This is a genomic window from Bradyrhizobium sp. CIR18 (genome assembly GCF_014198295.1).
In the GTDB taxonomy this organism is placed as follows: domain Bacteria; phylum Pseudomonadota; class Alphaproteobacteria; order Rhizobiales; family Xanthobacteraceae; genus Bradyrhizobium.
The window spans coordinates 172,016-220,939 of sequence record NZ_JACIHF010000015.1; the positions used below are offsets into that span (position 1 = coordinate 172,016).

Sequence of the window (48,924 nt, forward strand, 5' to 3'; positions counted from 1 at the left end):
GTCGGTGGCGAGCACGCGCTCGATCAAATCGAGGCCGCCGGATTTCAGATTGGCGAGCCGCACCGTGGCATCGACGATCGGCTGGAACACGATCTTGTCGATGAAGACGTTGTCCTTGTTCCAATAGTCCGCGAATTTCTCGAACACGATGCGGTCCTGCTGCACGCGCTCGACGAATTTGTACGGGCCGGCGCAGACCGGACGCAGGCCGAACTTGTCGCCGGCCTCTTTCGCCGCCTTTGGCGACACCATCATCCCGGCGCGGTCGGTGAGCTGAGCCAGCAGCGGCGAGAATGGCGACTTCAGCACCAGCTTGACCGTGAGGGGATCGACGATTTCGATATGATCGACCGAGGCGAGCTCGGGCTTGCGGAACGAGCCGGGGAACGTCAGATGCCGCTCCAGCGAGAACTTTGCGGCTTCGGCGTCGAATGGCTCGCCGTCGTGGAATTTCACGCCCGGCCGGAGCTTGATGACCAGCGCCTTGCCGTCGTCGGCGGTCTCGCTCGACAGGGCGAGCTGCGGCACGATGTTGAGCTTCTCGTCGATGTCGAACAGCTTGTCGCAGAAGGCGGAGAACACGATGCGGCCGACATAGGTGCGCGCCATCGTGGGATCGAGGATATCAGGATCCTCGGCGAGGCCGATGCGCAGCGTGGTCTGGGCCTGCGCGGCTCCAAGCGACAGCAGGACAGCGGCGGCCGTTGCGGCCAGGCGAAACATCTTCATCGGACAATCCCCATTGCTTCGGCTACGTCGTTGTGGGCGCGGCGCCTTGTATACCAACCCCGGCAGGGCTCCCGCCTTCCGTCTTTCGGCTGAAGGCCGCGACCAATTTTGCAAGCGCCGGCGAAAACCCGCCGGCTGCCGGCAGGATGGCGTCGGCAGACGGCAACTCCGCCGTGCGGTGACAGGCGGTGGCGTGGCCCGAGCCGTCGGCCAAGAGCGTCGGCGCCTCGTTGCGGCAGCGCTCGATCACGAACGGGCAGCGGGTGTGGAAGCGGCAGCCAGCGGGCGGATTGAGCGCGCTCGGGATCTCGCCCTCGAGCAGGACGGTCGCGCGCTTCGCCTTCGGCTGTGGCAGCGGGATCGCGGACAGCAGCGCTCGGCTATAGGGATGTCGGGGTGAGGCGAACAGCGCATCCGCCTCCGCCGTCTCGACGATCTGGCCGAGATTCATCACCGCGACGTGGTCGGCGATGTGCTTGACCACAGCGAGGTCGTGCGAGACGAAAATATAGGCGAGGCCGAGCCGATCCTGCAGCTCTCGCAGCAGATTGAGGATCTGCGAGCGGATCGAGACGTCGAGCGCCGAGACCGGCTCGTCGCAGATGATCAGCTTCGGCTCGACCGCGAGCGCGCGGGCGATGGCGATGCGCTGGCGCTGGCCGCCGGAGAATTCGTGCGGATAGCGCCGTGCCAGCCTCGGCTCCAGCCCGACCAGCCGCAAGATTTCCGCGACGCGCGCGCGCCGCTCTGCCGGCGGCACGAGATCGTGCAGCGCCAGCGGCTCGGTCAGGATCTGCCCGACGGTCATGCGCGGATTGAGCGAGGCGTAGGGGTCCTGAAAGATGATCTGCGCTTCGCGGCGGAAGGCGCGGAGCGCATTGGGATCAAGCGAGAGGAGATCGCGGCCGTCGAAGCGCACCGTGCCCGCGTCCGGTTCGATCAGCCGCAGCACCAGGCGGCTGACGGTGGATTTGCCACATCCGGATTCGCCGACGAGCGCCAGCGTCTTGCCGGCTTCGAGCGAGAAGGAGACGCCATCGACCGCCTTGACGTGCGCCAGCGCCCGGCCGAACAGCGAGCGCTCGGCGACGAAATGCTTGACCAGGCCCGTGACCTCGAGCAGCGCCATCACGACACCAGACGTTCGAGCGGCGCGCGGATGCAGCGCGAAAGGTGGCCGGGGCTGACTTCGATCAATGGCGGCGGTGCCTTGGTGCAGGCGTCCAGCACGAACGGGCAGCGCGCGGCGAAGCGGCAGCCTGCCGGCGGCTGCGCCATGTTCGGCACCATGCCCTCGATCGTCGCAAGCTGTTCGGCGCGATGGTCGAGCCGCGGGATCGAGCCGAGCAGGCCGACGGTGTAGGGATGCTGCGGCGCCGAGAACAAGTCGTCCACCGGCGCGCGCTCGACGATCTCGCCGGCATACATCACCGCGACCTCGTCGCAGACCTCGGCGACCACGCCGAGATCGTGCGTGATCAGGATGATCGCGGCGCCGCTTGCCGCTTTCAACTCCCGCATCAGCTCCAGGATTTGCGCCTGCAAGGTGACGTCGAGCGCGGTCGTCGGCTCGTCCGCGATCAGCAGGCGCGGATCGCAGGCCAGCGCCATCGCGATCATCACGCGCTGGCGCATGCCGCCGGAGAGCTTGTGCGGATATTCGTCGATCCGCCGCTCGGGCGAGGGGATGTGGACGCGGCGCAGCAGCTCGATCGCCCGCTCGCGCGCGCTTTTCCGCGAGCCGCCGCGGTGGCGCAAAATGGTCTCGATGATCTGGTCGCCGATGGTGAAGCTCGGATTGAGCGAGGTCATCGGCTCCTGGAAGATCATCGCGAGCCGGTTGCCGCGCAGATTGCGCAGGGTCTGGTCCGGCGTCCGCAGGAGATCGAGGCCGTCGAAGCGGATCGCGCCCGATATCTCCGCACTTTGCTTCGGCAACAGGCCCATGATCGCCAGCGACGTCACGCTCTTGCCGCAACCGGATTCGCCGACGAGGCCGAGCGTCGCGCCGTTGGCGACACTGAGGTCGACACTGTCGACCGCGTGGGTGATGCGGCCGTCGTCGCCGTGGAAACGGATGCGGAGGTCCCTGATCTCGATGAGGGGGCTCGCGCTCATGATTGCCTTGCACGCGCTGCTTGGATGCTGGCGTCGATGACGCTGCGATCGGTATTGCCGGCCGGGTTCTGCCGCGTCGGCATGGATGTGCGAAAATGAACCCATAGCTCGTGGCTGACCTGCTCAAGCCGTTCGAGCTCACTGATCGGATCGGGATGGTCGTCGGCGCGAATATCCAGTGCCGGCCATTCCTCCTCGCCATGGATCAAGAGCGCGGCGGACTGCTTGCCGCGCTTGTCGCCGCCGGCGGCTTCGCCCGCTCGCATCGCGGCGAGCAGGCGGCGCGGGAAGGACAGACTGTCGTTGGCGATATAGGTCTTCGCGGTCTCGTCGAGCACGTCGGCGCCAGCCAGCATGTTGCCGGCGATGGAGAACCCGCTGCCTGCGATGTGCCCGCACCAGTCGACGCAGTCGCGCCCGGTATGGGCGGCGATCTCGCCGCTCGCATCCATGATGTGGATCTGACGGCTCTCGCGGCCATCGTCGGTCGCGAGCAGCGCGGCCAGCACGTCGTGCGCGTTGAGCCCTTCCCGCAGCAGCTTGACGCCGTCGATGCCGTAATATGGATTGACGAAGGCCTGCGTCGCGATGGCGCCGACGCCGGCAGCAATATACGGCACGCGTGCCCCAACGGCGAAGAAGCGTGTCGCAACGGCGATGCCGAACTGGCCGGTAGCAGGGTCTCGCGCGATGATCGACCAGGTCATGTGCTGCCTTCAGCGTCCCGCGGCGTAACCTTGCATGCCGCGCGGATTGGCGGCGGCGCGCCGCCGCACGCCCACGCGCGAGGCCGCGGTGAGGCGGCCTTCGGACCAGTCGGGGCCAACTTCCACGATGTGTCCGCGCTCACGAAGGTTCTCGATCGTCGCCTTGGGCACGCGGTTCTCGACCACGAGCACGCCGGGGCGGGCTGTACGCGGCCAGAACGAGATCGGGAAATGCTCGGAGTGCCAAGCCGGCGCGTCGATCGCCTCCTGCAGATTGAGATTGCAATGGACATGGCGCAGGAAGAACTGCGTGATCCACTGGTCCTGCTGGTCGCCGCCGGGCGAACCCCAGGCGAGGTACGGCTCGCCGTCGCGCAGTGCCATGGTCGGCGACAGCGTCGTGCGCGGCCGCTTGCCCGGCGCGAGCGAACCAGGTTGGTTCTCCTCCAAATCGAACATCTGCGCGCGGCTGCCGAGGCAGAAACCCAGCTCGGGAATGACAGGCGAGGATTGCAGCCAGCCCCCTGAAGGCGTCGAGGATACCATGTTGCCGGCTTTGTCGATGATGTCGAAATGCACGGTGTCGCCGCGCACCTCGCCGAAGCGCCCCACGGTTGGTTCACCGGCGCCGAGCGCGCCAACGGCCTCGCGCTGGCCTTCAGCGCGGCGCAGCTTGACGACGCCGCCAAAGCTCTCGATTGCGCCGGGCCGGAGATCGAGCGAAGCCTTCTCGGTAACCAGCTTACGACGTTCGTCGTTATAGGCGTCCGATAGCAACGTCGCGATCGGGATCTCGCTGAACTTGGGGTCGCCGTAGAATTTTTCGCGATCGGCAAAGGCAAGTTTTGCGCATTCGATCTGGAGATGGATGAACTCCGGCCCGGTGGGATCGAGCCCGTCGAGGGCAAAGCCCTTCAGCAGCGCGAGCTGTTGCAGCGTCACCGGACCCTGGCTCCAGACTCCGGCCTTGCAGACGGTATAGCGGCCATAGTCGTAGGTGAGCGGCGCTTCGATCGTCGGTTGCCAGCGCGCCATGTCGTCGGCAGAGAGCACGCCGCGATGCGGCGAACCGCTGACGTCCATCACCTCTTGCGTCCGGCAGAATTTGTCGATGGCTTCCGCGACGAAGCCTTGCGACCAGGCTTTGCGCGCGCGCTCGATTTCGGCATCACGGCCACCGCCGCCGCTCTCGGCTTCGCTGAGAATTCGTGCGTAGGTCGCGGCCAGCGTTTTGTTGGTAAAGAGCGTGCCGGGCTTCGGCACCTCGCCGTTCGGCAGGTAGACGGCGGCCGACGTTGGCCAATGCTTGCGGAATAATTGTTCGACGGTCTGGATCGTGGCGCAGGCGCGCTCCACCAGCGGGTAGCCGTCGCGCGCATAGGAGATTGCGGGCTCCAGCACGTCGCGCACGCGCATCGTACCGTAGTCGCGCAGCAGCATCATCCAGGATTCGAAGGTGCCGGGGACGCAGGCCGCGAGCAGGCCGGTGCCGGGCACCATGTCGAGGCCTTCGCTCTTGTAATGCGCGATGGTGGCGCGCGCCGGGGCGGGGCCCTGGCCGCAGATCACCTCGGTGCGGCCGCGCTTCACGTCGTGGACGATGACAGGCACGTCGCCGCCGGGGCCGTTGAGATGCGGCTCGACCACCTGCAGCGTGAAGGCGGTGGCAACGCCGGCGTCGAAGGCATTGCCGCCCTTTTCCAGGATGGCCATGCCGACGGCGGTCGCGATCCAGTGGGTTGTGGCGACGACCCCGAACGTGCCCTCGATCTCGGGGCGGGTCGTGAAGGGATCGGGATTGACATTGCTGGCCATGGATTACCTCATTTGCGGCGCGCGCAATTGATCACAGGCGATGCCGCGCCGCCAATGCGCTGCCAGCATGGCACGCGCGCGTCACGCCGGGACCGGCGCGGTGTTGACGGCGTGGCAGGCGACGCCGTCAATCAGTTCCGGCGTCTCCTTGCGGCAGAGATCGAACGCCAGCGGGCAGCGCGGATTGAAGGCGCAGCCGGGCGGCGGATTGATCGGGTTCGGGATCTCGCCCTTCACCGGAATGCGTTGGCGGCCGCTCATGGCGAGGTCGGGCACGGCACCCAGCAGCATCTTGGTGTAGGGCATACGCGGACGGGCGAACAGCTCGCGTCCTTCCGCGATCTCGACGATGCGGCCGAGATACATCACGCCGACGCGGCTCGCCATGTGGCGGACCACGGCAAGGTTGTGGCTGATGAACATGTAGGTCAGACCGAACTTGTCCTGCAGGTCGCGCATCAGGTTCAGGATCTGCGCCTGCACTGAGACGTCGAGCGCCGAAGTCGGCTCGTCGCAGACGATGAACTCGGCATCCGATGCGAGCGCCCGGGCGATCGCGATGCGCTGGCGCTGGCCGCCGGAGAATTCGTGCGGAAACTTCAACCGATCGTCGGGATGCAGGCCGACCAGGCTGAGCAGCTCGCCGACGCGCGCCTGGATGTCGCGCTCACCCTGGATCAGGTCGAAGGCGCGGATCGGCTCAGAGATGATGGCATCGACGCGGAAGCGCGGGTTCAGGCTCGCATAGGGATCCTGGAAGATCATCTGGATGCGGCGGCGCAGCTTTCGGCGCGCCGGCGCCTGCCGCGGATCGGTCATCGAGACGCCGTCGATCAAGACATCGCCGGAGCTCGGCGGCAGCAGGCCGACGACCATCCGCGCCACCGTGGTCTTGCCCGAGCCGGACTCGCCGACCAGCGCAAAGGTCTCGCCCTTCCTGATGTCGAAGGTGACGTGATCGACCGCCTTGAGATATTCGAGATGGCCGCCTTCGAGCACGCGGTTGAGCCAGGGTTTCGAGACGTCGAACACCCGGCGCAGATTTGTGGCCTGGACGAAGGAAGCGCTCATGCCGCGCTCTCCGCCGGCACGCTGTCATAGAGATGGCAGGCGACCGATTGCGCACCGCGCGGCAGCGGCTCGGGTCGATCGACACGACAGCGATCGAACACGAACGCGCAGCGCGGGTTGAACGAGCAGCCGCGCGGGATCGCCGACAGCCGCGGCATCGAGCCGGGAATCTGCATGAGACGCTTGTCGTCGCCGGCCAGCGTCGGGATCGCGCCCATCAAGCCCTTGGCGTAGGGATGCAGCGGATTTCTGACGACATCCTGCACCGGACCGATCTCGGCAACACGGCCGGCATACATCACGGCGACGCGGTCGGAGGTCTCCGCGATCACGCCCATGTCGTGCGTCACCAGCATCACGGCGGTGCCGTGGTCGCGGCCGAGCCGCTTGATCAGCGAGATGATCTGCGCCTGCACGGAGACGTCGAGCGCAGTGGTCGGCTCGTCCGCGATGATGAGTTCGGGCTCGGCGCAGATCGCCAGCGCAATCACGACGCGCTGGCGCATGCCGCCGGAGAATTCGTGCGGGTAGCCGTCGATGCGCTTTTCCGGCGCGGGAATTCCGACCTCGGCAAGCAGGTCGATGGCGCGGCGGCGGGCGGCCGTCTCGGAGAGATTCAGGTGAGTTCGGATCGTCTCGATGATCTGGTCGCCGACCCGGTAGAGAGGATTGAGCGAGGTGAGGGGGTCCTGGAAGATCATGCCGATCCGTTTGCCGCGGATGCGGCGCATCTCCTCCGGCGGCAGATTGTCGATGCGCAGGCCGGCCAGGCGAATCTCGCCGCCCGCGATCCGGCCAGGCGGGTCGATCAGGCCGATCACGGCAAGGCCGGTGACGGATTTGCCGGCGCCGGATTCGCCGACCACGCCCAGCACTTCGCCCTTGGCGATGTCGAAGGAGACGCCGTCGATGGCGCGCAGCGTGCCGCGGCGGGAGGCGAACTCCACCTGAAGGTTGCGGACGGAGAGGATGGGCTCGGTCATGAGTGAGGCGCTCTTGTCGAGGTTTTGCTCATCGGAGCTTCGGGTTGAGCGCATCGCGAAGCCAGTCGCCGAGCAGGTTGATCGACAGGATCAGCCCGGCCAGCGCGAGGCCGGGGAATGCGACGATCCACCATTCGCCCGCGAACAGATAATTGTTGCCGATGCGGATCAGCGTGCCCAGCGAGGGCATGGTGTCGGGCAGGCCGACACCGAGGAAGGACAGCGTCGCCTCGGTGATGATGGCCAGCGCGAGGTTGATGGTGGCGATGACCAGGATCGGGCCCATCGTGTTCGGCAGCACGTGCCGCAGCATGATCTTGGGCGCGGGCAGGCCGATCAGCTGCGCGGCGGCCACGTAATCCTTGTTCTTCTCGACCATCACGGAGCCGCGCACCGTCCTTGCATACCCGACCCAGAAACTCAGGCCGATCGAGATCACCAGCACCACCAGCATGCTGGTGGCATCCAGGCGGTTGCCGAGGATGGATTTCGCGATGCCATTGACCAGCAGCGCGATCAGAATGGCGGGAAAGGTCAGTTGCACGTCGGCGATCCGCATGATCACGCCATCGACCGCGCCGCCGAAATAGCCGGCGATCAGGCCGAGGGCGATGCCGAGCGCGCCGGCGAAGATCACACCGGCCACGCCGACGGCGAGCGAGATGCGCATCCCGTAGAGAATGGCGGAGAACACGTCGCGACCCTGCTCGTCGGTCCCGAGCAGGAACGGGCTTTGGCCATCGGCGGTCCAGAGCGGCGAGATGCGCGAGTTCATCAACTGGAGCTGCGCCGGATCGAACGGGTTCTGCACCGCGAGCGCGGATGCAAAGATCGCGAGCAGGAAAAGCAGCGCGGTAATGGCCGCTGCCACCATGGTCAGCTTGGAGCGGCGGAACGAATAGAAGATGTCGCTGTCGAGGGCGCGGCTGAGCCAGCTGCGACCGGCATGCGCGGGCGGCGCGCTCTGCTTGTCGGAATTGGAGGCGACGGCGTCGGACATGCAGGGGCCTTATGTAGCGCGGCCGACGGTCGCGCGCAGGCGCGGATCGACCACGGTGTAGAGAATGTCGACCACCAGATTGATGGTGACGAAGATCAGCGAGACCATCAGCAGGTAGGCGGCCATGATCGGGATATCGACGTTTTGCACGGCCTGCACGAACAGGAGTCCCATGCCCGGCCATTGGAACACGGTTTCGGTGATGATCGAAAATGCAATAACCGAGCCAAACTGAAGGCCGGCCACGGTGATGACGGGGATGAGCGTGTTCTTCAGCGCGTGGCCGAAATGGATGGCGCGGGTAGTCAGCCCGCGGGCGCGGGCGAAACGGATATAGTCGGTTCGCAGCACTTCCAGCATCTCCGCGCGCACCAGCCGCATGATCAGGGTCATCTGGAACAGGCCGAGCGTGATCGAGGGCATGATCAATGCCTTCAATCCCGACAGCGTGAGCAGGCCCGTGCTCCACCAGCCGAGCTTGACCACCTCGCCGCGGCCGAACGAGGGCAACCAGCCCAATGTCACCGCGAACAGATAGATCAGGAGAATGCCGATCAGGAAAGTCGGCAATGAGATGCCGATCAGCGAAACCGCCTGGAATAATTTGGCGAGCACGGTGTCGCGCCTCAGCGCCGAATAGACGCCCATCAGAATGCCGAACACCATTGCAAACACGGTGGCGCAGATCGCAAGTTCCAGCGTGGCCGGCATACGTTCCATCAACAGGGTCGAGACCGGCTGGCGGAACTGGTAGGAGACGCCGAACTTGAATTGCGCGGCGTCGGCGAAATAACGCACGAACTGCACCGGCACGGGATCGTCCAGGCCGAGCGACTTGCGCACGGCTTCGCGTTCGGCCGCCGACGTGTCGATCGAGACGATCTGGTTGACGGGGTCGCCTGCGAAACGGAACATCGAGAAGGCGATGATGCCGACGGCGAACATGACGCCGATGGCCTGAACGGCGCGGCGAAGAGTGAAAGCGAGCATGCCTTCCACTATCCTTGGGTGTGCGTGCGGTCGACGTCTTTGTCAGCCGGAAAAGGAAAGGTCCCGGATGCATGACGCCGCCGGGACCTCGTGTTCAACTAGCACTATTCCTTCTTGGTCGCCCAATGGAACATGACCAGATTGTCGGCGCGCTGCGGCAGGTTGACCTTCTTCGACACGCCCCAGGCCAGCGCCTGCTGGTGCAGCGGGATGTAGGACCAGTCCTTGTTGCCGATTTCGTAGGCCTGCTTGATCAGCTGGTTGCGCTTGGCGGTATCGGTTTCGACCAGCACCTTGTCGGTGATGGCGTCGAACTCCTTGTTGCAGTAGCCGCCGAGATTGGCCTCGCCGCGTGAGGATTTCGCATCGTCGCGGCAGCCCATGATGTCGTAGAGCACGTTGTGGGAGTCCATCGTGCTCGGCGTCCAGCCCAGGAGGTAGAATGAGGTCTGGTAGCCGCCCTGCTTCAACACCTTGGCGAAGTACTGCGCCTTCGGCTGCGCCAGCAGGTTGATCTTGACGCCGATGCGGGCCAGCATGCCGACAACGGCCTGGCAGATCGCGGCGTCGTTGACGTAACGGTCGTTCGGACAATCCATCGTGACCTCGAAGCCATCGGGATAGCCGGCTTCGGTCAGGAGCTTCTTGGCTCCATCAGGGTCGAATTTCGGCCGCGTGAACTCCTTGGACAGTGCGAACAACTCCGGAGCGATCATCAGCGCCGATGGCGTCGACAGCTCGCGCATCACGCGCTTCTTGATCAGCTCGATGTCGATCGCCTTGTAGAAGGCCTCGCGGACGCGGACGTCCTTGAACGGGTTCTTGCCCTTGATGTTGGAGTAGAGCAGCTCATCGCGCATCTGATCGAAGCCGATGAAGATGGTGCGCAGCTCCGGCCCCTTCAGCACCTGGGCGTTCGGGCTGGAATCGACGCGGGAGATGTCCTGGATCGGCACCGGCTCGATGACGTCGACTTCGCCTGAGAGCAGCGCAGCGACGCGGGTTGCGTCCGAAGCGATCGGGGTGAAGACGATCTCCTTCAGGTTACCTTCGACCTTGCCCCAGTAATTGGGGTTGGCCTTGAAAACCGTCTTCACGCCGGGCTGATGGCTTTCGATGGTGAACGGACCGGTGCCGTTCTCGTGGAGAGAGGCATAGCTCGGCGTGGTCGCCGCCACCGGCGTCGGGTCGACGACGTTGTTCTCCTCGGCCCATTTCTTGTCCATGATGTACCAGACATCCCACGAGTTATGCAGGATGGGATTGGGCGAGGGCAACACGAAGTCGACGGTGTAGTCGTCGACCTTGACGACCTTGACGTCGGGCGCAAGGCGGGTCTGCATATTGGACCCTTTCTTGCGGACGCGATCGGCGGAGAACACGACGTCGTCGGCGGTGAAGGGGTCGCCGTTGTGGAATTTCACGCCCTTGCGCAAATGGAAGCGCCAGCGGGTCGGCTCCGGGGTTTCCCAGCTTTCGGCGAGCGCCGGAATGATCTTGAGGTCTTTGTCGCGCGCGGTGAGGCCTTGATAGACGTGGCCGAGATGGGCGTGGGTGGTGCTTTCGTTCAGCGTATAGGGATCAAGGGATTTCAGGTCACCCTGGTTGGCATAACGCAGCGTCTGGCTCGACGCCGGCGCGACCGTCAACGCAAGCGTACCGGCGAGCGTCGCCGCAAACAGACTTCGACCGACTGACATTCTTGACCCTCTCCACTCTACCGTGCCGATGATTTTTGATTGTTCGGCAGGGCTGATTGATCCATGTTGCCCAGAGTTCTCGACCGGTGCAAGCGCCATTCCAGCAAGGAACGCGCCAAGTTGCACCGCTGTGCAGCAATGCTGACCGTGCCGCCTGGCATGGAGGACCGCGTCTTTCGACTTTGGTTGACTATATCGGCCGATTGCGGGACGGGGCATGTCGCGCCTGCATCAGGTCGCTTGCGTCGCACCACAACTCGCGGCGATACTGCCGACAGGCCGCTCGAATCTCATCCGGAGGGGATATGAAAGTTAATATCGAAATCGACTGCACCCCCCTCGAGGCCCGCCAGTTCTTCGGTTTGCCTGACGTGGGGCCGATGCAGACGGCGGTGATGGACAAGCTGCAGCAGCAGGTACTCAGCAACATCGAGAAGGTCTCGCCGGAATCGCTGATCCAGAGCTGGTTCACCTTCGATCCCAAGATCGCCGAGCGGTTTCAGGACATGTTCGTCACGATGGCGGGCCTCGGCGGCACGCGCAGCAGCGACAAGAAGAAATAATGTCGTCCGGGCCGGACGGGCGGCAGGCGCCGGGCGGGCTTCGTCCGCCGGGCCTCGCCCTGCTGCTTGCAGAAGCGCGCGGCCTGTTCGAATTCAATGCGAGCCTGCTGCTGTCGCCAGTCCTGATGCGCGCGCCCAGGGGGGACGGTCATCCGGTGCTGGCGCTGCCGGGCTTTCTGGCCAGTGACCTCTCGATGGCCCCGATCCGGCGCTATCTCGCCGAGCTCGGCTATGAGGCACATGCCTGGCGGATGGGCCGCAATCTCGGCGGGCTGGGGCGGATGCGCCAGTCGCTGCGCGCCCGTCTGGCCGAAATCCATGCTGCGAGCGGACGCAAGGTCAGCCTGGTCGGATGGAGCCTCGGCGGCGTCTATGCTCGCGATCTCGCGCTCCAGGCGCCCGACATGGTCCGTTATGTCGTCACGCTCGGCAGCCCGTTTGCCAATGACGTGCGGGCGACCAATGCCACGCGGCTCTACGAGGCGCTGTCAGGCGAGCGGGTCGAGGATTTCGCCGAATTGCGCGAGGCGATCGCCGGCGATCTTCCGGTGCCGGCGACGTCGATCTATTCGCGGGCCGACGGTGTCGTGAACTGGCGAACCTGCTTGCTGCGTCCCTCCGACCGCGCCGAGAACATCGAGGTGCATCTGGCGAGCCATATCGGGCTCGGGGTGAACCCTGCGGCGCTGTGGGCCGTGGCCGACCGCCTGGCGCAACCGGAAGGGGAATTCTCGCCATTTGACCGGGCAGGGCCGTTTGCCATTGCATATGCCCCGCCGGAACAGGCAGTATCGGCCTGACGAGAAGCGCTGGCCAAGGCGCCCGTCAAATCTTGCGGGAGGGAACTATGGCTGACGGTAAGAAGCTGTCGTCGCTGGACGCGTCGTTTCTCTATCTGGAAACGCCGGAGATGCCGATGCATGTCGGGAGCATGGCGATCTTTCGCCTGCCCGACGACTACAAGGGCGACTTCTTCGAAGACTTCAAGGCGATGATCGTATCGCGCCTGCACATCGCGCCGATCCTCAAAGCGCGGCTGGAAAAGGCGCCGCTCGACATCGATCATCCCTCCTGGGTCGAGGACGATCAATTCGACATCGACCGCCACATCTTCCGCGCCAGCCTGCCGCAGCCGCGCGACCGCGCCACGCTGGAGCGCATCGTCGGCTGGATGCACGCCAAGCTCCTGAACCGGGCTCGCCCGCTCTGGGAGTTCTACGTGTTCGAGGGCATGAAGGACAACGAGGTCGGGCTCTATTCGAAGATGCACCATGCCGCGATCGACGGCGGCGCTGGTGCCGCCCTGACCAACATGATCTACGACATCTCGCCGATCCCGCGGAAGGTCGATCCGCCGGCCGCGGGATCCAAGCCTGGACAGGAGCCGCGTGACATCGCCGCCAACCTGCTCGATTCCTATCAGCAGCTGTTCAACCAGCCACTCGACGCGGGCAAGGCCGCCCAGAATCTGCAATTGCCGCGCACCGGCAAGAGCGACATCGGCTCGATCCTGTTCGACAATGCGATGTACCAGATCGAGAGCGCGGTGCGCTTTGCCGGCAATATCCCGACCATGGTCAAGAGCGTCTCCGAGGTGCTTGGCAAGGTCGCCGATCCGAAGTCGCGCGAGAGTCTCGCCAGCATGGTGTCGCCGCCGACCATGCTCAACAAGACCATTTCCTCGGAGCGAAGCTTCGCCGGCGTCTCGATCCCGCTGTCGCGGGCGAAGGCGCTGGCCAAGCGGGCCGGCGGCAAGCTCAACGACGTCGTGCTGGCGCTCGCCTCCGGCGTGGTCCGGCGTTACCTGAAGGAGTACGGCACGCTGCCGGCGAAATCGCTGACCGCGGCGGTGCCGATCTCGCTGCGCGAGGAGGGCAACACCGAGGCCAACAACCAGGTGTTCGGCATGATCTGCGCGATCGCGACCAACATCGACGATCCCAAGGCGCGGCTGGAAGCCATCATCGCGCAATCGACCAAGTCCAAGGAGATGTCGCACCCCTTGCGCGCGCTGATGCCCCAGGTCTCCAACATCTCGATGCTCGGCGCGCCGATCATGGTGCAGATCCTGGCGCTGCTCTACAGCCGCTCGAACCTGTCGGACGTGCTGCCGCCGGCCGCGAACATCACGGTGTCCAACGTGCCGGGGCCGCGGCAGACGCTCTACGCTGCCGGCGCGGAGCTATTGCACATCTTCCCGGTGTCGATCTCGACGCACGGGCAGGCGCTCAACATCACCGTGCAGAGCTATCGCGACCAGCTCGATTTCGGCTTCATCGTCGGCGCCAACATCATTCCGCATGTGCAGGTGATGTGCGACATGCTGCCGGAGGAGTTCGCCGCGCTGGAGGCGGCCTACGCGCCGCCGGCGACCGACATCAAGGGTGCCGCTGAGTAGGAATGGTTCGATGATTGAAATGCCACCGCTCAAGTTCGTGCAGACGAACGGAATCCGCATGGGCTATTACGAAGCTGGCCCGAACACCGACGTGCCGCCGATGGTGCTGTGTCACGGCTGGCCCGAGCTCGCGTTCTCCTGGCGTCACCAGATCAAGGCGCTGAGCGAGGCCGGCATCCGCGTGATCGCGCCCGACCAACGCGGTTATGGCGCGACCGACCGGCCCGAGCCGGTCGAGGCTTACGACATCGAGCACCTGACCGGCGACCTCGTCGGGCTCCTCGATCATTTGAATATCGACAAGGCAATCTTCGTCGGTCACGACTGGGGTGGCTTCATTGTCTGGCAGATGCCGTTGCGCCACATTGAGCGGGTTGCGGGGGTGGTCGGCATCAACACGCCTCATACCAACCGCGCCTGGGCCGATCCGATCGAGCTCCTGCGCGCGCGCTTCGGCGACAAGATGTACATCGTGCAGTTCCAGGATCCGGCGCGTGAGCCCGACAAGATCTTTGGCAGTCGCGTCGAGCAAACCTTCGATGCTTTCATGCGCAAGCCGGTGCCGCGCCCGCCCGACGCGCCGGCAGAGGAGGTGGTTGCCGGCGTCGGCGCTTCGCCGCGGGTCAATCTGGCGTTTCCGCGAATGATTGCCGCCTATGATGCGAAGCACGATCCGCGCACGCCCATCCTGTCACCGGAAGAGAAGAAGGTGTTCGTCGACAATTTCACCAGAACCGGTTTTACCGGCGGCATCAACTGGTACCGCAACATGTCGCGCAACTGGACGCGTGCCGAAGGGCTCGATCATACGGTGCGCGTACCGTCGCTGATGATCATGGCCGAGAACGACGCGGTGCTGCCGCCGTCCTCCGCCGATGGCATGGACAAGCTGATTCCCGATCTCGAGAAGTATCTGGTGAAGGACAGTGGCCATTGGACGCAGCAGGAGAAGCCGGAAGAGGTCAGCGCCAAGCTGATCGAATGGCGTAGAAGGCGGTTTGGGTGAGGACGCAGACGTCATCCCGGGGCGATGCATAGCATCGAACCCGGGATCTCGAGATTCCGGGTCTGGTCCTTCGGACCATCCCGGAATGACGCAAGGCAGGGGGAAGCGCACGTCAATGTCATCCAAGAACCGTCTGGACCCGATCCCGCATCCGCCGACCAAGCCTGTGGTCGGCAACATGCTGTCGCTGGACTCGGCCGCCCCCGTGCAGCATTTGACGCGGCTCGCCAAGGAGCTCGGTCCGATCTTTTGGCTCGACATGATGGGCTCGCCGATTGTGGTCGTCTCGGGCCACGATCTCGTCGATGAGCTCTCCGACGAGAAGCGTTTCGACAAGACGGTGCGCGGCGCGCTGCGGCGCGTGCGCGCGGTTGGCGGCGACGGCCTATTCACGGCCGACACCCGCGAGCCGAACTGGAGCAAGGCCCACAACATCCTGCTCCAGCCGTTCGGCAACCGCGCCATGCAGTCCTACCACCCGAGCATGGTCGATATCGCCGAGCAGCTCGTCCAGAAGTGGGAGCGGCTCAACGCCGACGACGAGATCGACGTCGTCCACGACATGACGGCGCTGACACTGGATACGATCGGCCTGTGCGGTTTCGAGTATCGCTTCAATTCGTTCTACCGGCGCGACTACCATCCCTTCGTCGAGTCGCTGGTGCGCTCGCTCGAAACCATCATGATGACACGCGGCCTGCCGTTCGAGCAGATCTGGATGCAGAAGCGGCGCAAGACGCTCGCCGAAGACGTCGCCTTCATGAACAAGATGGTCGACGAGATCATCGCCGAGCGGCGCAAGAGCGCGGAGGGGATCGACGACAAGAAGGACATGCTCGCCGCGATGATGACCGGCGTCGACCGTTCGACCGGCGAGCAGCTCGACGACGTCAACATCCGCTACCAGATCAACACCTTCCTGATCGCGGGCCACGAGACCACCAGCGGCCTGTTGTCCTACACGCTCTATGCGCTGCTCAAGCACCCGGACATCCTCAAGAAGGCCTATGAGGAGGTCGATCGTGTCTTCGGCCCCGACGTCAACGCGAAGCCCACCTACCAGCAGGTGACGCAGCTCACCTACATCACGCAGATCCTGAAAGAGGCGCTGCGGCTGTGGCCGCCGGCGCCGGCCTACGGCATCTCGCCGCTCAAGGACGAGACGCTCGGCGGCGGCAAGTACAAGCTCCGGAAGGGCACCTTCACCACCATCCTGGTGACGGCGCTGCATCGCGATCCCAGCGTCTGGGGCCCGAATCCGGACGCCTTCGATCCCGAGAATTTCAGCCGTGAGGCGGAGGCCAAGCGGCCGGTCAATGCCTGGAAGCCGTTCGGCAACGGCCAGCGCGCCTGCATCGGCCGCGGCTTTGCCATGCACGAGGCCGCGCTCGCGCTCGGCATGATCCTGCAGCGGTTCAAGCTGATCGACCACCAGCGCTACCAGATGCATCTGAAGGAAACCCTGACGATGAAGCCGGAAGGCTTCAAGATCAAGGTGCGCCCGCGCGCCGATCGCGAGCGTGGCGCCTATGGCGGGCCCATCGCGGCTACGTCCTCGGCGCCGAAGGCGCCGCGCCAGCCGACGGCCCGGCCCGGCCATAACACGCCGATGCTGGTGCTTTACGGCTCCAATCTCGGCACCGCCGAGGAGCTCGCGACGCGCATGGCTGATCTCGCCGAGATCAACGGCTTTGCCGTGCATCTCGGCCCGCTCGACGATTACGTCGGAAAGCTGCCGCAGGAGGGCGGCGTTTTGATCATCTGCGCCTCCTATAACGGCGCGCCGCCTGACAACGCGACGCAGTTCGTCAAATGGCTCGGCGGCGATCTGCCGAAGGATGCCTTCGCCGGCGTGCGCTACGCCGTGTTCGGCTGCGGCAACAGCGACTGGGCTGCGACCTATCAATCGGTGCCGCGCCTGATTGACGAGCAATTGTCGTCGCATGGTGCGCGCGCGGTTTATCCGCGCGGCGAGGGCGATGCGCGCAGCGATCTCGACGGCCAGTTCCAAAAATGGTTCCCGGCGGCGGCCCAGGTCGCGACGAAGGAGTTCGGCATCGACTGGAATTTCACCCGCACTGCCGAGGATGATCCGCTCTATGCGATCGAGCCGGTGGCGGTCACAGCCGTCAACACCATCGTCGCCCAGGGCGGTGCTGTCGCGATGAAGGTGCTCGCCAACGACGAGCTTCAGAACAAGGGCGGATCCAATCCATCCGAGCGTTCGACGCGCCACATCGAGGTGCAGCTGCCGTCCAACGTCGCCTACCGCGTCGGCGATCATTTGAGTGTCGTGCCACGCAACGATCCCACGCTGGTGGATTCGGTCGCCCGCCGCTTCGGCTTTCTGCCCGCCGACCAGATCAGGCTTCAGGTCGCCGAGGGCCGCCGTGCGCAATTGCCGGTAGGGGATGCCGTGTCGGTCGGCCGCCTGCTCAGCGAGTTCGTCGAGCTGCAGCAGGTCGCGACGCGCAAGCAGATCCAGATCATGGCCGAGCACACCCGGTGCCCGGTCACCAAGCCGAAGCTGCTCGCCTTCGTCGGCGAGGAGCCTGAGCCGCTCGAGCGTTACCGCAGCGAGATTCTAACCAGTCGCAAATCGGTGTTCGATCTGCTGCTCGAATATCCCGCCTGCGAATTGCCGTTCCATGCCTATCTGGAAATGCTTTCGCTGCTGGCGCCGCGTTATTACTCGATCTCGTCCTCGCCGTCGGTCGACCCGGCGCGCTGCAGCGTCACGGTCGGCGTGGTCGAAGGGCCGGCCGCCTCCGGCCGCGGCACCTACAAGGGCATCTGCTCGAACTACCTCGCCAACCGTCGCGCGGGCGATGCGATCTACGCCACCGTACGCGAGACCAAGGCCGGCTTCCGGCTTCCCGACGATCCCTCGGTGCCCATCATCATGATCGGCCCCGGCACGGGCCTCGCGCCGTTCCGCGGCTTCCTTCAGGAGCGGGCGGCGCGCAAGGCGAAGGGCGCCACCCTCGGACCCGCGATGCTGTTTTTCGGCTGCCGCCATCCCGATCAGGATTTTCTCTACGAGGACGAGCTGAAGGCGCTGGCGGCGAGCGGCATCACGGAACTCTTCACGGCGTTCTCGCGCGCGGACGGACCGAAGACCTATGTGCAGCACCTGCTCGCCGCGCAGAAGGACAAGGTCTGGCCGCTGATCGGGCAGGGCGCGATCATCTATGTCTGCGGCGACGGCGGCAAGATGGAGCCGGACGTGAAGGCGGCACTGGTCGCGATCCATCGCGAGAACAGCGGCAGCGACGCGGCCGCAGCTGCGCGCTGGATCGAGGAGATGGGGACGAAGAACCGGTATGTGCTGGACGTCTGGGCGGGTGGGTGATTGTTCGCCCGATCATGCTAAACGTCCCTCATGATTCCCTGGGAAAAAATCGATACCGCCAAGATCCCCGGCTCCGACGAGGAGCTCCGCCTGATGCGGCGGGGCAAGGAGTTTTCCATCAAGCTCGGCACCAACGAGCTGATGAACAACCGCCTGTCGGGCTCGGAGGCCGCGCTCGCAACGCTCGCGGCGAAGCAGATCGAGACGGTCGCAAAACCCGTCGTCCTGATCGGCGGCCTCGGCATGGGCTTTACGCTGCGTGCAGCGCTGGCGGTGCTTGGCGCCAAGGCGAAAATCGTGGTCTCCGAGCTGGTGCCCGCGGTGGTCACCTGGGCACGTGGACCGATGGCGGAGGTCTTCGGCGATAGTCTCGATGATGCCAGGGTCAGCATCCGGGAAACCGATGTCGGCGAAGTCATCCGTGCCAAGAGCGCGGCCTTCGACGCTATCCTGCTTGACGTCGACAACGGCCCCGAGGGGCTGACCCGCAAAGGCAATGATGCGCTCTACAGCGCAAGCGGGCTGGCGGCGGCGAAGACAGCACTGCGGCCGGGCGGCGTGCTCGCCGTCTGGTCGTCGGGACCCAATCACGCCTTCACCAAGCGCCTTAAGCGGGCGGGCTTCGACGTCAATGAAGTCGCCGTCCGCGCCACCGGCAGAGGCGGCGGCGCGCGCCACGTAATCTGGATGGCGAAGAAGAGTTAAGCCGCCTGCGCGGCCGCGCCATGCGCGTGCTTGTCGATGGCACCGATGATCTCGGGCCAGAACCGCATCGGCAGCGCGTGGCCCATGCCCTCGATCATCAACAGTTTTGCGTTCGGGATTGACGCCGCCGTGTCCTTGCCGCCCTCGGGCCGCACCAGCGGGTCGACGGTGCCGTGAATGACCAGCGTCGGCGCCTGCACGGCGTGCAGCCTTTCCTTGCGACTGCCGGACGCCAGCACGGCGCGGAGCTGGCGGCCGACGCCGGCTGGATTGAGCCCGCGCGCGAACACGCGCTCGGCGCGTTCAGGATCGAGCGCTTCCTCCTCCGGAAAATGTCCGGCGCGCAGCACCTTCCAGGTTTGGCCGTAGCGGACGATGAACTCTTCCTTGCTGCGCGGCGGCGGCGCCATCAGCATTGCGGCGGCCTCGCGCGTCGGCGGCGGCACGCGCGGATTGCCTGTCGTCGACATGATCGAGGTCAGCGAGCGCACGCGCTGCGGGAACGACAGCGTCACCTCCTGCGCGATCATTCCGCCCATGGACGCACCGACAAGATGCGCCGACTTGATGCCGAGCGCGTCCATCAGCCCGACCGTGTCTTTCGCCATGTCGATCAGCCTGTAGGTTGCCGCGACGGGAATCTTGAAGAAGCGCAGCTTCAGTAGCTCGAGTGGCGTCAACCGCTTGCCGCCCGTCAGATGGCTCGACTTGCCGATGTCGCGATTGTCGAAGCGGATCACGCGGAAGCCGCGTGCGGCAAGCTGCTCGCAGAACGCATCGTCCCAATGGATCATCTGGGCGCCTAATCCCATGATCAGCAGCAGCGGCTCGGCATTGTCGTTGCCAAAAATCTCGTAGCAGATGTCGATGCCGTTGGCGCGGACGGTCTGGGGCGGCTGATGGGTCGTCACAGGCGTTCCCTCAAGCGTTTGACTGATGCTGTATCGCACGGTTTCCCGTTGCAATGAAAGCCGCACGCGGCACCGAGCCGCTGCTTGCCGGTTGACCGGCACGGCGCAACGGTGTGGTATGGCGGAAAAAGAAGGGCATCGAAGCTCTCGAGATCTGGAGGACGCCGATGACCGACAAGACCAATGACCCGGTCGCCATGTGGCAAAAGATGGTCGGTGAGATGGAGAAGGGGTTCAACTCCTTCGCCAACCAGGCCATGTCGTCACCCGAGTTTTCGCAGGCGATGAACCGTGCGGGGGGAGTTGCTGCAGGTGCTCAGAAGCAGCTCGGCGAACTCATGGAGAAGTATCTGGTCTCCATGAACCTGCCGAGCCGGGAGCAGGTCACAGGCCTTGCCGAAAGGCTGCAAGCTATCGAAGGCCAGATCGGTGAGATCAAGTCGCTGCTGAGCCAGATGGCTGCAAGTGCCGGCGTGTCTCAGGGGGCCGATTCCGCATTGCGGCCGCCACGCACCAAGCGTCCGCCGTCTGAGGGCGGAGAGCAGGCATGAATGCAGCTCCCGGACTTGATTTCGCATCTATCCCGGAACGCATCCAATCCGAGGTGCAGCGCGCCATCCAGCGCAGCATCAAGGGCGTCGAATATTTCTCGACCTCGGGTCCGTCACTTGGATCGACGCCTAAGGATGTGCTGCATTCGCGCGGCACGATGAGCCTCTATCACTATCGGCCGATGTCGGACGAGATCTACCGTGTGCCGGTGCTGATCGTGATGGCGACCACCAACCGCGGCTACATCCTCGACCTCGTGCCCGGCCAGAGCTTTATCGAATTCCTGCTCAAGCGCGGTTACGACGTCTATATGCTCGACTGGAGCGCGCCACGGCCAGAGGAGAAGAGCCTGCGGATGGAGGACTATGTCCTCGACTTCATCCCGGATTGCGTCCGCCGGGTGCAAGCCGATTCCGGCGAGCAGGACGTCTCCGTCATCGGCTATTGCTTCGGCGGCGTGCTGTCGCTGCTCTACGGCGCGATCCACAAGGACGGGCCGATGAAGAATTTGATCTGCTTCACCACGCCGATCGACTTTCGAGAGATGAAGCTGTTCTCGAACTTCTCCGACCGTCGCTATTTCGACGTCGACCATCTCGTCGACAGTGTCGGCAACGTGCCGCCGGAGATGATCCTGTCCTCGTTCGAGATGTTGCGTCCGGCCTCGCGCACGGTCAGCCAGATCCAGCTCTGGGAAAACATCTGGAACGACGAATTCGTCAAGTCGTACCGCATGTTCGACCGCTGGGCGACCGACACGCTGCCGCTGGCTGGCGAGTATTTCCGCGCCATCACCAAGGACCTGATGTGGGACAACAAGCTGTTCAACGACACCATGTCGGTCGGCGGCCGGCCTGCGAAGCTCGACAATATCAAGGTGCCGATCCTGCATGCGGTGGCCGAGCACGATCACATCGTGCCGTATGAGGCCGCCAAGCACCTGATCGCGAAGATTGGTTCTGCGGACAAGGAAGAGGTGATGCTGAAGGGCGGTCACGTCTCGCTCGTCGCAGGAGCCAACGCCGTCAAGCGGCTATGGCCGAAACTGGATTCCTGGCTAGGGAAGAGATCGACATGAGCGAGCAGCGTTCGTATCCGCGCCACGTCAAGACCGACGCCGGCGATATCGAGATTCGCCTGATGTCGCCCGCGGATGAAGCCGCGGTGCTCGCCTTCGGCAAAGGCCTGCCGACCCACGATTTGCTGTTTTTGCCGCGCAATATCAGCGAGCCGAAGGTGCTGTCGGCCTGGGTCAAGGAGATCGAGCGTGGCGCGATCACGAGCCTGCTTGCGGTCAGGGACGGCAAGGTCGTCGGCTGCGGCACGCTGGTGCGCGATCCGCACTCCTGGTCACCCCATGTCGGCGAGATCCGCATGGTCGTCTCGCTCGACGTTCGCGGGAAGGGGGTAGGGCGGGCGCTGTCGCAGGAGACCTTCGCGCTCGCGCTCGGCGCGGGCCTGGAGAAACTTTCGGTTCAGATGACGGTCGACCAGCAGGCTGCGATCGCCGTGTTCGAGAGCCTCGGTTTCAAGGCCGAAGCGCTGCTGCGCGACCATGTCCGGGACGTCAACGGCAAGACCCACGACATCGTCGTGCTCGGCCACAACATCGCGCAGGTCCAGGCCCAGATGGAGGCCTACGGGCTGCCAGGCGCCGTCCAGCACTAGGACCGCCGTCCAGCCACCGCGGTCCGACCACTCTAGGGAACCCGCTTGGCCAGGGAGGCATCAGATTGCCGCCCGTTAAGGCTTTTCACAGTTTCGTGATATCGCAGTGCAATATGAATATTGCATCGCACAATTAACTATGCCATATAAGCCGTGCCCCGGGCCAATGCGGACGGGGTGAGCCCATAGCTCAAACCAATGAGGATGGAGAGAACCCCATGACCACTGAAACCAACACCGCTTTCGAGGGCTTCAAGGACGCTTTCAAGAACATCCAGAATCTGGAAGTTCCCGAGGCCGCCCGCGAGTTCGTCAAGAAGACCGCCAACACCGCCAAGGATCGTGCTGCCGAGGCCTTCGCAGGCTCCGAGCGCGTGACCGCCGCCGTCGAGAACGCGGTGACCGAATCCGTCGCTGAGGCCGGCAAGATCAGCCGCAACATCCAGCAGGCGATCTATGACGACGCCCAGGCGTTCTTCGCCGGCATCGACAAGCTTGCTTCCGCCAAGTCGGTCAGCGAAGCCGTCGAGATCCAGTCGAGCCTGCTCCGCGCCCGCGGCGAAGTGTTCGTCTCGCGTGCCAAGGCGACCGCCGACTATTTCGGCCAGCTCGCCGCCAACGGTGCGAAGTCCGCTCAGGACAATTTTGCCAAGGTCTACAACAAGACCGCCTGATCCGGCGCCCTGATGAAAACTGAAATTTGAGGCCCGCTTCGGCGGGCCTTTTGTTTCTGCGCTGCCGTCATTGTGACTGACCGTCATTCCGGGGCGCCCGAAGGGCGAACTCTGGTGCGCAATTGCGCACCAGAGAATCTCGAGCTTCTCAGGTGCGCAAGAGCGCACCATAGTTCGATGCTTCGCATCGCCCCGGAATGACGTAATCTCCCATCCGTCATGAATGCACCCGCCACCTTCTCCTTCGACACTCCCGGCGATGCCGAACGCGCGGCCGAGCTGCGCCGCGTGAAGGCGCTGGCGACGCTGGTCTTGGCCGCGACGCTTCTGCTCTTCATCGTCGCGAAATGGCTGCTGCCGGTGCATCCCGTGTTCGGCTTCATCGCCGCCTTCGCGGAAGCCGCGACCATCGGCGGGCTTGCCGACTGGTATGCCGTGGTCGCGCTGTTCAAGCGTCCGCTCGGCCTGCCGATCCCGCATACCGCGATCATCCAGAGCAACCAGGCCCGGATCGCCGACAAGCTCGGCGAATTCATCCAGGTGCATTTCCTCGAGGCCGGTCCGGTCGAGGCCAAGCTGAAGGAGATCGATTTCGGCTCCTTCGTCGCCGACTGGCTGCGCGACCGCAAGCGCAGCGACGATCTCGCGCGCTTCGCGCTCCGCCTGTTGCCGGAAGCCGTCTCGGCGACGGAGAGCTCGGGCCTGATGACCTTCATCATCCGCCGCATGTCATCGCAACTCCAGGCCATCGACCTCGCCCCGCTCGCGGCCGGCACGTTGCTCGGCCTCGTGGCGGAGGGGCGCCACCAGATCCTGTTCGACGATCTCCTGCGCGTGATGCACGAGACGCTGAACCAGAAAGAGACGATGGGGATGATCCGGGAGAAAGTGCGCGCGGAATTGCCAACCCTGCTGCGGCTCTATCGCGCGGACAAGTTTCTGGTGAACAAGATCGTGGCGTCCGCCACCGCCTTCTTCAATGAAGTGCGCAGCGATCCCAAACATCCGTTCCGCGGCGAGTTCGATCGCATGGTGCTGAGCTTCGTCGACCGGCTCGGCACCGATCAGGCCTATATCGACCGGATCGACGGGCTGAAACGCGATCTGCTTGCGCGGCCCGAGCTTGCCGATCTCGCCCGCACCGTGTGGGCCAACACGCGCTCTTTCATCGAGCGTAGCGCGAGCGGCGAAACGCAGGTGCTGCAGCATCATCTCGCCGGCATGTTCGTCGCCGCAGGAGAAGCGCTCGCGGGCGATGCCGAGCTGCGCGGCGAGATCAACAAGGGGCTGGTAACGGTGCTGCGCAGCTTCGTCGCCGACCAGAAAAGCGGCGTCTCCATCTTCATCTCCGACCAGGTCAAGGCGTGGGACATGGCGCAGTTGATTTCGCTGATCGAAATCAACATCGGGCGCGACCTGCAATACATCCGCTTCAACGGTTCGCTGATCGGTGGGCTCGCCGGGCTGGTGCTCTACTCCGTAGAATACCTGCTCCGATTGCTGTGACTTTTGCGTCACGGACGTTAGCATTAACGCGCGGGCCTATTGTCGCCCCGCGACTCTCCCGCTTGAATGTCGGGAACCGGCCGCCTAGCTGATTCATGCTGCGCTGCGGAACGATCAAGAAGCCGGCGTATTGGAATTCATGCCCATTTGCCGGCATCGCGCCCGGCGTCTTCTCAGGGGAAACATTGATGACCGCTACTGCCCAGACGCTGCGTCCGCCGTCGAGAACACTGATGTTTCTGGAAGGGCGCGCGATCCACGAGTTCGGCGCGTTCCTCGGCGCGCTGCCGCTGCTGAGCCTTGCGCCGCGCGGCGATGGGCATCCGGTGCTGGTGCTGCCGGGCCTCGTGGCCTCGGATGCATCCACGCGTGCGTTGCGGACGTTTCTGACCAGCAAGGGTTATGCGGTGAGCGGCTGGCGCCAGGGCCGCAACTACGGTCTGCGCGAGGGCGTGCAGCATGCCATGGTCGATCTGGTCGAGGAGCTCAGCGACACCCATGGCCGCAAGATCAGCCTGGTCGGCTGGAGCCTCGGCGGCCTGTATGCCCGCCAGCTCGCCAAGATGATGCCCGACCGCGTGCGCCAGGTGATCACGCTCGGCAGTCCCTTCGCCGGCAATCCCCGTTCGACCAATGCCTGGCGCGTCTATGAATGGGCGAGCGGTCGGAAGTCCGACGAGGTCGACCCGCGGTTCGGCGGCGAGCTTGCCGCTCCGCCGCCGGTGCCGACCACCGCCATCTTCAGCCGCACCGACGGCGTCTGCGCCTGGCAGGGCTGCATGGAAAAGACGGGCACCCAGACCGAGAGCATCGAGGTCGAGAGCAGCCATTGCGGCATGGGCCATCATCCCGCCGTGGTCTATGCGGTGGCCGACCGGCTCGCGCAGAAGGAAGGCCAGTGGCGGCCGTTCGATCGTAGCGGCTGGCGTAGCCTGGCCTATCCCGATCCGCATCGGTAGTGCGCTTCTTCACCTCGCCCCGCTTGCGGGGAGAGGTCGGATCGCATCGGAGATGCGATCCGGGTGAGGGGGAGTCTCCGCGACTCCCACTCTCACCGAATGGGCGGAGGCTCCCCCTCATCCCGACCTTCTCCCCGCAAGCGGGGAGAAGGAGAAGTGGCGTCGCTCCCCTCCATTGTCGCGCCCGCATCAAACGCGCTATGCCTCGGGCATGGCGCATCCGTTGTCCCGCATCATCGACCAGCTCAAGCGTGAACCGTCGCGCACCGGCTCCATCGTCATCACCGTGTTCGGCGATGCCATCGTGCCGCGCGGCAGCTCAGTGTGGCTCGGCACGCTGCTGGAATTCTTTCAAGGGCTCGACATCGACAGCGGCGTGGTGCGCACCGCGATGTCGCGGCTCGCCGCCGACGGCTGGCTGACGCGCGAGAAGGTTGGCCGCAACAGCTTCTATCGCCTGGCCGACAAGGGGCGCCAGACGTTCGAGGCCGCGACGCGCCACATCTACGATCCGCCGCCATCCGACTGGACCGGACGCTTCGAGCTGCTCCTGATCGGCAATGGTGAGGACCGCGACGCCTCGCGCGACGCGCTGCGCAATGCCGGCTTCGGCAGTCCGCTGCCGGGCGTCTGGGTCGCGCCGTCGGGGGTGCCAGTCCCGGATGAAGCTTCGGGCGCGATCCGTCTCGAGGTCTCGGCGGAGGATGACAGCGGGCGTCGACTGCTCAGCGCAAGTTGGCCGCTGGATCGCACCGCGGATGCCTATCTGAAATTCATGAAGACGTTCGAGCCGCTGCGCGCCGCGATCGGCCGCGGCACGGATCTGTCCGAGGCCGACGCCTTCACCGCGCGCATCCTCTTGATCCACCACTACCGCCGCGTCGTGCTGCGCGATCCGCTGCTGCCCGAAAGCCTGCTGCCGACGAACTGGCCGGGCAGGGCCGCACGGGACCTGTGCGGCGAAATCTATCGTGCGCTGCTTGCCCCCTCCGAACAATGGCTTGATCGACATGGAACCAACGAAAAGGGGCCATTGCCGCCAGCGCGGAAGCTGCTAGAAAGGAGGTTCGAGGCCTGATTTTTATGTTACAGAAATATCTTGCATGACGTAATTATTGTTATATATTCCCTTCCAATAAATCGGGAGGATGCGCATGTATACCCAGGCGCTGAATACGGCCGAGACCAACGACCGCAGTCTTGAGGACGCAGGCCTAGCTGCGCAGTTCCAGGCCCGCATCGATGCCGAGGAGCGCATCGAGCCGAACGACTGGATGCCGGCGGCCTATCGCAAGACGCTCACACGCCAGATTTCCCAGCACGCCCATTCCGAAATCGTCGGCATGCTGCCCGAAGGCAACTGGATCACCCGCGCGCCGACCCTGCGCCGCAAGGCCGCGCTCCTCGCCAAGGTGCAGGACGAGTGCGGCCACGGCCTCTATCTCTACGCCGCGGCCGAGACGCTCGGCACCTCGCGCGAAGAGCTGGTCGACGCCATGCTCGCGGGCAAAGCCAAGTATTCCTCGATCTTCAACTATCCGACGCTGACCTGGGCCGACATCGGCACCATTGGTTGGCTGGTCGACGGCGCTGCGATCATGAACCAGATCCCGCTGTGCCGCTGCTCCTATGGACCCTATGCGCGCGCGATGATCCGCGTCTGCAAGGAAGAATCCTTCCATCAGCGCCAGGGCTACGAGATCATGCTGACGCTGTGCCGCGGCTCGGACGAGCAGAAGGCAATGGCGCAGGATGCGCTGAATAGATGGTGGTGGCCGGTGCTGATGATGTTCGGTCCGCCAGATAGCACGAGCCAGCATAGCGACACCTCGACCAAGTGGAAGATCAAGCGCTTCTCCAACGACGAGCTGCGCCAGAAGTTCGTCGATGCTACCGTGCCGCAGGCGCAATATCTCGGCCTCACCATTCCCGATCCCGGCATGATTCAGGATGCCGACGGGCACTGGCGTTACAGCGAGATCGACTGGACCGAGTTCAAGCAGGTCCTCGCTGGCAACGGTCCGTGCAATCGCGATCGCATGGCTGCGCGCCGCAAGGCGCACGAAGACGGCGCCTGGGTGCGCGAGGCCGCAGCTAGCTATGCCGCCAAACGTGCGCATCGCCAGACTGCGCAAGCTGCCGAGTAGGGAGATCAATATGGCCACGCCGAACACGCCGCTGTGGGAAGTCTTCATTCGCAGCCGCAACGGGCTCGCGCACAAGCATGTGGGATCGCTGCATGCGAGCGACGCGACGATGGCTCTGCAGGCCGCCCGCGACGTCTACACCCGCCGCGGCGAGGGCCTCTCGATCTGGGTCGTGCCGTCCACCGCGATCACCGCGAGCGATCCCGCCGAAAAAGGCATGATGTTCGAGCCGGCGGAATCGAAGATCTACCGGCATCCGACGTTCTATGAAGTGCCGGAGGAAGTGGGGCACATGTGATGGCGATCGCCAACATCGAGGTCTCCGAAACGCCGCTGGTTCTCTACGCGCTGCGCCGCGCCGACGATGCGCTGATCCTCGGCCATCGGCTGTCGGAATGGTGCGGGCACGCACCGATGCTGGAAGAGGACATGGCGCTCTCCAACATCGCGCTCGACCTCATCGGTCAGGCGCGCGAGCTCTACAGCTACGCAGCCAAGGCCGAAGGCAAGGACAACGACGAGGACAAGCTCGCTTATCTGCGCGACGTCAGGCAGTATCGCAACCTCCTGCTGGTCGAGCAGCCGAACGGCGATTTTGCCCAGACGCTGGTGCGACAGTTCTTCTATTCCGCGTTCGCCGACCTCTACTGGCGCGCGATGATGAATTCGCGCGACACGACGCTGGCCGCGATTGCCGCCAAATCTGAGAAGGAGAGCGCCTATCATTTGCGCCACGCCTCGGAGTGGCTCATCCGGCTCGGCGACGGCACCGATGAAAGCCACGCCCGCGCGCAGGCCGCGATCGACCAGCTCTGGGCCTTCACCGGCGAGATGTTTGCCGTCGATGACGGCGAGCGCGCGCTGATCCATGCCGGTATCGCAATCGATCCCGGCACCTTGCGTGGTCGCTGGTTGCAAACGCTTTCCGATGTCGCCAGTGAAGCCACGCTGGTCCTGCCGCAGAACGACTGGATGCAGCAGGGCGGCCGCGTGGGCCGGCACAGCGAACATCTCGGCCATCTCCTGTCCGAGCTGCAATCGATGCAGCGCACCTTTCCGGGGCTGGCATGGTGAGCGTGCTCGACCGTGACAGCGAACTGCGCCGGCGCGCCTGGGACGCTGCGGCGAGCGTGGTCGATCCCGAAATTCCAGTGCTGACCATCGCCGACCTCGGCGTGCTGCGCGAGGTTGCGCTCGACGGCGATCACGTCGAGGTCGCGATCACCCCGACCTATTCCGGCTGTCCGGCGATGAACATGATCGCGCTGGAAATCGAGGTCGCGCTGGAGCGCGCCGGTTTTCGCCGGTCGAAAGTCCGCACCGTACTGTCGCCGGCCTGGACCACCGACTGGATGAGCGAGGAGGGTCGCCACAAGCTGCGCGCCTACGGCATCGCGCCGCCGCAGGCTTCAAGCTCGCGCCGGGCACTGTTCGGTGAACAGGCAGTGGCCTGCCCGCAATGCGGCTCGGAAAACACCGAGCTGCTGTCTGAATTCGGCTCGACCTCCTGCAAGGCGCTGTGGCGCTGCAAGTCCTGCCGCGAACCGTTCGATTACTTCAAGTGTCATTGACCATGTCAGCCACCGCACCGCGCTTCCATCGCCTGGCCGTCAACGATCTCCGCCGCGAGGCGTCCGACGCCATCTCGATGACCTTCACCATCCCCGGCGAACTCGCCGGCGATTACGCTTTCACGCCTGGCCAATACCTCACGCTCCGCACCACGCTGGACGGTGAGGAGGTGCGCCGCTCCTATTCGATCTGTTCCGGCCCTGATGACGGCGAGATCCGCATCGCCGTGAAGAAGGTCGACGGCGGTGCGTTTTCGAACTGGGCAGCCGAAGATCTCAAATGCGGCGACGAACTCGATGTGATGACGCCGACGGGCCGCTTCGGTGCGATTCCTCACGCGGATGCCGGACGCATCCATGTCGGGTTCGCCGCAGGTTCCGGCATCACGCCGATCCTGTCGATCGTCAAGGGCACGCTCGCGCGTGAGCCGGACAGCCGCTTCTTCCTGTTCTACGGCAACCGCACCACCGACAACATCATGTTCCTTGAAGCGCTCGAGGAACTGAAGGACCGCTTCATCGATCGCCTGTCCATCTTCCACGTCATCTCCGGCGAGGAGCAGGACATCCCGATCCTCCACGGCCGGCTCGACGGCGACAAGGTGAGGGTGCTGCTGCGCTCGCTGGTGCCGGCGGGAAGCGTCGATCACGTCTACATTTGCGGCCCCCTCGGCATGAGCGAGGATATCGAGACCACCTGCCGCGAGCTCGGCATCCTGCCGGAGCGCATCCACGTCGAGCGCTTCGTCTCCGAGTTCGGTGGCAAGCCGCGGCCGAAGAAGGCGGTCGCGCCCGACGCGCCGCCGAAGGCGATCGCCTCGCTGATCATCGACGGCAAGCGCCGCGACGTGCCGGTCGCGGAGGACGAGGCGATCCTCGATGCCGCGCTGCGCGCCGGCGTCGATCTACCCTTCGCCTGCAAGGGCGGCATGTGCTCGACCTGCCGCGCCAAGCTGGTCGAGGGCGAGGCGCCGATGGACATCAACTATTCGCTGGAGCCCTGGGAGCTGAAGGCCGGGTTCGTCCTGACCTGCCAGGCCAAGCCGTCGTCAGAGCGGGTCGTGGTCGATTATGACCATGTCTGAGCCGGTGCTTCAGACGCTGACGATGCAAATGCGTCGCATTATTTGACAGTTTTGGCCAACCAGCAGAACATCATGGGCAAACATCTGGCCGGGAGAAGCGCGTGAACGTCAAAGCCGCCCTGTCGCCTGAGGATATTGCCCGCGCCTGCGCTGAGGCGATGTGGACGGAGGACGATGCCTCCAAAGGGCTCGGCATGGAGATCGTCGAGATTGGCCCCGGCTTCGCGACGCTCGCAATGACGGTGCGGCCGGACATGGTCAACGGCCAACGCATTGCCCATGGCGGCTTCATCTTCACGCTTGCCGATTCCGCCTTCGCGTTTGCCTGCAACTCGCACAACGAACGCGTGGTCGCAGCGCAAGGGCAGATCACCTTCATCAAGCCGGGCAGGCTCGGCGACCGCCTTGTTGCGAAGGCGTGCGAGGTCACCCGCGGCGGCCGCTCCGGCATCTACGACGTGCGCGTCACCGCCGGTGACATCGTCGTCGCCGAATTCCGCGGGCATTCGCGCGTCATTCCCGGCACGTGGCTGCCGACGCAAGACAATTAAAAAGAACCAATCAATGTGGGGAAACGAGGATGGCTTCGACGAAGCTGAAGGAAGGCGGCAGCGCCTATAGCGCCGAGATGGACGCGCATGAGCGCGCCTCGCGCGACGAGATCATGGCGCTGCAGAAGCAGCGGCTGGCCTGGTCGCTGAAGCACGCCTATGACAACGTCGCGCATTATCGCAAGGCCTTCGACGAGGCCGGCGTGCATCCGTCCGATTTTCGCGAGCTCTCCGATCTCGCGAAATTCCCGTTCACGGTGAAAACGGATCTGCGCGACAATTATCCCTTCAACATGTTTGCCGTGCCGCGCGAAAAGCTGGTGCGCGTGCATGCGTCCTCCGGCACGACCGGCAAGCCGATCGTGGTGGGGTATACGCAAGGAGACATCGACACCTGGTCGGACGTGATGGCGCGCTCGATCCGCGCCGCCGGCGGGCGTACCGGCATGATCATCCACAATGCCTATGGCTATGGCCTCTTCACCGGCGGCCTTGGCGTGCACTACGGTGCCGAAAAACTCGGCTGCACCGTGGTGCCGATCTCGGGCGGCATGACCGAGCGGCAGGTGCAGCTGATCAACGACTTCCGGCCCGACATTATCACGGTGACGCCGAGTTACATGCTGGCAATCCTCGACGAGTTCAAGCGTCAGAAGCTCGACCCGCGCCAGTGCTCGCTCAAGGTCGGCATCTTCGGCGCCGAGCCCTGGACCAATGCGATGCGCGGCGAGATTGAGGACGCCTTCGATATGGATGCGACCGACATCTATGGTCTGTCCGAGGTGATCGGTCCCGGCGTCGCGCAGGAGTGCATTGAGACCAAGGATGGCCTGCATATCTGGGAGGATCATTTCTATCCCGAGGTGATCGATCCTGAAACGGGTGCGGTGCTGCCGGACGGTGAGAAGGGCGAACTGGTCTTCACCTCACTCACCAAGGAAGCTTTTCCCGTGATCCGCTATCGCACCCGCGACCTGACGCGGCTGTTGCCAGGCACGGCGCGGCCGGGCATGCGGCGGATGGAGAAGGTGACGGGCCGCTCGGACGACATGATCATCCTGCGCGGTGTCAACCTGTTCCCGACGCAGATCGAGGAGGTGCTGCTCGCGACCGACTGGTGCGGCGGCCACTTCATCCTGGAACTGACCCGCGAAGGCCGTATGGACGAGCTGACCATCATCGCGGAGGCGCGGTCCGAGAGCTGGGACGGCCGCGGTCTCCTCGACCATGCCGACCGGATTGCGACCCACATCAAGAACACCATCGGCATTAGCTCCAGGGTGCAGGTGGTCGCGCCCGCCACGCTGGAGCGCTCGCTGGGCAAGGCCAAACGCCTCTACGACAAGCGGCCCAAGGATTGACTTTACGGATTGACTTGACGGATTGACTTGACCGGCCCCAGAGGCGACAAGGCCCGCGAGAAATCGCGGGTCTTTCATGTCGCCAGCCGATACCAAAACCGTCGAAGCGCGCTGCGTGCGCCTCAATGCCAAGGCCGAGAATGCTGCCGCGGTTGCGCCCGTGGTCGAGCATCACACGCTGACGCGCGGTCCGAACGATCTCCTGATCGAGGTCAAGGCCGCCGCCGTCAATCCCTCCGACGTCAAGGCCGCGACCGGCTTGATGCCCTATGCTGTGTTCCCGCGCACGCCGGGCCGCGACTATTCCGGCGTGGTGACCGACGGGCCGGCCGGCACGGTCGGCCGCGAGGTGTTCGGATCCTCCGGCGATCTCGGCATCCGCCGCGACGGTACCCACGCAACCCATCTCGTCGTCGAGGCTGATGCGGTGGTGGAGAAGCCGAGCACGGTGTCGTGGGAGGAGGCAGCGGGCATCGGCGTGCCCTTCGTCACCGCGATGGAAGGCTTTCGCCGCGCCGGCGTGCCGAAGAGCGGGGAGACCGTTTTGGTGTTCGGCGTCAATGGCAAGGTCGGCCAGGCCGCGGTGCAGATCGCGACATGGCAGGGCGCGCGCGTCATCGGCGTGGTGCGCAAAGCGGAAGCTTACGAAGGCCACACCAACGCCCCCATCGAGGTGGTTGACGCCTCCGCGACCGACGTCGCCACGCGCGTGCGCGAATTGACCGGCGGCAAGGGGGTCGATGTCGTCTTCAACACGGTCGGCGATCCCTATTTCCAGGCCGCGCACAAGTCGCTCGCATTGCGTGGCCGTCAGATCCTGATCGCCGCGATCGACCGCATCGTGCAGTTCAACATCCTCGAATTCTACCGGGGCCAGCACACCTATGTCGGCATCGATACCCTCGGCCTGTCGTCGGCCGCGACAGGCGCAGTGCTGCGCGATCTCGGCCCGGGCTTTGCGAGCGGCCAACTGAAGCCGTTCCCGATCAAGGCGAATGCCGTCTATCCGCTGGAGCGCGCCAAGGAGGCGTATGTCGCGGTTGCCGGCTCCTCGCGGGATCGCGTGGTCCTGAAGCCGTAATCATGGACTCGTCCGCAGCAATCGTCATCTTCGCCGGCCTTGCCATCGGCCTTGTCTACGGCGCCGTCGGTCTGCTCAGCGGCTTCTGCCTGATGAGCAGCATGCGCGGCTGGCTTGCGGAGGGAGACGGACGGCTGGTGCGGACCTATGCGCTGGCGATCGCCGTCGCGATCGCCGCCAGCCAGTTCCTTGCCGGCAACGGCATTGCTGATTTGAGCAAGTCGATCTACCTGCAGCAGACGTTCTCGGTGCCGGTGCTGTTCCTCGGCGGAGTGCTGTTTGGTTACGGCATGGTGCTGTCGAACGGCTGCGGCTCGCGCGCCCTGGTGCTGCTCGGCCGCGGCAATCTCCGCTCCTTCGTCGTCGTGATCGTGCTCGCCATCGCAGCGCAGATGACGCTCAAGGGGCTGGTCGCGCCGGCGCGCATCGCGCTGGTTCAGGCCTCGCAAACCATCGTCAATGTCAATTCGCTGCCTTCGTTGCTGGCATCGCTTGGCCCCGGTGAAGCGCTCTCGCGTGCGCTGGCGGCGGCCGTGATCGTCGTCGCGCTGATCCTGTTTGCCTTCGCGCATCCGATGTTCCGGCGCTCGCCGGGCCAGATCGCGGCGGGCGTCGTCGTCGGCCTGCTCGTCGCCGCCGGCTGGCTTGTCACCGGCTATCTCGGTGCCGACGATTTCAATCCGGTGCCGGTGACCTCGCTCACCTTCATCGCGCCGATCGCGGACGCGCTGCAATACGCCATGCTCTCGACCGGCCTGACGCTCAATTTCGGCATTGCGACGGTCGCCGGCGTCTTCGCCGGCAGCCTGATCACCGCACTCGCCACAGGCCGCTTCAAGCTCGAAGGCTATTCCTCGCCGCGCCACATGCTGCGCTCGGGCAGCGGCGCCGCGCTGATGGGCATCGGCGGCGTGATGGCGTTCGGCTGTTCGATCGGGCAGGGGCTCACGGGCGTGTCGACGCTGGCGCTGGGCTCGTTCGTCGCGCTCGCCGGCATCCTGCTCGGCACGACCGCAGGTTTGCGTGGCGTGCTGCGGGTTCAACCGCTCGCGGTGGCCTGACCGCGCAACAGCCGGTCGCCGAGCGTCGCAAGTCCGATGCCGGTGACGATCAATCCGGCGGCGACAGCGAGGCTCAAGTCGAGGGGCTCGTCCAGCAGGATCGCAGCACTGGCGATACCGACGAGCGGTGTTCCGGTGGTGCCAAGCGACGTCGTCAGCGCCGAGATGCTTTTGTTGACCATCGACATCGCCCAATAGGCCAGCGCGCTTCCGATCAGGCCAGAGTACAGGAACAGCATAGCCAGCCGCCACGACCATTCCACGTGCGGCAGCCCGTCGATGACCATCGCAAGGGTCGAGAGCACGCCCGTGGCCACGAGCAGCTGCCAGAACAGGAGCTGGAGCGGGGAGGCGATCCAGCGATGTGCGCGGATATAGATGATATTCGCTGCCCAGGAGATCGCGGCCAGGATGACCATGCCGGCACCGAGCACGACGTTGGCATTGCTCCAGTCGATTGAAGACGGATTCAGGATCACGGCAAGGCCGATCAGTCCGAGGAGGGCGCCGGCAAGCTTGGGTGCGGTCAGGATGTCCTTTCCGAGCAGGGGTGCCGCAATCGCGACCCAGAGCGGTGTGGTGTAACCGAGCACGATGCCCTTGCTAGCAGGCAGGAAGCGCAGGCCGGCCGCGACCAGAATGGAGAAGAGCGTCATGTGCAGCAGCGCGACGCTGAGGACCACCGGCACGTCGCGCCGCTCCGGAATCACGAGATTGTTGCTCAGCCCGAGGATCACAAACAATCCTGCCAGCGCGATCCAGCTCCGGATCGCCGAGCTCCACAGCGGCGGGACGAGCTGCACCAATTGCTTCGTCACCGACCAGTTCACGCCCCAGGCCAGCACGACGATGAGGAACAGGCCGACGGCCGCGCGGGGTGACAGGGAGTTCATCGCAAGATCCTTGAACCAGTCCGGCCCGGCAGATAGCATCCGCTCTGGTACCCACAAAAGCGCCAGATAAGAAAGGAACAAGGTGCCAGTTTCGGATGATATGATCTCGTCCATGATCGACCTGAAGCGGACCGGCGACGACGGGCTGGTGGCTCAACTGACGAGCCAGCTCCGAGGCTTGATCGCGACCGGCCGCCTCGGCAAAGGTCGCGCGCTGCCGTCGAGCCGCCGGCTCGCGAGCGATCTCGGCGTTTCCCGCAACACCATCACCTATGCGTTCGAGCAGCTCGCCGCGGAGGGATACCTCGAGGCCTCGCATGGCCGCCGTCCGATCGTCACCGTCGACGGCGGCGAACGACGCGAAGGAGCGGATACCGTTGCGGCGCGCGTGCGCTCCGGCAAGCTGCGGCTTTCACCCTGGGCCTCGCAGCTCAAGCAGACCGACTGGCCGATGTCCTATCAGGTGCCGCTCAGACCGTTGCGGCCAGGGCTTGGAGATGCGCGAGAGTTTCCGAACGAGATCTGGGCTCGCTGCCTGCGCCGTAGCGCCGTGCATGCGGCCAAACGCGAGCTCGGACCGGTCAACCGAGCGCGCCTGCGCGAGGCGCTCGCGCATTACCTGGCCGCGAGCAGAGGCGTTCGCGCCACGCCAGAGCAGATCATGATCCTGCCGAGCGCGCAGGCCGCACTGACCTTGATCGCGGCTGTTCTCATCTCCCCCGGCGACCAGGTCTGGGTCGAGGATCCCGGCTATCCCGGCGCGGCCGCCGCTTTCTGTGCCTCCGGCGCGCGCGTGACCGGCATGAGGCTGGACACGCAGGGCATGCAGCGGATGCCGGGTCTCGCGGCCCCGAAATTGATCTTCATGACGCCATCGCACCAGCATCCCACCGGACGGCTGATGTCGCTGACGCGTCGCACCGAATTTCTTGGTGTGTGCATGCCCGGCAAGAGCTGGATCGTGGAGGACGATTACGACGGCGAATTCCACTATGACAGCCGGCCGGTGCCGGCCTTGCAAGGGCTCGATGCCCATGGCCGCGTGTTCTATGTCGGTACCTTCTCGAAGGTGATGACGTCGGATATCCGGCTCGGCTATCTCGTTATGCCGCCGGCGCTGGTCAGCACCTTCGAGATCGCACAGCGGCACATCGGGCTGATCGCATCCAGCCACATCCAGGAAGCGCTGGCCGAGTTCATCGCCGACGGGCATTTCCTTGCGCATCTGCGCCGGATGCGCCGGCTCTATCACGCGCGCCGCGACCACATCGTTGCAGGACTGGAGCGCCATCTGGGCGAGATGCTCTCGGTCGAAGTGCCCGCGGGCGGCATCCAGCTCGTCGCTCGCCTCAAACGCGGTAGCGCCGATCGGGCCGCGGTCAAGCGACTGGCGGCGGCGGGCGTCGAAACGCGGGCGCTGTCCAGCCTGGCGCTGGATCGACCCCGCGATCACGGCCTGCTGCTCGGTTTTGCGGCTTGGCGCGAGAACGAGATCGGCGCGGCATTGCGGACGATGGCATCGTGCTTCTAGCGCAGTGGCGCTAGTCCACGGCCTTCGTCACGATGCGGATCTCCGACGTCAATGTCCGGTGCACCGGGCACTTGTCGGCGATCTCCATCAATTTCTTGCGCTGCTCGGCATCGAGCGCCCCGTCGATTACGATGTCGCGCTCGATCTGGTCGAGCATGCCGTCGCGTGTCTCGCACTCCGCGCAGTCTTTGGCGTAGATCTTGGAATGCTTCAATCTGACCGTGACGCGGTCGAGTGGCAGCGATTTGCGGTCGGCATAAAGACGCATGGTCATGGAGGTGCAGGCCCCTAAGCCAGCGAGCAGGAAATCATAGGGCCCAGGACCGGCATCCTCGCCGCCGGCGGCGACGGGTTCGTCCGCCACCAGACGATGTGGTCCGACCGTGACGAGCTGGTTGAACTTGCTCTTGCGCGTCTCCTGCACCACGACCTGACGCGGCGCCTCGGGAAGATCCATCGCCTTCGCGGGCTTTGCGCTGTCGATGTAGCGGCTGGCCCATGCCGTGATCACGTCGGCTGCGTAGAGGGCGTCGGCAGGCTTGGCAAGCAGATGATCGGCATGGTCGAGCGAGACGAAGCTCTTGGGGTGCCTGGCCGCAACGAAGATCTTTGTCGCATTGTCGATGCCGACGGTGTCGTCGACCGGCGAGTGCATTACCAGCAGTGCCTTGTGCAGTCCCGTGATATCCTTCATCAGCTCGTGCTCGGCGATGTCCTCGAGGAACTCGCGCTTGATCCGGAACGGGCGTCCTGCGAGCGAGACCTCGACCTCGCCCTGCGCGCGGATGTTGTCGAGATGCTGCCTGAAGAGGCCGGTCACGTGCGCCGGATCGGATGGCGCCGCGATGGTCACAACTGCCCTGGCTTCCGGGATATGTCCGGCTGCCGCGAGGATCGCGGCGCCGCCGAGGCTGTGGCCAATCAGGATCGACGGCGCCTTGCGGGCATTGCGCAGATGGTCGGCCGCGCGGACCAGATCGGCGACGTTGGAAGAAAACGTCGAATTGGCGAAATCGCCTTCGCTCGAGCCGAGCCCGGTGAAGTCGAAGCGCAGGACCGCGATGCCCTTGGCTGCCAGCGCGACCGAGATGCGCTTGGCGGCGAGCGTGTCCTTGCCGCAAGTGAAGCAGTGCGCAAACAGCGCGTAGGCCGCGGGCTCGCCGTCCGGCAACTCCAGCGCGGCGGCAAGCTGATGTCCGCCTTCGCCGGTGAATTGAAAGCGTTCCGTCGGCATGGGCTTCCCCTCGTTCCTGCTTGAATTCTAATCGTCGGAATAGCGTTGCTCGGCCCAGGGGTCGCCGCGGTTATGATAGCCGCGGACTTCCCAGAAGCCCGGTGCGTCCTCGGTCAGGAATTCGATGGCCTGGAGCCATTTCGCGCTCTTCCAGAAATAGAGATGCGGCACGACCAACCGTACCGGGCCACCATGCTCCTCCGTCAGCGGCTGGCCGGACCAGCTATGGGCGAGCAGCGCATCCTCGGCGGCAAAGTCTTCCAGCGCGAGGTTGGTGGTGTAGCCGTCATGGGAATGCAGCATCACAAAGCGTGCGTCCTCGCGCGGCTGGCAGGCCGCGAGCAACTCGCGCGTGGCAAGCCCTTCCCACTCATTGTCGTAGCGCGACCAGGTGGTGACGCAATGGATGTCGGAGGTGAACCGGGCCTGCTTCTGCGCGATGAATTCGGCGAATGTCCAGAACACGGGGCTCTCGATCGCGCCATAGACGTCGAGCCGCCAGCGCTCGCGTGACACCGGCGGCACGACTCCGAGATCGAGCACAGGCCAGTCCTTGGTGAGGTGCTGGCCGGGCGGCAGCCGTTGGTCCTCCGGCCGCGTGATCTTCCCCGTGAGAAAGCGGCCCTCGCGCGCCCATTTCTCCTTGGTGCGCGTCAGCTTGCTGTCGGATGGCGTCTCGTCAGCCATGGTCTACTCGTGCCGATGCATTGCCGAAGTGTGCTTGGTGTCGCGCATGGTAGCATAGATCACCAGGGACAGGCAGATGATGCCGCTGAGGTAGAAGTAGAACCATTCCTCGTGCCCGATGCTCTTGAAATAGAGCGCGATCGCAGGCGCTGTTCCGCCGAAGACCGACACCGTGATGGCATAGGGCAGGCCGCCGCCGAGCGCGCGGACGTTGGTCGGGAACAACTCGGCCTTCACCACCGCGTTGATCGAAGTATAGCCGGCGACGAACAGCCAGGCGCAGCAGATCAGGATGAACGCGACGAAGGGCGACTTGGTCTCCTTCAGGGTCATCAAAAGCGGCACGGTCGCGAGCGTGCCGGCGACACCGAAGAAGATCAAGAGCGGCTTGCGTCCGATCTTGTCGGAGATTGCGCCGTAGATCGGCTGGAGGATGGTCGCGAAGACCAGGGTGCCGAAGATCACGAAAGTGGTCTGGTCCTCGGTCAGCCCGACCGAAAGCTTGACGAAGGTCTGCATGTAGGTGGTGAAGGTATAGAACGCCGCGGTGCCGCCGGCGGTGAGGCCGACCACCAGCAACAGCTCGCGCGGATAACGCAGCAAATTGGTGATCGAGCCGGTCGGCTTGACTACCTTCTTGGCTTCCTCGAACGCCTCCGTCTCGTGCAGGCCGCGCCGCATCACCGCGGCAAAGACCGCGAGCGCTGCACCGATCGCGAAGGGGATACGCCACCCCCAGTCCTTCAGCTCCTGTGGGGTGAGGAAGACCTTTTGCAGGAGCAGCAGCACGATGATCGCGGTGAGCTGGCCACCGATCAGGGTGACGTATTGAAAGCTCGAATAGAAGCCGCGGTGCTTGGGGTCGGCGACCTCGCTGAGATAGGTGGCACTGGCGCCATATTCGCCGCCGAGGCTGAGGCCCTCGATGACGCGGGCGAGCGCCAGGATCACCGGCGCGGCAAAGCCGATCGTGGCATAGGTCGGTGTCAGCGCAATGATCAGCGAACCAAAGCACATGAAGACCACCGAGAGCGTGAGCGAGATGCGCCGTCCGAAATGGTCGGCGAGATAGCCGAAGAACCAGCCGCCCAGCGGCCGCATCAGGAACGTCGCCGCGAAGACGACGGCGACGTTCAATTGCTGCACGACGGGGTCGTTGCCCGGGAAGAAGGCGGGAGCGAAATAGAGTGCGAACGCGGTGTAGGCGTAGAAATCGTACCACTCGACCAGATTGCCGATGGAGCCGATGAAGATCGCCTTGATCCGCCGCTTGGCGTCGGCGATGTCGATGTGGTCGGAGGCCGGTTGAATTGCTTGTTCAGTCACGTCCGGCCTCTCCGTTGTCTGGAAAGGCCTACATCGCCTTTCCGAGCAAGAATGGCAACTGGCGGGGGCCCCGCACCGTGCCCTGTGACCAGGTCACCGCGCCTGCCGGATCGAGCCGGAAATCTGGAATGCGTTTCAGCCATTCCTCCAGCGCAACCTGCATCTCCATGCGTGCCAGGTTGGAACCGACGCAGCGGTGAATGCCGAGGCCGAAGGCGGCGTGCCGGTTTTCGCGACGGTCGATCACGACTTTGTCAGCGTCCGGAAACATCTTTGGATCGCGGTTGGCGGCCGGGAACGACAGCAGCACCATGTTGCCCGCCTTGACCGGGCAGCCCGAGATCGTGGTCTCCTTGACCACCTCGCGGGCCATCGTCACCGGAGAATAGGCGCGCAGCAGTTCCTCAACTGCGGTCGGGATCAGTCCCGGCTCGGCGATCAGTCGCTCGCGGTCCCCCGGCGTCTTCGCGAGGTGCCAGAGCGAGGAGCCGATCGCGCTCCAGGTGGTGTCGATGCCGGCGATCAGGAGCAGGCGCAGCGAGCCAAGAACGTGCGAGTCTTCGAGCGGGTTGCCCTCCTTGTCCTTGGCGTTCATCAGGTAGGAGATGAGATCGTCGGTCGGCTTGTCCTTGCGCGCCTCGATATGCGCGCTGAAATAGGCGCTCATCTCCTGCACGGCCTGGAGCAGCTTGCTCTCGTCCTTGATGCCCAGCTCGAGGATCATGTGGATCCAGTTGATGAAGAGATCGCTGTCGCTCTCGGGGATGCCGAGCATGTGGGCGATGGCCCGAACCGGGATATATTTGGCGTAGCGTGCGGCGGCGTCGACCTTGCCATCGGCGATGAAGCCGTCGATCAGCTCGTTGCAGATCGCGCGCATCCGCGGTTCCAGCTTCTTCATCGCGTCCGGCGTGAAGGGCGGCAGCAACAGTTGCTTGGCCGGCTTGTGCACGGGCGGATCTGAGGTGATCGGCGGGGCGGCGTTCCTCGCGATCTCGGGACGGACGTCGCGCACGATGATGCGGCGCGAGGAGAAATGCTCGGTGTCGTTGGCGATCTCGCGCACCGCCTCATAGGTCGTCGGCATGTAGCAGCCGAGGAACCGCTCGGTGTGCACGACCGGGCTCGCTGCGCGCAGCTCGTCCCAGATCGGGAAAGGATCCTCCGTCCATTGCGGATCGGTATGGTCGAAATCATGGACCCAGTCGGTGACGGGCGGATGGGCGGCAGGCGGACTGGCGTCGGACATGGCAGGGAATCCCTTGGCTCGTGTTCGCTGGAAGGACGCGGGAGCGGCCGCGCGCTACTCCTCGATCACATCGATCGCGATTTCCGGGCAGTTGGATTTGGCAAGCCACGCCTTGTCCTCAAGCCCCGGCGGGACCGTGCCGTCGCCGGCTTCGTGGGCGTTGCCGTATTCGTCCAGCTCGAAAAGTTCCGGCGCGAGGGCCTTGCAGCGCGCGTGGCCCTGGCATTTGTCGGGATCGACGTGAACCCTCAGTCGCTCTGTCATGGCGGCATCCTCGGTCGTATCCGCGCGTAGCCCGATGGCGGCGCGTTCCTCATGTCAATTTTATCCGCGGCATTCGCCGTCGGCTTTAAGTTATATGCTATTACATTCGCGACAGGCTTTCCCTGTCAAGCGCAAACTTATAGGTTCGCCACACCATGCGCTCACAACTCGCCCGCAAGCCCGCGAATACCTACCATCATGGCGATCTTCGCGATGCCTTGGTCAAGGCCGCTTTGCGCGAGGCGGAGCGGGGCGGCGCCGAGGCCATCAGCATCAAGGCGCTGGCAAAGCAGCTCGGCGTGTCGCAGCCGGCGCCGTACCGGCATTTCGCCGACCGCGAGGCGCTGCTTGCAGCGGTGACGGCGGAGGCGTTCAGGCAGCTCAGCGCGATCTTGCGAGAGGCCATGGCTGGGACGTCGAAGCAATCAAAGCTGTCGCGGCTGGCGCAGGCGACGCTCGAGTTCGGCCTGCGGCGCAACGGCATCTACCGCTTGATGTTCGCGTCCCGCACCGTGGCCTGCGCCGACAAGGGCAGCGAGCTGCACGAGGCCACGCGCGAGACCTTCTCGCTCGTGATCGAAGCCCTGGAAGCGCCCGCCGTCGGCTATTTGCGCGAACGTCAGGCGCTCAAGATCTGGGCGGCGTTGCACGGCGTGGTGATGCTGGCCGAGCAGGGCCTGTTCACAGGCGAGGCCGCGCACGCCACGCGCGAGGAGCTGGTTGAGGATTTCGTCAGCGAAACGAAGGCTGCGCTCGCCACTGCGATCAAGGGCGCGCGGCGTCGAAAAGCGACAGGTGCCTAAGCCTTCGCTTTCAGCAGCTTCATCAGCTTGTCGACCGCGCTGTCAGGCGTGGTTACGACGGGACGGCCGGTTGCTTCCGTCACCAGAGGCGCCGTCGAGGCGATGCTGAACTGTGCCAGCGCGATGACGTCGCAATCGCGCAGATCCTTTGATGCTTCGACGATCAGCCGGTCGTGGGTGGCGCGGTCGCCGCGATCGAGCGCCGCCAGCGCGCCCTCGGCAAGCTTCGGCACGATTTGGACGGAGGCCGGAAACTCCGGCGGCATCGAGGCCAGGGTCGGCGGGAAGGTGGACAGCAGGCCGATCCGCTTGCCCATCGTCACTGCGCGCTCGATCATCGCTTCGTTCGGCTTGAGCACCGGCATCGGCGCATGCGCGCGCGCGACCGCCTCGATACAGGGGCCGAAAGCCGAGCAGGTAAACAGGATCCCGTTCGCTCCGGTCGCCGCCGCATAGTCGCCGAGCGCGAGGAAGCGCTCGGTCATGGCATCGTTGAGCGCGCCGTCGCGGGCCAGATCCGCCGACAGGCTGTCGTCGAGCAGGTTCATCAGCCGCGCCTCTGGCCAAGCCTTGGCGAACGCCGCTTCGATCGGGGCGATGGAATGCTTGAGGGCGTGGATCAGGGCGATGCGAGGGGACGTCGTCATCTAAGGTGGCTATCCAGGGGTCTCGTGCCCCGGACGCAGCGCAATGTGCAGTATTGCGCTGCAGAGCCGGGGCCCATTGTGGCCGCTGGGTCCCGGCTCTGCGCAGCGGCGTTGCACGCCGCAGCGCGTCCGGGACACGATCACGGTCTACTTGAACGGCACCGCGTACATCAAGCCGCCCTTGCTCCAGAGGCCGTTGAGGCCGCGATCGAGCTTGAGCGGGCTCGCCTTGCCGACATTGCGCTCGTAGATCTCGCCGTAATTGCCGGTGACCTTGATCGCGGTGACCAGCCATTTGTTGTCGAGCCCGAGCCGCGAGCCGAGGTCGCCGGAGGCGCCCAGCAGGCGTTGGATCGCGGGCGTCTGTGACTTCGCCATCTCCTCGACATTGGCCTGCGTCACGCCGAGCTCCTCGGCCTCGATCAGACCGTAATGCAGCCAGGTGATGATGTCGCTCCAGACCTCGTCGCCGTTGCGGGTGAAGGGCCCGAGCGGCTCCTTGCTGATGGTCTGCGGCAGCACGACGTAATCGGCCGGGTTCGGCGCGGCGGTGGTCACGGCGCCGGCGAGTGCGGAGGCGTCCTGGGTCATGGCATCGCAGCGGCCGCCGAAGAATGTCTGGTACATGGTGTCGACGCGGTCGAACACCAGCGGCTTCCAGTCGATGCCGTTGGCGCGGCCGTAATCGCCGAGCGTCACCTCATGCGTGGTGCCCTGCGCGACGCAGACGGTGGCGCCCTTGAGGTCCTTGATGTCCTTGACGCCCAGATCCTTCTTCACGACAAAGCCCTGGCCGTCGTAGAAGTTGATCGGACCTTGCCGCAAGCCCAGAGTCACGCCGCGCAGATAGGTCTGCGTCGAGTTGCGGTAGAGCACGTCGATCTCGCCGGACTGCAGGGCGGTGAAGCGGTTCTGCGCGGTCAGAGAGACGTAGCGCACCTTGCTGGCATCGCCTAGCACGCCGGCCGCGAGCGCGCGGCAATAATCGACGTCGAGACCTTTGTAATTGCCCTGCGAGTCGGGCGCGGAGAAACCGGCAAAGCCGGCGCTGACGCCGCACACCAGCGTGCCGCGGCTCTTCACCGTGTCGAGCGTCGCGGCGGATGCGACAATTGTCGATGCAGCGAGCACGCTCGCTGCGATAACCACTTTCCTCATCATGCTACTCCCCTCAGTGATTGACACTACGCAACACGTTGTCGACGGCCGTGCCGAGCTTGTCGACGATCAGGTCGATCTCCTCTGCGGAGGCGATATAGGGCGGCGCCAGCAACACGTGGTCGCCGCGAACGCCATCCACGGTGCCGCCGCCGGGATAGCAGCCGAGCCCATTGGCGAAAGCCTCCGCCTTGATCTTCTGATTGAGCTTGAGCGCAGGATCGAACGAGGTGCGGCTGGCGCGATCAGCGACCAGCTCGATCGCCCAGAACAGGCCACGGCCCCTGATGTCGCCGACATGGCGGTGATTGCCGAAGCGCTCGGTCAGGCGCTGTTCGAGTTGCTTGCCGCGCTCCTTGACGCGCTCGAGCAGGCCGTCCTCGCGGATCACCTCCTGCACCGCCAGTGCGGCGGCGCAGGCGAGGGGATGTGCAAGATAAGTGTGGCCGTGCTGAAAGGCGCCCGAGCCGGCGCGGATGGTGTCGATGATCTTGCCGCTCGCGAGCGTCGCCCCAATCGGCTGGTAGCCGCCGCCGAGCCCTTTTGCGATCGCCTGGATGTCGGGCGCGACGCCTTCCTGCTCCCAGGCGTGCGTGGTGCCGGTGCGGCCCATGCCGCACATGACCTCGTCAAGGATGAGCACTGCACCGTGCCGGTCGCAGATCTCACGCACCGCCCTGAAGTAGCCGTCCGGCGCCGTCACCGCGCCGGCGGTGGCGCCGCCGACCGGCTCGGCGAGGAACGCCGCGACCGTGTGGGGACCGAGCCGCTGAAATTCCGCTTCGAGCTCCGCCGCCAGCCGCGCCACGAACTGCGCATCGGATTCGCCGTCGCGCTTCTCGTGATAGGCAAATGCCGGCGTCACATGGCTGAAGGCGGCCGAGAGCAGCGGCGCATAGGGCGCGCGCCGCCAGGCGTTGCCGCCGGCCGCGAGGGCGCCCAGCGTGTTGCCGTGGTAGCTCTGTCGTCGCGCGATGAAATGTTGCCGCTGCGGCTCGCCGCGCTCGATGAAATATTGCCGCGCGAGCTTGATGCTCGCTTCGATCGCCTCGGACCCGCCGCTGACGAAATAGGCGTAGGCAAGACCACCCGGCTCATGGCCGACCAGCGTCTCGGCGAGAGCCTCGGCGGGCTCGGAGGAGAAGAAAGCAGTATGCGCGTAGGCCAGCGTTGAGGCCTGCTTTGCCATCGCCGCGATCACGCGTGGATGCTGATGGCCGAGGCAGGAGACTGCCGCACCGCCGGAGGCGTCGATGATGCGCCGCCCGTCCTCGGCAAAGAGATAGATGCCTTCGCCGCCGATCGCCTTGGGCGGCGTCTCGCGGAGCGAGCGGTGCAGCACACGGCTGGTGCGAGCGGCCATGGGTCAACCTTTCTCTGAGACGTAGATGGAGGCAGCGGTGAGCCGCGCCTCGGTATTCTCCAGGCGCTTCTTCGCGGCGGCGCCGCCGAGCGAGAACGTCACGGCAGCCAGCGACTGCGCGATCGCGATCGCGCCGGTGAGACTCGGGAAGAAGCCGGGAGAGGAGGCCGCCTCGAACAGCAGCAAATGGTCGGCGCCCTCGGCCATCGGCGCAGAGAGGGTGTCCGCGATGGCAATCAGCGTCGCGCCGCTGTGATGAGCGGCTTGCGCGACGCGGACGCTCGCATGGGTGTACGGCAGGAAGCCGATGACGATGACGGCTTCGCCCGGCCGGAAGGCGCCGAGGTCGAGATCGTCGGGGCCGGACACGCCGACGAGTTGCACCTGCTCGGGGCGGAACAGCCGAAGCTCGTAGTTCAGGAGCTCGGCAACGCTGCGGCAGCTGCGATAGCCGGCAATCCAGATCCGCTTGGCCTCATGCAGGGAGCGCGCGGCCTCCGCGATCGGTTGCGCCGGAATGCGCGGAAGGCCGGCGGCCTCGGCTTCGAGCTTGTCGGTGACGAGCGCGACATCGGCATTCGGACCGGGCCGGCGGCTTCTGGCGCGGCCGGAGAAGGGCGAGGTCTGCGATGGTCGCCGCGCCTCGGTCAGCGCCGCGCGCAATTCGTCCCAGCCCGAATAACCGATCGCCTTGGCGAGCCGCGTGAACGCGGCGGGATCGGCGCCGGCTTCGGCCGCGAGGTCGCGCATCGAACGGGTGGTGGCGTCATAATCGTTGGCGGCGACGAAGCGCCCGACTTCCTGCAGCCGCATCGGCAGCGATGGCAATGCAATGCGCAGTTCGCTCAGCGGCGAGGATTTCGCGGGCTCGGCCATGAAACATTTGTTGCACGAAATATAGATTGGTGCAACAGTTGACGTGCACCGCCGGAAATCGCTGCCTCTCAAGAAGGGTTTTTGTGCCGTGACATCGGACACGCCGAGACCGCCACCGCGCCGCCGCCTGTTTGGCGCATGGGGACGCCGCGAGCTGCAGGGCCTGTTCTGGCAGGTGCTGGTGGTCGGGATCGCGCTCGCGGTCATCGGCTTTCTCTGGTCCAACACCGTCACCAACCTTTCGGCGCGCCGCATCACGACCGGTTTTGCCTTCCTCGGACGCGAGGCCGGCATGCCCATCGCCGACAGCTTGCTCGCCTATAATCCGAGAGACACGTATCTCTGGGCCTTCGTCGTCGGCATCGGCAACACCTTGCGCGTCGCCGTGATCGGCATCGTGCTCGCGACTATCCTGGGCACCCTGATCGGCATCTCGCGACTGTCGGCCAACTGGCTGCTGTCACGACTTGCCGCCGTCTATGTCGAAACGCTCCGCGACATCCCGCTGCTGCTTCAACTCCTGTTCTGGTATGTGCTGATGCAGGCGCTGCCGGCCGCGCGCGCGGCATGGCGGCCGGTCGAGGGCGTGTTCCTGTCCAATCGCGGCTTGATCCTGCCGGCCATTCCGCTTGGCCCGCCGCAGCTTTGGGTGCTCGGCACGGCGGTGTTCGGCCTTGCCGTGGTCTATCTCATCCGGCGATGGCTGATCGTGCAGCAGATGCGCGACGGCAAACCGCGGCCGGTATGGCCCTTTGCGGTGAGCTTCATCCTCGCATTGCCCGTGCTGGTGTCCGTACTGCTTCGCGTGTCCTGGAAGATCGAATGGCCCGAGCTGCGCGGCTTCAACTTCGTCGGCGGGCTGACGCTCGCGCCGGAATATTTCGCGCTGCTGATCGCGCTCGTCACCTACACTTCGGCCTTCATTGCCGAGATCGTGCGCAGCGGCATCCAGTCGGTGCCGCGCGGGCAGTGGGATGCCGCCAACGCGCTTGGCCTGCGCCGCAGCTTCATGCTGCGGCAGATCATCCTGCCGCAGGCGCTACGCGTCATCGTGCCGCCGATGACGAGCCAGTATCTCAACCTGACCAAGAACTCCTCGCTCGCGGTCGCGATCGGCTACCAGGACGTGGTCTCGATCGCCAACACCACGCTGAACCAGACCGGGCAGGCGATCGAGGCGATCGCGCTGATCATGGCGGTGTTCCTGACCATCAGCCTTTCCATCAGCTTCTTCATGAACTGGTACAATGCGCGCATCGCGCTGGTGGAGCGCTGAGCATGACCGCGATCGCCGACATGCCGGAGGTGCCGCGCGCCGCCCGCCGCCCGCAGATGGGAAATCCGGTGTTGCGCTGGCTGCGTACCAATCTGTTCTCGTCGATCCCGAACGGCATCCTCACCGTCGTGCTGCTGGCGATCCTCGCCAAGGGCATCTTCAGCTTCGTCCAGTGGGGCATCGCGAATGCCGTCTGGCTGACCCCGGCGAACGATTCCAGCGCCTGCCGCGCGGTGCGCGGCCTCGGCGCCTGTTGGGCGATCATTCCCGAAAAGTACCGCTTCATCCTGTTCGGCACCTATCCGTTCGACGAGCAGTGGCGGCCGGCGCTGTCGGTCGTACTGTTCATCGCACTGTACTTTCTCTCGACCCGTCGCGTTTTGTGGCGGCGCGAACTCATCTATCTCTGGATCGGCGCGCTCGCGCTCATCAGCGTGCTGATGTGGGGCGGCGTGCTCGGCCTTTCCTTCGTTTCGCAGGATCGCTGGGGCGGCCTGCCGGTCACGCTGATCCTGGCGACGTTCGGGTTGGCTTTCGGGTTTCCGCTCGGCATCCTCGTCGCGCTCGGCCGGCGTTCGAAGCTGCCGGCGATCCGCTCGCTCAGCGTGCTCTATGTCGAGCTGATCCGCGGTGTGCCGCTGGTGAGCCTGCTGTTCATGGCGAGCGTGATGTTTCCGCTGTTCATGCCCAGCGGGTTCAACATCGACAAGCTGCTCCGCGCACAGATCGCGATCATCCTGTTTGCGGGCGCCTACCTCGCCGAAGTCATCCGCGGCGGCCTTCAGGCCGTGCCGCGCGGGCAGTATGAAGCGGCGGACGCGCTCGGGCTGTCCTACTGGCGCAAGAACCGGCTGATCATCCTGCCGCAGGCGATCCGCCATGTCATCCCGCCGCTGGTCAACACCTTCATCGCATTCTTCAAGGACACCAGCCTCGTCCTGATCATCGGCATTTTCGATCTGCTCACGACGGCGAAGACGGCGATCATCGATCCTGCGTGGCAACAGTTTTCGGTCGAGGTCTATATCTTCGTCGCTGCAATCTACTTTGTGTTCTGCTTCGCGATGTCGCGGTACAGCCGTAGCCTGGAAGCGACGGGCGGGAGGTGATCTTCCTTCTCCCCTTGTGGGAGAAGGTGGCGCGAAGCGCCGGATGAGGGGTTCTATCGTCGAATTCAGACGGCGAGGGAGTCCCTTGTGGAGAGATACCCCTCACCCGTCTCGCCGCTATGCGGCGAGCCACCCTCTCCCACAACAAGGCAGGGGAATCGCATATGGGTTTTGTCTAGCTATTGCATTGGAAGGCAAGACGGATTCTGAAGACGACTCCCGGAAGACGGAGGGGGTCGGATGC

General features: G+C 64.9%; 47 protein-coding genes (1 of these 47 running past the window's edge). 26 read left to right on the forward strand and 21 right to left on the reverse strand.

Translation table 11 applies throughout. The features are described 5' to 3' along the window. From GGD65_RS32990 to GGD65_RS33035, 10 genes are all read right to left on the reverse strand, one after another. Window positions 1–729, reverse strand: the start of a protein-coding gene (locus GGD65_RS32990) for an ABC transporter substrate-binding protein (RefSeq protein WP_183237961.1). It extends 780 nt beyond the left edge of the window; the window shows 729 of its 1,509 coding nt (coding positions 1–729); it begins with the start codon at window positions 727–729; the stop codon falls past the left edge of the window. Between the two features lie 22 nt (window positions 730–751). After that, window positions 752–1,858 (reverse strand): ABC transporter ATP-binding protein, encoded by a 1,107-nt coding sequence (locus GGD65_RS32995; RefSeq protein ID WP_183237962.1) that lies wholly within the window; start codon window positions 1,856–1,858, stop codon window positions 752–754. Then, on the reverse strand, window positions 1,858–2,847 hold the full coding sequence (locus GGD65_RS33000) for an ABC transporter ATP-binding protein (RefSeq protein WP_018315565.1): 990 nt from the start codon (window positions 2,845–2,847) through the stop codon (window positions 1,858–1,860). Before GGD65_RS33000 ends, GGD65_RS32995 begins: the two co-directional genes overlap by 1 nt. Then, window positions 2,844–3,554: a DUF1028 domain-containing protein gene (locus GGD65_RS33005; protein ID WP_018315566.1), complete on the reverse strand. Its 711-nt coding sequence runs from the start codon at window positions 3,552–3,554 to the stop codon at window positions 2,844–2,846. The genes GGD65_RS33000 and GGD65_RS33005 overlap by 4 nt, the downstream gene beginning before the upstream one ends. Window positions 3,555–3,563: 9 nt before the next feature. Beyond that, window positions 3,564–5,369 carry a gamma-glutamyltransferase family protein gene (locus GGD65_RS33010; protein WP_183237963.1) on the reverse strand — a complete coding sequence of 602 codons (1,806 nt, stop codon included), beginning with the start codon at window positions 5,367–5,369 and terminating at the stop codon, window positions 3,564–3,566. 81 nt (window positions 5,370–5,450) lie between these two features. Next, window positions 5,451–6,440, reverse strand: coding sequence for an ABC transporter ATP-binding protein (locus tag GGD65_RS33015; RefSeq protein ID WP_091953652.1), 990 nt, complete (start codon window positions 6,438–6,440; stop codon window positions 5,451–5,453). Next, complete coding sequence (locus GGD65_RS33020; protein ID WP_183237964.1) at window positions 6,437–7,423, reverse strand: ABC transporter ATP-binding protein; 987 nt, start codon at window positions 7,421–7,423, stop codon at window positions 6,437–6,439. Before GGD65_RS33020 ends, GGD65_RS33015 begins: the two co-directional genes overlap by 4 nt. Before the next feature lie 28 nt (window positions 7,424–7,451). Continuing rightward, window positions 7,452–8,423 (reverse strand): ABC transporter permease, encoded by a 972-nt coding sequence (locus GGD65_RS33025; RefSeq protein ID WP_183237965.1) that lies wholly within the window; start codon window positions 8,421–8,423, stop codon window positions 7,452–7,454. 9 nt (window positions 8,424–8,432) lie between these two features. After that, window positions 8,433–9,413: an ABC transporter permease gene (locus GGD65_RS33030; RefSeq protein ID WP_026201522.1), complete on the reverse strand. Its 981-nt coding sequence runs from the start codon at window positions 9,411–9,413 to the stop codon at window positions 8,433–8,435. A gap of 104 nt (window positions 9,414–9,517) precedes the next feature. Beyond that, a complete protein-coding gene (locus tag GGD65_RS33035) occupies window positions 9,518–11,113 on the reverse strand; it encodes an ABC transporter substrate-binding protein (protein WP_018315572.1) in 1,596 nt (531 codons plus the stop codon). Window positions 11,114–11,418: 305 nt separating this feature from the next. On the opposite strand from GGD65_RS33035, the gene GGD65_RS33040 reads away from it, so the two are divergent. The 6 genes from GGD65_RS33040 to GGD65_RS33065 all read left to right on the forward strand — a co-directional run bounded on the left by GGD65_RS33040 (window position 11,419) and on the right by GGD65_RS33065 (window position 19,137). Continuing rightward, window positions 11,419–11,676 (forward strand): DUF6489 family protein, encoded by a 258-nt coding sequence (locus GGD65_RS33040; RefSeq protein ID WP_028135213.1) that lies wholly within the window; start codon window positions 11,419–11,421, stop codon window positions 11,674–11,676. Further along, the gene (locus GGD65_RS33045; protein ID WP_183237966.1) at window positions 11,676–12,476 is read left to right on the forward strand and encodes a triacylglycerol lipase; all 801 of its coding nucleotides are present in this window, start codon (window positions 11,676–11,678) and stop codon (window positions 12,474–12,476) included. The genes GGD65_RS33040 and GGD65_RS33045 overlap by 1 nt, the downstream gene beginning before the upstream one ends. Window positions 12,477–12,523: 47 nt before the next feature. Continuing rightward, the gene (locus GGD65_RS33050; RefSeq protein ID WP_183237967.1) at window positions 12,524–14,074 is read left to right on the forward strand and encodes a wax ester/triacylglycerol synthase family O-acyltransferase; all 1,551 of its coding nucleotides are present in this window, start codon (window positions 12,524–12,526) and stop codon (window positions 14,072–14,074) included. A 10-nt stretch (window positions 14,075–14,084) separates the two neighbouring features. Further along, the gene (locus GGD65_RS33055; protein WP_183237968.1) at window positions 14,085–15,080 is read left to right on the forward strand and encodes an alpha/beta fold hydrolase; all 996 of its coding nucleotides are present in this window, start codon (window positions 14,085–14,087) and stop codon (window positions 15,078–15,080) included. 115 nt (window positions 15,081–15,195) lie between these two features. After that, complete coding sequence (locus tag GGD65_RS33060) at window positions 15,196–18,432, forward strand: bifunctional cytochrome P450/NADPH--P450 reductase (protein ID WP_183237969.1); 3,237 nt, start codon at window positions 15,196–15,198, stop codon at window positions 18,430–18,432. Window positions 18,433–18,462: 30 nt separating this feature from the next. Continuing rightward, window positions 18,463–19,137 carry a spermidine synthase gene (locus GGD65_RS33065; protein ID WP_018315578.1) on the forward strand — a complete coding sequence of 225 codons (675 nt, stop codon included), beginning with the start codon at window positions 18,463–18,465 and terminating at the stop codon, window positions 19,135–19,137. Here GGD65_RS33065 and GGD65_RS33070 read toward each other — a convergent pair. After that, window positions 19,134–20,048 (reverse strand): alpha/beta fold hydrolase, encoded by a 915-nt coding sequence (locus GGD65_RS33070; protein WP_018315579.1) that lies wholly within the window; start codon window positions 20,046–20,048, stop codon window positions 19,134–19,136. The genes GGD65_RS33065 and GGD65_RS33070 overlap by 4 nt on opposite strands. Window positions 20,049–20,215: 167 nt before the next feature. Here GGD65_RS33070 and GGD65_RS33075 point away from each other — a divergent pair, with 167 nt between their 5' ends. The 16 genes from GGD65_RS33075 (at window position 20,216) to GGD65_RS33150 (ending at window position 34,264) form a co-directional block, all read left to right on the forward strand. Then, the gene (locus tag GGD65_RS33075) at window positions 20,216–20,599 is read left to right on the forward strand and encodes a hypothetical protein (RefSeq protein WP_026201523.1); all 384 of its coding nucleotides are present in this window, start codon (window positions 20,216–20,218) and stop codon (window positions 20,597–20,599) included. After that, complete coding sequence (locus GGD65_RS33080) at window positions 20,596–21,678, forward strand: alpha/beta hydrolase (protein ID WP_018315581.1); 1,083 nt, start codon at window positions 20,596–20,598, stop codon at window positions 21,676–21,678. Before GGD65_RS33075 ends, GGD65_RS33080 begins: the two co-directional genes overlap by 4 nt. Further along, complete coding sequence (locus GGD65_RS33085; protein ID WP_177237249.1) at window positions 21,675–22,268, forward strand: GNAT family N-acetyltransferase; 594 nt, start codon at window positions 21,675–21,677, stop codon at window positions 22,266–22,268. The genes GGD65_RS33080 and GGD65_RS33085 overlap by 4 nt, the downstream gene beginning before the upstream one ends. A 218-nt stretch (window positions 22,269–22,486) precedes the next feature. Continuing rightward, on the forward strand, window positions 22,487–22,942 hold the full coding sequence (locus GGD65_RS33090; RefSeq protein ID WP_092259565.1) for a phasin: 456 nt from the start codon (window positions 22,487–22,489) through the stop codon (window positions 22,940–22,942). Window positions 22,943–23,161: 219 nt separating this feature from the next. Beyond that, complete coding sequence (locus GGD65_RS33095) at window positions 23,162–24,448, forward strand: DUF445 domain-containing protein (RefSeq protein ID WP_183237970.1); 1,287 nt, start codon at window positions 23,162–23,164, stop codon at window positions 24,446–24,448. A 188-nt stretch (window positions 24,449–24,636) separates the two neighbouring features. Continuing rightward, complete coding sequence (locus GGD65_RS33100) at window positions 24,637–25,407, forward strand: triacylglycerol lipase (RefSeq protein ID WP_177237248.1); 771 nt, start codon at window positions 24,637–24,639, stop codon at window positions 25,405–25,407. Between the two features lie 211 nt (window positions 25,408–25,618). After that, window positions 25,619–26,485 carry a phenylacetic acid degradation operon negative regulatory protein PaaX gene (gene paaX / locus GGD65_RS33105; protein ID WP_183237971.1) on the forward strand — a complete coding sequence of 289 codons (867 nt, stop codon included), beginning with the start codon at window positions 25,619–25,621 and terminating at the stop codon, window positions 26,483–26,485. Between the two features lie 76 nt (window positions 26,486–26,561). Then, the gene (paaA, locus tag GGD65_RS33110; RefSeq protein ID WP_179740227.1) at window positions 26,562–27,554 is read left to right on the forward strand and encodes a 1,2-phenylacetyl-CoA epoxidase subunit PaaA; all 993 of its coding nucleotides are present in this window, start codon (window positions 26,562–26,564) and stop codon (window positions 27,552–27,554) included. A 10-nt stretch (window positions 27,555–27,564) separates the two neighbouring features. After that, window positions 27,565–27,852 carry a 1,2-phenylacetyl-CoA epoxidase subunit PaaB gene (gene paaB, locus GGD65_RS33115; protein WP_018315588.1) on the forward strand — a complete coding sequence of 96 codons (288 nt, stop codon included), beginning with the start codon at window positions 27,565–27,567 and terminating at the stop codon, window positions 27,850–27,852. Continuing rightward, a complete protein-coding gene (gene paaC, locus GGD65_RS33120) occupies window positions 27,852–28,628 on the forward strand; it encodes a 1,2-phenylacetyl-CoA epoxidase subunit PaaC (RefSeq protein WP_183237972.1) in 777 nt (258 codons plus the stop codon). The genes paaB and paaC overlap by 1 nt, the downstream gene beginning before the upstream one ends. Then, complete coding sequence (paaD, locus tag GGD65_RS33125) at window positions 28,622–29,125, forward strand: 1,2-phenylacetyl-CoA epoxidase subunit PaaD (RefSeq protein ID WP_183237973.1); 504 nt, start codon at window positions 28,622–28,624, stop codon at window positions 29,123–29,125. Before paaC ends, paaD begins: the two co-directional genes overlap by 7 nt. Window positions 29,126–29,127: 2 nt before the next feature. After that, window positions 29,128–30,210: a 1,2-phenylacetyl-CoA epoxidase subunit PaaE gene (gene paaE / locus GGD65_RS33130; RefSeq protein WP_183237974.1), complete on the forward strand. Its 1,083-nt coding sequence runs from the start codon at window positions 29,128–29,130 to the stop codon at window positions 30,208–30,210. Between the two features lie 101 nt (window positions 30,211–30,311). Continuing rightward, window positions 30,312–30,761: a hydroxyphenylacetyl-CoA thioesterase PaaI gene (paaI, locus tag GGD65_RS33135; protein WP_183237975.1), complete on the forward strand. Its 450-nt coding sequence runs from the start codon at window positions 30,312–30,314 to the stop codon at window positions 30,759–30,761. A 29-nt stretch (window positions 30,762–30,790) separates the two neighbouring features. After that, window positions 30,791–32,122: a phenylacetate--CoA ligase PaaK gene (gene paaK / locus GGD65_RS33140; RefSeq protein WP_183237976.1), complete on the forward strand. Its 1,332-nt coding sequence runs from the start codon at window positions 30,791–30,793 to the stop codon at window positions 32,120–32,122. A gap of 76 nt (window positions 32,123–32,198) precedes the next feature. Then, window positions 32,199–33,203 (forward strand): zinc-binding alcohol dehydrogenase family protein, encoded by a 1,005-nt coding sequence (locus GGD65_RS33145; protein ID WP_183237977.1) that lies wholly within the window; start codon window positions 32,199–32,201, stop codon window positions 33,201–33,203. A 2-nt stretch (window positions 33,204–33,205) separates the two neighbouring features. Continuing rightward, window positions 33,206–34,264, forward strand: coding sequence for a YeeE/YedE family protein (locus GGD65_RS33150; protein WP_183237978.1), 1,059 nt, complete (start codon window positions 33,206–33,208; stop codon window positions 34,262–34,264). Here the strand turns inward: GGD65_RS33150 and GGD65_RS33155 are convergent. After that, window positions 34,243–35,157 (reverse strand): DMT family transporter, encoded by a 915-nt coding sequence (locus GGD65_RS33155; protein ID WP_183237979.1) that lies wholly within the window; start codon window positions 35,155–35,157, stop codon window positions 34,243–34,245. The two genes, GGD65_RS33150 and GGD65_RS33155, sit on opposite strands and share 22 nt — an antisense overlap. A gap of 100 nt (window positions 35,158–35,257) precedes the next feature. Here GGD65_RS33155 and GGD65_RS33160 point away from each other — a divergent pair, with 100 nt between their 5' ends. Further along, window positions 35,258–36,688: a PLP-dependent aminotransferase family protein gene (locus GGD65_RS33160; RefSeq protein WP_183237997.1), complete on the forward strand. Its 1,431-nt coding sequence runs from the start codon at window positions 35,258–35,260 to the stop codon at window positions 36,686–36,688. Between the two features lie 10 nt (window positions 36,689–36,698). Here GGD65_RS33160 and GGD65_RS33165 read toward each other — a convergent pair whose 3' ends face one another. From GGD65_RS33165 to GGD65_RS33185, 5 genes are read right to left on the reverse strand one after another with little or no spacing between them, the layout of a single operon-like run. Then, complete coding sequence (locus GGD65_RS33165; protein WP_183237980.1) at window positions 36,699–37,922, reverse strand: bifunctional alpha/beta hydrolase/OsmC family protein; 1,224 nt, start codon at window positions 37,920–37,922, stop codon at window positions 36,699–36,701. 27 nt (window positions 37,923–37,949) lie between these two features. After that, complete coding sequence (locus GGD65_RS33170; RefSeq protein ID WP_183237981.1) at window positions 37,950–38,609, reverse strand: sulfite oxidase-like oxidoreductase; 660 nt, start codon at window positions 38,607–38,609, stop codon at window positions 37,950–37,952. Between the two features lie 3 nt (window positions 38,610–38,612). Next, entirely contained in the window at window positions 38,613–39,935 is a 1,323-nt protein-coding gene (locus GGD65_RS33175; protein ID WP_183237982.1) for an MFS transporter, read from the reverse strand. A 28-nt stretch (window positions 39,936–39,963) separates the two neighbouring features. Then, window positions 39,964–41,184: a cytochrome P450 gene (locus tag GGD65_RS33180; protein ID WP_018315601.1), complete on the reverse strand. Its 1,221-nt coding sequence runs from the start codon at window positions 41,182–41,184 to the stop codon at window positions 39,964–39,966. Between the two features lie 54 nt (window positions 41,185–41,238). Further along, complete coding sequence (locus GGD65_RS33185; protein WP_007607931.1) at window positions 41,239–41,448, reverse strand: ferredoxin; 210 nt, start codon at window positions 41,446–41,448, stop codon at window positions 41,239–41,241. Between the two features lie 155 nt (window positions 41,449–41,603). Between GGD65_RS33185 and GGD65_RS33190 the strand changes: the two genes are divergently transcribed. Beyond that, entirely contained in the window at window positions 41,604–42,251 is a 648-nt protein-coding gene (locus GGD65_RS33190; RefSeq protein WP_183237983.1) for a TetR/AcrR family transcriptional regulator, read from the forward strand. Here GGD65_RS33190 and GGD65_RS33195 read toward each other — a convergent pair. From GGD65_RS33195 to GGD65_RS33210, 4 genes are all read right to left on the reverse strand, one after another. Next, window positions 42,248–42,898: an aspartate/glutamate racemase family protein gene (locus tag GGD65_RS33195; RefSeq protein WP_183237984.1), complete on the reverse strand. Its 651-nt coding sequence runs from the start codon at window positions 42,896–42,898 to the stop codon at window positions 42,248–42,250. The genes GGD65_RS33190 and GGD65_RS33195 overlap by 4 nt on opposite strands. Window positions 42,899–43,045: 147 nt before the next feature. Further along, a complete protein-coding gene (locus GGD65_RS33200; RefSeq protein ID WP_183237985.1) occupies window positions 43,046–44,059 on the reverse strand; it encodes an amino acid ABC transporter substrate-binding protein in 1,014 nt (337 codons plus the stop codon). A 10-nt stretch (window positions 44,060–44,069) separates the two neighbouring features. Beyond that, window positions 44,070–45,419, reverse strand: a complete 1,350-nt coding sequence (locus GGD65_RS33205; protein ID WP_183237986.1) for an aspartate aminotransferase family protein — start codon at window positions 45,417–45,419, stop codon at window positions 44,070–44,072. Between the two features lie 3 nt (window positions 45,420–45,422). Further along, a complete protein-coding gene (locus tag GGD65_RS33210; protein ID WP_179740258.1) occupies window positions 45,423–46,295 on the reverse strand; it encodes a MurR/RpiR family transcriptional regulator in 873 nt (290 codons plus the stop codon). An 88-nt stretch (window positions 46,296–46,383) separates the two neighbouring features. Here GGD65_RS33210 and GGD65_RS33215 point away from each other — a divergent pair, with 88 nt between their 5' ends. Beyond that, window positions 46,384–47,571, forward strand: a complete 1,188-nt coding sequence (locus GGD65_RS33215) for an amino acid ABC transporter permease (protein WP_179740260.1) — start codon at window positions 46,384–46,386, stop codon at window positions 47,569–47,571. Window positions 47,572–47,573: 2 nt separating this feature from the next. Further along, window positions 47,574–48,680 carry an amino acid ABC transporter permease gene (locus tag GGD65_RS33220; protein WP_183237987.1) on the forward strand — a complete coding sequence of 369 codons (1,107 nt, stop codon included), beginning with the start codon at window positions 47,574–47,576 and terminating at the stop codon, window positions 48,678–48,680. Window positions 48,681–48,924: the final 244 nt, after the last annotated feature.

Bases quoted from the DNA above. Each gene is read 5' to 3' on its own strand.
- GGD65_RS33065 (WP_018315578.1), top strand. From the start codon at position 18,463: ATGATTCCCTGGGAAAAAATCGATACCGCCAAGATCCCCGGCTCCGAC.
- GGD65_RS33200 (WP_183237985.1), bottom strand. From the start codon at position 44,059: ATGATGAGGAAAGTGGTTATCGCAGCGAGCGTGCTCGCTGCATCGACA.
- GGD65_RS33050 (WP_183237967.1), top strand. From the start codon at position 12,524: ATGGCTGACGGTAAGAAGCTGTCGTCGCTGGACGCGTCGTTTCTCTAT.
- GGD65_RS33055 (WP_183237968.1), top strand. From the start codon at position 14,085: ATGATTGAAATGCCACCGCTCAAGTTCGTGCAGACGAACGGAATCCGC.
- GGD65_RS33080 (WP_018315581.1), top strand. From the start codon at position 20,596: ATGAATGCAGCTCCCGGACTTGATTTCGCATCTATCCCGGAACGCATC.
- GGD65_RS33035 (WP_018315572.1), bottom strand. From the start codon at position 11,113: ATGTCAGTCGGTCGAAGTCTGTTTGCGGCGACGCTCGCCGGTACGCTT.
- paaD (WP_183237973.1), top strand. From the start codon at position 28,622: ATGGTGAGCGTGCTCGACCGTGACAGCGAACTGCGCCGGCGCGCCTGG.
- GGD65_RS33165 (WP_183237980.1), bottom strand. From the start codon at position 37,922: ATGCCGACGGAACGCTTTCAATTCACCGGCGAAGGCGGACATCAGCTT.
- GGD65_RS33150 (WP_183237978.1), top strand. From the start codon at position 33,206: ATGGACTCGTCCGCAGCAATCGTCATCTTCGCCGGCCTTGCCATCGGC.
- GGD65_RS33060 (WP_183237969.1), top strand. From the start codon at position 15,196: ATGTCATCCAAGAACCGTCTGGACCCGATCCCGCATCCGCCGACCAAG.
- GGD65_RS33000 (WP_018315565.1), bottom strand. From the start codon at position 2,847: ATGAGCGCGAGCCCCCTCATCGAGATCAGGGACCTCCGCATCCGTTTC.
- GGD65_RS33170 (WP_183237981.1), bottom strand. From the start codon at position 38,609: ATGGCTGACGAGACGCCATCCGACAGCAAGCTGACGCGCACCAAGGAG.
- GGD65_RS33085 (WP_177237249.1), top strand. From the start codon at position 21,675: ATGAGCGAGCAGCGTTCGTATCCGCGCCACGTCAAGACCGACGCCGGC.
- GGD65_RS33195 (WP_183237984.1), bottom strand. From the start codon at position 42,898: ATGACGACGTCCCCTCGCATCGCCCTGATCCACGCCCTCAAGCATTCC.
- paaB (WP_018315588.1), top strand. From the start codon at position 27,565: ATGGCCACGCCGAACACGCCGCTGTGGGAAGTCTTCATTCGCAGCCGC.
- GGD65_RS33040 (WP_028135213.1), top strand. From the start codon at position 11,419: ATGAAAGTTAATATCGAAATCGACTGCACCCCCCTCGAGGCCCGCCAG.
- GGD65_RS33145 (WP_183237977.1), top strand. From the start codon at position 32,199: ATGTCGCCAGCCGATACCAAAACCGTCGAAGCGCGCTGCGTGCGCCTC.
- GGD65_RS33180 (WP_018315601.1), bottom strand. From the start codon at position 41,184: ATGTCCGACGCCAGTCCGCCTGCCGCCCATCCGCCCGTCACCGACTGG.
- paaC (WP_183237972.1), top strand. From the start codon at position 27,852: ATGGCGATCGCCAACATCGAGGTCTCCGAAACGCCGCTGGTTCTCTAC.
- paaA (WP_179740227.1), top strand. From the start codon at position 26,562: ATGTATACCCAGGCGCTGAATACGGCCGAGACCAACGACCGCAGTCTT.
- GGD65_RS33010 (WP_183237963.1), bottom strand. From the start codon at position 5,369: ATGGCCAGCAATGTCAATCCCGATCCCTTCACGACCCGCCCCGAGATC.
- GGD65_RS33100 (WP_177237248.1), top strand. From the start codon at position 24,637: ATGACCGCTACTGCCCAGACGCTGCGTCCGCCGTCGAGAACACTGATG.
- GGD65_RS33045 (WP_183237966.1), top strand. From the start codon at position 11,676: ATGTCGTCCGGGCCGGACGGGCGGCAGGCGCCGGGCGGGCTTCGTCCG.
- GGD65_RS33160 (WP_183237997.1), top strand. From the start codon at position 35,258: ATGATCTCGTCCATGATCGACCTGAAGCGGACCGGCGACGACGGGCTG.
- paaK (WP_183237976.1), top strand. From the start codon at position 30,791: ATGGCTTCGACGAAGCTGAAGGAAGGCGGCAGCGCCTATAGCGCCGAG.
- GGD65_RS33090 (WP_092259565.1), top strand. From the start codon at position 22,487: ATGACCACTGAAACCAACACCGCTTTCGAGGGCTTCAAGGACGCTTTC.
- GGD65_RS33015 (WP_091953652.1), bottom strand. From the start codon at position 6,440: ATGAGCGCTTCCTTCGTCCAGGCCACAAATCTGCGCCGGGTGTTCGAC.
- GGD65_RS33220 (WP_183237987.1), top strand. From the start codon at position 47,574: ATGACCGCGATCGCCGACATGCCGGAGGTGCCGCGCGCCGCCCGCCGC.
- GGD65_RS33075 (WP_026201523.1), top strand. From the start codon at position 20,216: ATGACCGACAAGACCAATGACCCGGTCGCCATGTGGCAAAAGATGGTC.
- GGD65_RS33005 (WP_018315566.1), bottom strand. From the start codon at position 3,554: ATGACCTGGTCGATCATCGCGCGAGACCCTGCTACCGGCCAGTTCGGC.
- paaE (WP_183237974.1), top strand. From the start codon at position 29,128: ATGTCAGCCACCGCACCGCGCTTCCATCGCCTGGCCGTCAACGATCTC.
- GGD65_RS33155 (WP_183237979.1), bottom strand. From the start codon at position 35,157: ATGAACTCCCTGTCACCCCGCGCGGCCGTCGGCCTGTTCCTCATCGTC.
- GGD65_RS33095 (WP_183237970.1), top strand. From the start codon at position 23,162: ATGAATGCACCCGCCACCTTCTCCTTCGACACTCCCGGCGATGCCGAA.
- GGD65_RS33030 (WP_026201522.1), bottom strand. From the start codon at position 9,413: ATGCTCGCTTTCACTCTTCGCCGCGCCGTTCAGGCCATCGGCGTCATG.
- GGD65_RS33205 (WP_183237986.1), bottom strand. From the start codon at position 45,419: ATGGCCGCTCGCACCAGCCGTGTGCTGCACCGCTCGCTCCGCGAGACG.
- GGD65_RS33025 (WP_183237965.1), bottom strand. From the start codon at position 8,423: ATGTCCGACGCCGTCGCCTCCAATTCCGACAAGCAGAGCGCGCCGCCC.
- GGD65_RS33185 (WP_007607931.1), bottom strand. From the start codon at position 41,448: ATGACAGAGCGACTGAGGGTTCACGTCGATCCCGACAAATGCCAGGGC.
- GGD65_RS32995 (WP_183237962.1), bottom strand. From the start codon at position 1,858: ATGGCGCTGCTCGAGGTCACGGGCCTGGTCAAGCATTTCGTCGCCGAG.
- GGD65_RS33020 (WP_183237964.1), bottom strand. From the start codon at position 7,423: ATGACCGAGCCCATCCTCTCCGTCCGCAACCTTCAGGTGGAGTTCGCC.
- paaX (WP_183237971.1), top strand. From the start codon at position 25,619: ATGGCGCATCCGTTGTCCCGCATCATCGACCAGCTCAAGCGTGAACCG.
- GGD65_RS33210 (WP_179740258.1), bottom strand. From the start codon at position 46,295: ATGGCCGAGCCCGCGAAATCCTCGCCGCTGAGCGAACTGCGCATTGCA.
- GGD65_RS33190 (WP_183237983.1), top strand. From the start codon at position 41,604: ATGCGCTCACAACTCGCCCGCAAGCCCGCGAATACCTACCATCATGGC.